Genomic DNA, 57,671 nt, shown 5'->3' with positions numbered 1-57,671 from the left:
ATCTGACATCGCATGATATTCAAGAGATACAATGATTGATCTTCATACACACAGTTTCTTCAGTGACGGGGAGCTCGTCCCTTCGGAGCTGATCAGAAGGGCCGAGGCAATCGGGTATGAAGCGATTGCAATTACCGACCATGTGGATGCGTCGAATATCGACCTTGTCGTGCCGAGAATAGTAACTGCAATAAAGAAAATCAGAAGTTTTCTTTCCATTGAGGCGATTCCGGGCGCCGAGATAACCCATGCACCGCCGCAGACTATCCCGGATCTGGTGAAGGAAGCCCGGCAGTTGGGCGCAAAAGTAATCGTTGTGCACGGAGAAACCCTGGTTGAACCTGTCGCTCCGGGCACCAACAGGGCAGCGATTGAGGCCAATGCCGATATCCTTGCGCATCCCGGAATCATCTCCGAAGAGGATCTGCTGTTTGCCAAGGAAAAAGGCGTTACCCTTGAAATTACCGCTCGGAAAGGCCACTCCCTGTCCAACGGATACGTCGCTCAGGAGGCGATACGCTTCGGGGTTCCGCTCTGCCTGAACACAGACGCCCACAGCCCTTCTGACCTCATCACCAGAGATTTTGCAGTCAGGATACTCCTGGCTGCCGGCATAGAAGAAAACCGCATTGATGCTGTGTTTGAAAATTCAAAGGCCATTGTGGAAAAAATTCGGAGGAGGGATTGATGCCAAAGGCGATCAAGAAAAAATCACTTAAAAAGACAGAAGATACAGAGGCAGAGGTACAGGAAACACTTTCGAGCCTTAAGGATACCCTGCAGCAGCGCCAGAAAACCGCGTTGACATACGCGGGTATTGTGCTCGCGGTGCTCATCGGAATCGGCGGGTTCATGATTTATTCCTCTTCATCAGAGAAAAAGGCAAAGGCGCTGGAGTATCAGGCGCACAAGATTTTTTACCGCAGTTCCCAGGCACAGCCGGCAAACAAAGAAGACCAGTTTGGAAAATCACTGGAACTGTTCAGACAGGCATATGATGCCAAAAAATCACCCTATTCCCTCTTCTATATCGCAGCCTGCTCGTACGAGCTCGGCAAATATGATGATGCGCTGACAACCCTGAAGGAGTTCACACAGAAATACCCGGATGAAGAAAAATATCTTCCGCTTGTATATCAGAAGATGGCGATGACGTATGTCAAAAAAGGAGATGTCGGGGAGGCAAAGAAAACTCTGGATGCCCTGTACCGCCTTAAGGGAGGCTTTTTCAGGGATCTCGCATTAATCGAACACGGGCGGCTTCTTGAAAAAGAAGGCAACGCCGAGGAAGCAAAAAAGAAATATCAGGAACTTGCTGAGAAATTTCCGGATTCGCCATTCCATGACGAGGCAAAAGCGAAACTCCCCGGGAAAAAGGAAGGTTAAATCTTTCTGGACTTGCTCTTGTGCTCTTTTTTGTCTGTCTTATAAGAAATCTTCTTGACTTTGCCCTTCCCTGATTTCTTATTCTTTGCGACAGCCTTTTTCTGTTTATGGGAGGCTTTTCTTATTATCTTCCGGTCCTCCTTGTCCGGCACAAACTTGCCTTTCGGAGGAAGATAGATTTTTGTTCCTTCCTTAAGGGGCATGATCTTTTCCATGTCATTCAGGTCAAGGATAACCTGCACCGGAATGCCGGTCTTCCCCGAGATCTTATCAAAAGTATCCCCTTTCCGGACGGTGTATATATCAACGGTAAATCTCTGGTCTCCAGGCAGCTGCGAGAGGTTCGCAAGGAAGATATCCTGGCTGCCTTCCGGTATCCTCAGGGTATACTGCGGAATGTCAGGAGGCGTGCACCACCGCTTCAGCTCAGGGTTCAGCTCCTTTATCACCTCCACAGAAACCTCTGCACATTCAGCGATTACCTCAAGGTCAACCGGCGACTCCAGTATCACGGTATCGTAATTCAGGGGCGGATGGAATTCAAAGTTTTCAAAGCCGTAATTTTCCGGGCTGTAACCTATCAGGCTTGCAGCAATGAATCTCGGCACATAATCCTTGGTTTCGTTCTTGATATAGCGTGTGCTCAGCAGAGACCAGTAATTGTCCGAATTGCTCTTGTTCAGCGCCTTCATGATCTTGCCTTCGCCGGCATTGTATGCCGCCATCGCAAGATTCCAGGACCCGAACATCTCGTAAAGGTCTTTAAGATAATTCGCTGCCGCAGTCGTTGACTTCACCGGATCCCTTCTCTCATCCTTCCACCAGTCTATCTGCAGCCCGTATCTTTTTGCCGTTGAGGCAATAAACTGCCAGTATCCTGCAGCTTTTGCCGGAGAATAGGCATGCGGGTTGAATCCGCTCTCGATAAGGGGAATAAATGCCATCTCTTCAGGGACATTGTTGTTTTTCAGAATCTCCTTCATCATGTCGAGATATCTGCCTGACCTGCTGAGCCAGATCGAGAAACGCTCCCGTATTTTATCGGAAAACAGGTTCAGGTTTTTCTGCACAGCCTGCAGGGCAACCTCATTCGAACTGAAATCTGATATGACATGGGGCCCGTTCCGGGGATTTTCTTCAGGAATCACAGAAATAACCGTCCGGTCTGCCAGAGAATCCTGTTTATTCTCTGATGCATAAAGTGGAGAAAGGAATAAAAAAATGATACAGTGCAGGCTGACTATCAGTCTCATCATACCAGCACCTTTTTTAGCCCAAAACAGATCGTTTTGTCAACAAAAAAAGTATCGGTGGTCATTTCCATCCGTTTTTCACCCGTTTTTGCATGCGCATCATGCCTAGCACACTAGAGCACATTGCATGCCAGCGAAACACTTTCCTCAACTACGGGATTTTTCAGAAAATATCTTCCTGCAGGGTATGGCGGCACCGCAATGAATGACAAATTTTGTTGCTCCCGGGACAAATTTTTCATGCTGCGGAAAAAAAACGAGGGATAAAAGGAAAAATGGTGGGCAGTCGCAGAATCGAACTGCGGACACGAGGCTTTTCAGGCCTCTGCTCTACCGACTGAGCTAACTGCCCATGACTTTTAACTTTACACTTTTGCGTTTTCGACTGTCAAGCCAATACGGCGCGAACAGCTTCCCTTTTGCGAAGAGGATTGTCGGCATTTTCTGTGCAAAGTGCACAGTAATCAGCCAGCCGATGAAGGATCAGGTGTTCTGCTATCAAGCGCTTTACCAGTAAAAAAACATTGCCAAAATAAAGCAATTGCTATATTATTATGCCCTCATAGTGCTTCATAAGGCGGGAAAGGGCCGGTTATGCACGGATATTATTTAGCTCTCGCTACAATAAAGAGGCGCTGCAGAGGGAGGATACATGAAAAAAATTCTATCGGGATGCATATGGGAATCTTTCGTCCTTGTTTTGAGCTTTCTTGCCGCAATCGCATTGTCCGCTGTAACAGATGCTGCGGACTTCAGACATGTCTTGATCAGTACCGGCTCCATCAATAATGGTTTTCTCAACACCAAGCAGATTCTCAGGACTTCTTCCGGAAAGATTTATTACGTTATCGGAAACAGCGGCCACACCGCGGCGTCGAACGGATTGGTTGAAGTTCATACCTCATCTACAGGGGAGAATTGGATTCAGGTCGGTTCGCATAACGAATACTCCTCTGGTTTTGCTGCCGGCGTGGCCATTGACAGCCAAGACGTAGTACATATGATCACGTTTAACTGGAACAAGCAGCCATATTACAAGAAATTCCATACCGGTGACAGTCCGAGGGGAGATCATACCTGGGAAGGATTCGAACTGCTCGAAGGCCAGAAGACCGGCAACCGCAGCAGATGTGCTATCGCAGTTGACGCAAATGATGTCCCCCACATCGTATATCAGCTCTATGAAAGCTATAAAGGGAAAACGTATTCCACTCTTTATTATGCCAACAGAGTTGGCGGCGTCTGGAACAAGATCACCCTTTGCCCTAAGGAAGCCAGGGCACTAAAGTGTGACATCCTGGATATTGCCATTGGGCCTGATAATATTCCCTATATCCTCAGTGACAGCGGCCTGACAAGAGGAAACACAAATAAACCCTCCTACTTTCTGCCCGACAAATATTTTGGTCCATACGAAAAACCGAGTTCCTTTGTAATTCATCAAAATGGGGACGTAAGAATCGCGGTCATCTCTGATGAGAAGCATCACATCGATTATCTCCACGATCATACTCAGGCCTGGACCTCGGGCTGGACGAGGTATGATTCGGGTATTTCCAGCACTCACCCCTTACTGGTGCTTTCGGATGATGTACAGTATACGGTCGATTCTGCCAAAGACGGCAGTGTTACTGTTCGGAGAGCTTTTGATCAGCCCATTCCGGTTGCGATACCGGACACAGAAACCGGTCCTTTTCATTCCATTACCACAAAATGGAGCTTCTATAACAATCATTCGCCGGGAGGCATTATTGACATCGGATTGCAGTCATATCAGCCTTCAGGAGGTACCACAGGGAATTTTTACTGGTATACATCGTACCTCCTCAGGATAAAGAGTGCGTTTTCTGCATCTCCAACCGAAGGATTGAAACCTCTCACAGTCACTTTTCGTGACGATTCCTTCACCGCAAACGGAGGAGCTATTGCTTCATGGTCATGGGATTTCAACAGCGACGGGATTATCGATTCAACCCTGCAGAACCCGGTTTTCACGTATGCGAATTCCGGCAAGTATACGGTCCGTCTTACGGTAACAGATTTGCTCGGCAACTCCGATACAACAATTAAAAAAGATTATATAGAGGTAGCAACGGATAGCGATGAAGATGGGATCCTTGATTCAAAAGACAATTGTCCCTCTGCATATAATGCAAGCCAGGTTGATCTTGATAACGATGGGATAGGCGATATTTGTGACAGTCGTATCGACCTCATCAGCCAGGCAATCATCAGCACCGGTCTTAAGACTGCAACAAGCGCAGAGATAAACAGTGCAGATATTACGGCTATCGTAAAAGATGGTCTTCTTGATCAGACAAAGAGGATTCAAAAGGGGAAAAAGGGGCACGATGTTGTCAGCTTCCGTGCAAATATTAATGCTGCAGAAGTTGAATCTTTTCTCCTGAGTCTCTATGTAAACAGCTTGTATGGAGGTGTTCCGCAAACTGTAAGGATATACGCATATAATGCCGACGGGGTGACTGTGCAGACTTCCCAAACGCTCACCGTTACCCTTTACACAGGATGGAATGATATTGACGCTACTCCGCTTCTTCATTTGATGGACGGGTTCGGGTTTGTGAAGTTCCGGATAGTTGCCCCTCAAAACTGGGTTGATGTGTCCGAAGCATGGATCACTGCAGAATCGGCTGTGGGACTGGATGAGTGGGAAATTTCTGTTAATCTCCCGCATATGGATTTCGGTTCCATAGATACGGGCGGGTATGCATGGGCAGCGCTTACTGTATCAAATACAGGCAAAGGAGATCTGAAGATAGGGACAATATCAATTCAGGGGGAACATTTCCGGATCATCTCCGACGAATGTTCCGGCAGGACAATTTCTGATGCAACATCCTGTAACATCATAGTTGACTTTCTCCCGCAGAAAGAAGGCATGTTTGATGCTGCCCTCACAATCCCTTCCAATGACAGAGACGCTCCACGTTTGTCCGTAAGGCTGACCGGTACTGCCCTGCCACCTGTTGCCATTGCAGGAACGGTTACAGATGCACTCTCAGGATTGCCTCTCTCCGGCGTTTCAGTATCTGTAAGTGTTCCCCGTTCCATCAGCCCCAGCCCGGGAGATTACAAATACTCCGGGGGGAGCTTCAGTCCAGAACACTTGCCATCGGATAATAAGGATCTTCCCATACTGCTTAATCCATATACCAGAGATTACTCTAATGTTGTGGCATCTGACGATGAGATGAAAGGCACCATAGCAGGCAGTTGCAGTTGCGGTTCCTATGACAGCTGTTATACGATGAATCTCTTCAAGGTCAGAAATCCCCTGAATATATTTGATCACATAAAAGCCTCCTGGAATGGCGTCGCCGGATCGACCGCTGATGAGTCTTTCGGGCAAAGTTTTACTCCCGGCAGAAACGGCCTTCTGACAAAAGTCAGCTTGTTACTCAGCAGATGGCCCAATGCCAATCCACTTGGCTATTTATCTGTCAACGTAAAGTCGTCCGTGGCAAATGAGGCGGAGCATGTACTGGCAACGAGCGAGCCTGTTCCTGCAAGTACCGTAATGCCACTCGTTGATAGTAGTGCTTATTCCTGGATAGATTTTAATTTCCCCGATCCCGCAGCGCTTACAAGCGGGAAGACGTATTACCTGGAAATTTTCAAGCCATACAACGACAGTAATTTAGTAGTGGGCTCATCAGGGTTCGATCATTATACGGGAGGGAAGGGATATGTTCGTTATGCGGGAAGATGGCTAGAAAATTCTCCTTATCCATATGCTCCGGATCACTTTGATTTGGCCTTCAGGACATATATAGATAACAGGATTGACCAAACGCAAGAGCGCTATGCTGACAATTATCTCTATACCAACACGAACGGCGTGCGCGGGGAATCTGTCTACATGGATGTTTTCAACACCAAATCAGGTTTGTGGGAAAGACTGGACAGCAATAATGGGGGATACTATGATTTTTACCTAACTGCCCATGTACAGGAGAATCCTCATGAATACTACGATGAGAACGGGTTTGTCTCTTTCCGTATTTACAGCAGAGCAGAATCTGTATGTTATCTATATCTTACTACCGACGTATTTAAACTGAATTTTTTGGATTTTCAGCATGCTGTTTCGGATTCCCGCGGTGCATTCAATTTGCCGACCATTATTTCTGGAAATTATACGGCGGTTTTTGATATGCCCGGTTATGAGACAAAAACGTTAACCGGCACACTCATGTCCGGTCAAAAGCTGACTCTTGATGTACAATTAACCCCATTAGTAAGAACAGCTTTGACTGGCAACGTTACTGATTATTCAACAGGTCTTCCTTTATCTGAGGTTTTAGTAACAGTAACGGATTCCCTTAGTTCCCATTCAACCACGACGGATTTAAATGGAAACTTTATTGATATGAATATCTCTCCCGGTATTTTTACTGTCACATTCGAAAAATCAGGGTTTCTGCGACAGGAAGTGAGCGGAACCCTGACATTCGGTGAGACCCAAATGCTCAATATTTCCTTACCTCCACTCCCTCCTCTGGTGGTAACAATAGCCTCACCCCCTCACGGTGCGATAGTTGATTCCTCCTGGTTAACTGTTAGCGGTACCGTGTCCAGTAATGCGAATGTTTCAGTAAACGGGATACCAGTACCTGTATCGAACAATGCGTTTTCTGCGATAATCCCTCTGAAAGAAGGGGCAAATGCCATTACCGCGACAGCAGCAGATATATACGGCCAGACGGCAGCTCACAGTATCACCGTCACCCTGAGCGGACTGCTCGATGAGGAAGAGCTTTTTGCAAACCCCGCAGCATTGGATTTCGGCTCAGTAACAGTCGGTGCAGCGAGGACCCTCACACTTGCTCTGTCCAACATCGGCACTGCAAACCTTTCCATTAATCAAATTACCGCGTCTCCTCCGTTTATGGTCACCGATTATAATGCGTGCTCCTGGCAGATTCTTGCGCCTTCGACATCATGTTCTGTAAGGATAAAATTTGTGCCAACTGTTGAGGGATATTTTTCAGGTACTTTGCAAATACATTCAGGTGATGCAGACCGTCCAATAGTTACGATACGCCTGACCGGAACAGCAGATTTGTACCTGAGCGGGTATCTCTTGCCTGACACAGGTCAAACAGATTGTTTTGACAGCTCAGGGAATATCACAGAGTGTTCACCTGCCCTTGGACAGGACGGAGGTTATACGATCAACCCGCTTTCCTATGCCGAGGACAGCCCTGTGTCGGTTACCGACAGGAATACCGGTCTCACTTGGCAGAGAGAGGATGACGGCATACCACGATCCTGGACAGCTGCGGCGAATTACTGTGAGAATCTTTTACTGGACAGTTATGATGACTGGAGACTTCCGACGTACTTCGAACTTCTGACCATAGTCGATTACGGCAGGAATAATCCCTCCATAGATCTTCTGGCATTCCCCGGTACCAAGCCGTCTTGCTACTGGTCATCTGCTACCGATTTGGACAGAGCAAAGGCTATCAGTTTTGACTATGGTACGAGTGCTATTCTTGCTCAGTCATCTGTGAATAGTGTCCGGTGTGTTCGCGGTGCAGCTTTGCCGGATGGTTTTTTCTCCGATAATTTCAACGACACCTTAACGGATTGGGACACGGGATTTATGTGGACTGATGGGTATTTTTCTGCAAGAACCTGGAATCAGGCTCTTTATTGGTGCAATGTACTGGAGGTGGGCGGATATACCGACTGGAGATTGCCTGATATCAAGGAACTTTTATCGAAAAACTATACGGATTGTTACCTTGGCGATTGCGCTGCATGGTCGTCAACAACATTTCTCCAGCCGGATGCAGCAGGAGAATATACACAGGCGCTTGTCTACAACAATATAGATATTGTCCCCCTCGACAAATCGAATGCACATATTTTCCGGTGTGTCCGCGGAGGATGGGGAACCTTCAAAGGCATGGTGAATGGTACAGTTACCGATTCCATAACCGGACTTCCTGTATCCTCAGCAGAAGTCTCACTGACAGATGCTCTTGATATTACGCTGACAGCACGTACAGATGCAGATGGCAACTATTCAATAGCAGATGTGTCACCGGGAGAATTTACCGCAATGTTTTCCAAGACCGGGTATGCTTCTCAACGCATTTCAAATACTATTGCTTCAGGACAGGTTGTAGTAATGAATGCCTCCTTAGTCAAACAATTTGCCACGACTACAGTCGGGGATTATGGCAACATTACGGTTATCGAAATGACAGGAGACTACAGGGCAAAAAACCCTGATGGCTCTGTCAATGCCTTGCCAAGGCAGGAAATCGCAAAGGAATTTCTCAGGACACATCAGGATTCATATGACTTTCTTATACTCTTTTCGAATTTTGATTTCTCCATGCCGGATGCGGATGCAAAAGCATTTTATCTTGAGGTGAAAAATGACGTGCAAGGAATAGGAAAGCAGATTTTCGATAATTCGAAGCTTTTTGGAAGCAACAGCAGGCTTCAGGGAATGATTGATATGGGGAATATAGCCACTATTGCCGCAAACCCCGCTGACCCGAAGTTCGATGAAACTCTCTCTCTCCTTGCCCATGAACAGCTTCACAGATGGGGTGCGAAGGTAAAATTTAAAGATTCAGGCGGCGAGAACAGCACTGCCTTGCTTGGAAAAGAAGGCAGCCATTGGAGTTTCCTCCTTGATTCAGACGGATCTGTGATGTACGGCAATGACTGGAGGGACAACGGAGACGGCTCATTTTCCTCGGTTGCAGCAGCAACATACTACAGTCCGCTCGATCTTTATTTGATGGGAATGCTGGATAAATCAGATGTCCCACCGATGCTTCTGATCGGCAACCCTGGTATCGACCCTGCAAGAATGCCCGAGGTTGGAGCGGTGATTTCAGGTACCTCTCGATATATCACCATAGATGATATAATTGCCGCGGAAAGAGAAAGGATACCAGATGCATCAGTATCCCAAAAATCTTTCAGGACGGCTTTTATACTGATAACAAGGCCCGGGACATTCACCGGGAATGAACTGGCGGGGATAGAGAATATCAGGAATGCCTGGGCAGGGAGATTCGCAACACTGACCAACGGGAAAGGAAGCATTGAAGAGGTCGCGCCATCAATCAGCATATCCATAGCTTCTCCATCAGAAGGTGAAATGATCAGCAGACCCGAGGTAACAGTCAGAGGCACAATCATTAACAATACGGGAAAAGAGACAGGAGTGACAGTCAATGGAATGGTGGCAACCGTATATGGCAATCGGTTCATCGCCAACCATGTGCCGTTGACTGAAGGTTCAAATACTATAACGATCACGGCAATAGATACAGCAGGGAATACGGCAACAACCTCGATAATTGTGAATGCCGTTACTGCAGGTAATTATATAACAATGACATCCAACATAGAATCAGGAATTGCCCCGTTGGAAGTAGCATTAAGGATTGACGGGTCATTCAGTATTGACGAATCTAGTCTTAGTATAACCGGCCCTGTTCAGCCTGAGATCATATCCTCAAGTCCGGAGGAGTACACGGTTAAGATGATCAACGAAGGAATTTACTCCTTAACAGTAACTGCCATCGGCCCTGACGGATTATCCTATCAGGATACGATTGGAATTATAGTTCTCAACAGGACGCAAATGGATAGACTGCTGAAAGAGAAGTGGGAAGGGATGAGGGGGGCATTGGCAACTGGAAATATAAACGAAGCTGTAGTTAATTTTGATACAGATAGTCATTTGATTTACAAAGACCAATTTACAGCTTTGAGTCCGATACTTTCAGATATTGTAAATGAACTAAATACCGCCCAGGTTAATATGATTTCTACAGAAAATCGGATAGCGGAATACGAAATTGTAGTTTCGAGAGAAGGCACATCATTTTCAATTCAACTCAAATTTATCAAGTCCAATGATGGTTTATGGAAAATTTGGAATTTTTAACAAGGAGATAACATGAAAACCATTAGTCTTTTATTAATGATTGTATTACTCATAGCTGCCTCTATGACGACTACGGCATTTGCTGGAGGTCCATGGAAGGGGAAGATTATAGACATAGAAACTAAAGAACCGATTGAGGGTGCAGTTGTGCTTGCAATATGGCAGCGGGCGTATAGAACGCCAGCAGGTGACAATACCTATTTCTATAAAGCCAAAGAGGTCCTTACTGACAAAGAAGGCAGATATGAGATACCAGCCTATACACCGATTAATCTGTTGCCGATAATAAGTTACATAAGAGAACCAGAATTTTTTATTTTCAAACCCGGATATCTCAGTTTGTCGGGGAGGCATCTTGAAGAAAATGTTATAGATAATTCATCAGAGTTTAAGAGAAATAAAAAAATATATAGACTTGCGCCAGGCATTATAGAACTGCCAAAACTTAAGACGAGAGAGGAAAGGAAAATAAATTTATATAGTGTTCCTCCCTCGATACCAGACGACAAGATGCCGAAATTTATTCAGTTAATGAATGAAGAAGAAATTGATATAGGATTGCAACCAACACATATACGTAGGAGGGCAAGATGAGAAAAATTATTATTCTCATTGTCTTACTGGGTCTTTCTATGAAAGCTTATGCATTAGAAAAACCTACCCATGAAGCGCTGAATGAAAAAGTTGCGGCCTTGTCAGGCGTGAATGATTATTTAAGGCAGCAAGTAGGCTTTCCTAAAGGGCTGGGCACTAGTATCGACAACAAGAAAGTAATTGAATGGCTCAAACGGGGCGGAAAGAAAGAAGACGAGCCGATGTATACCCGTTCCTTTAATCATTTCCACAATCCCCTAAAATTGTGGGATAAGGCAGGGTTAAAAGGGACATCAAAATCTGCGGTGATATGGGCACAGGACCAAGGCAGTTTTGGAAGTCTGTTTGGAGGAAACTATTCCTGGGAGGCAGTTAGAGAGTATTATTACACAGCTCTCACAGGAAGAGATTTAAATCAAAATGTTGTTGCTCCTACTCAGGCCGAAAAAGAAAAATATTTTGGTAAAGCTTTCCAGGGAATAGGACAGTTGATGCACCTTGTTCAGGATATGAGTGTTCCTGCTCATACGAGGGATGATGCCCATGTGGTGGGGTATCATTATGAAATTGCAGTAGATAAATTAAGACTAGCAGATGATCAAAAATTTTTGTATGCACTTGATAATCCTTTATCCTTTGCCCCTTCAATCCTTACCCTTACACCAAATCCATTGGCCCCAATACCAATCGCAAAGATATTTGATACAGATCAATATAACGGTTCAAGCCCAAATGCAACAGCATCAAGTAGCATAGGGCTCTCCGAATATACAAATGCAAATTTCGTAAGTGAAGGGTTAATCAGTGCAAATTTTCAAGATTTTCCTTATCCAAGAATTCAGGACACGACAATAATTGGAAAATCTTTTGCAAGCCCCTCAGGCACCAACATAAGGCAATATTACACAAAAGATTGCTGTGGTGAGACAAATTCCGGCAAGGGATACTTGCTTGCCGTTGTGGATTATCTTGATTATTGGAGGCAAAAAAATCCCCTGCTCAGTGCAGGACTGCCCAGGATTCCTGTATTAGACGATAAAGTTTATAATGACTATGCAGCGTTACTCATTCCCCGAGCCGTAGGCTATTCCGCAGGCCTATTGAATTACTTCTTCAGAGGAAATATAGAGATAACCCTTCCGGATTCCGGAGTGTATGCAGAGACAGATACCCCGGCCACAGGGTTTACGGAAATAACGCTTCGTGCAAAAAATACCTCTGCCAATAGTGAGCAAATGACTGACGGTACAATCGAGCTTGTGATAGGGTATCGCCGTGCCATTGATGACCCCTTCCTGAACTACCCGGAGGAGTATCCCTTCCAAGCAGAGAATGAAATAACTTACATAGTAGTTCCGGAGAAAAACGGCATTCGTTCCATTCCCAGTGACGGGACAGTTGAGCTTACCTTTGATCTCAGTAAAAAGCCTGTTCCTCTCCGGGCGATAAACGTCTTTATCCGGCTTGTATACCACGGGCGGCTTGGCAATGAAGAAGGGGCGGTTGTAGTCGGGTTTAAGGACATAAGCGAGCCGACGCCAATGGATTTCTTTAACGATATGGATCAGATATGTTTGAACGGAACTATGTATCCAGCAGGGAGTGCTGCAGCCATTGACCAGGTAGATACTAATAACAACGGGGTACCTGCGTGGGATGTGTATCCCCATGATCTTGAAAACATCTATTGTAAGGTTTCACCTTTTGCTACACCTCAATATGCTTCAGCAGCAGATAATAATTTCGTCATTCCATATCTGAATGCCGGATATTTTGTAAGAGCATCATATATCCTTACTGATTACACCTTTTCGTATAATTCCCTTCAAACTTTACTCAAAACCTCGCAGGAAGACCCCTGGTATCATCTATCCTGGGGAACAGAAATGTATCCCGGCGTAGCAATAAAGAACCAGGTGGAGTATGAAGAAAACCCTGAAGTCTGTGCGCCCATGAGCGCACCTTGTCACATCTGGTGGTATCCGACATTTCTTGAATACAGGGGGGGTGATATCTGGTGGGGCGCGGGTATCATGTTCATTAATAAAACCTATCCCGAGGGCTCTGCGTGTGACTGTTATCAGGGAGTGTTAAGAAACTGCATGAGTGGCACTCAGTCATTCAAGGCATCGGACAGCACGGGCAAAACCGGCATAGCACAGCATGATTCTGCCGACGTTAATGCGACAGAGAGCAATGCACAGATACTGCCACTTACCCATAAACAAAGACGCTCATTGCCGGGAAATTGACGGCAATGGAAGAAAAAGAAAAACCTCCTTGGCTGAGTCAGGAATTTTACAGATTCATGCTCAACAACAAGTTATAATGCGCTGTTTCTTCCTGAGAATATTAATTTCCTCCTTGAATGTGAATGCACAGGGGTATGATATCAAAACACACGCGAAAACGCCTGCGATACGTATAATCAGCACCAGGGGGATTAGCTGCCCGTTCTTCTCGCTCTCTTCAGCTCCTCCTTCAATTCCTCCATCTGTTCCTTCAGCTCAATCATCCTGAGTTCCCTGCCAACCGCCATATCATAAAAACTCTCAAGCTCTCTTACTTTTTCCAGGATTTCCGTCCGGCTCTGTTTCAGCGCTTCCTCAGTTTTTTTCCGTTCCGCCAGGTGTGTCTCCAGGTTTTCCGCATGCCCCTGTATTTGTTTATACAAAAAGGCGTTCTGGAGGGCTAACGCAATATGACCGGCAAGGATTTCGAGAAAGGCCCTTCTCCTGCCGAAATCGCGTTCCTGAAAAGAAGCTAACGATAACACCCCCAGAACCTGCTCTCCTTTACGCAACGGCAACGCAGCAAACGAGCGGATACCCGCTTGTTTACATTCATCCAGTGTGCACAGGGGATCTATATGGATATTCCTTGAATAATATGGCGTTCCTTCCCTGGCTGCCAGACCGCAAAGGCACTCCCCGATATTTTTTGTCTTTGGCAGTTCCAGGCTGTTCGTCATCGATACCTGCCGGGAATCTTTCAATACAAGTAAGTTGTCTTGCCGCAAATAAAAAAAGGTGATATCCGGTGCAATGATTTCCATGATTTCGGTGAGGGCGAAGGCTATCACCTCATCAACAGAAAGGCTGCTGTTGATATGCCGGGTAAGCTGGTGTATTGCCGACAATTCTTCATTTCTCTTCATGAGCTGGGTGTTGCTGTGCTGCAGCTTTTCCAGAAATCCTCCCAGCGAATGTTCGAGTTTCATCTGCGGCTGCATGTGCTTCAGCGTATCAAGCCCTTTCAGCAATGACAATACCGCATCGATATTCTGGTCTTCAGCTACTTCCCGGTGATCAAACTCTGCTCCGGCTCTGCACAGAACATCATTGAGATTCATCGACCACCGGATGATCGCACGCTGACTATATGCGGGCAGATTGCTTCTGATCTGTATTTCCTGCCCGTTCTGTACCTGCAGAGGGGAGACAAGGCCCATGCCAGTTCTGCTGAGATTTACGGACATGCCCTGATAGCTTTTTTTGCCGCTCCGGGACAGAAGATCAAACTCTACCGGAGAAGTAAAATCATACCGCGGATACTTCCTTGAAGTCAGGTATTTGGGTGTGTTCATATGCTGATTCTCGTTTTGCATCGCGCGTTTTTCGACTCATGCTGAGCCCATATTAGCAGAAGCTTCATGTAATGTCAAACTTCGTACTTGTCACCTCTTGGAAGGAAACATGAAGTCCTTTTCCCTGTTCTGATGCTGCTACCAGAAAGACAGCCACCTCAGCAAAGTTTCAGTATATGGGGTAAAATAGATACCGTCAGAGAATGTATTGATTGACAATCTTCATGATGTGATATGAGATGCTAAGCAAGGTCATAGTAGAAAATTTGATCAAATATGGTCCCGCCTGTATTTCCGGGGCCCTCCTGGCGGTCTGCTTTCCGTCCGTTGATTTGTACATGATCGCCTGGATTGCATTCATTCCTTTTTTATTGTCCCTCTATGACAAAAACCCGAAAGAGGCGTTCAAAACCGGTTTTCTCCTGGGAGTACCGTATTTCTTCGGAACGCTGTACTGGATATACCATTCAATCAACCACTATGGGGGGGTGTCATTAATCGCAAGTATTGCGCTGGTCATCCTTCTCTGCCTGTATCTCAGTCTCTTTACAGGGCTGTTCGGCCTTTTATTCTCGGTTGCCATCAGGCAAACGAGACTTCCTGCCCTTCTTATCGCCCCTGCCTTTTGGGTTGTCCTTGAGTTTTTGCGTTCCTATATATTTACCGGTTTTCCGTGGTCAAGCATCGGCTATTCCCAGTATAAATTCCTGTCCATTATCCAGATTGCAGACATCACCGGTGTCTACGGGATATCGTTTCTCGTGGTTGCGGTGAACGGAGCTCTCGCTGATTTGTTTTTTATCAAAAGACGTACGAAGGACATGCCCTTATTTCCCATGTCGTATACTGTAGTCGGCTTTGCCGCTCTTTTGCTCTTCGTCATATCAACCGTGATATACGGACAGATACGCCTCCGCGAAGACAGGCCCGGCAGTGCGTTCAGGGCGAGCATTATTCAGGGAAACATCGAACAGGACAAAAAATGGGAGCCGGCATATCAGGATGCGGTCATAGAAACGTACAAGGATCTCTCCCGGCAGGCGTCCTCATCGTCTCCCTCAATTATGGTCTGGCCTGAAACGGCTGTGCCGTTCTTTTTCGGATCGGATAAGGAGTATACCAGAGGACTTGTGGATTTTCACACCCAGCTGAACACCCAGCTGCTTTTCGGGAGTGTGCTGGTGAAGGACAAGAAAAATGGTGTATATCGTCTCTCAAACAGCGCGGTTCTGCTGGATACTACTGGAACGGTGTCGTATACCTATGATAAAATACACCTTGTCCCGTTTGGCGAATATGTCCCCATGCAGAAGATACTCTTCTTCCTGAACAAGCTTGTTGTCGGTATCGGGGACTATGCACGCGGTGACCGTTATGTCAGGGCTGAAGCGCCTTTTGGAGAATTCGCCACCGTTATATGCTATGAGATTATATTTCCCGGGCTGGTAAGAAAATTCTATTCCAACGGCGGGGATTTTTTGGTAAACATTACCAATGACGCTTGGTTTGGCAGGACTACGGGTCCCTACCAGCATTTCAGCATGGCGGTGCTCAGGGCAATAGAAAACAGAAAACCGGTTATACGGGCTGCAAATACCGGTATCTCGGGATTTATTGACAGCAATGGAAGGATACTCAAAAAAACAGGCATTTTTGAACGTGGAATCCTCACCGCGGATCTGAAAACCGACAGTACAAGGAGTTTTTATTCAAAATACGGAGACCTGTTCACTTATGTGTGGATAGTTTTTTCTATTATCTTGCTGGTAAACCTGCTCAGCAGGACCAAAAGCATATAAGGAGGCACGATGCTTATACAGGATGAATTAAAAGAAGAGTTGATTACCCTCAGGGCCAAGACAGAATCCCTCAGAGGTTATCTTTGATCTCCCCAAACTAAAGGAAGAGATTAAAAGAATCACTTCGGAGCTGATTTCTGAGAAGGTTTGGTCGTCTCCTCAGCTAACCCGGGATTTTGCCCGGAGAAAGGCAAAACTCGAGGATATCGTCACGCATTTTGAAGCGCTTTCCGGAAAACTCTCCTACCTTGAGGAATCAATAGGGATACTCGAAGAAGAGAGCGGCGAACTGTTTCTCCACGATCTCAAAAACGAGATACGCGATCTCAAAGAAGAATTGGATCTGCTCGAGATTCAGCATCTCCTGTCAGGCGAGATGGACAAAAACAATGCTATTCTTACCATCCATCCGGGAGCCGGGGGCACAGAAAGCCAGGATTGGGCACAGATGCTGATGAGAATGTATCTGAAGTGGGCGGAAAGACATAAATTCGTTGCGCAGATTGTTGAACTGCAGATGGGGGAGGAAGCGGGTATAAAAAGTGCGACAATAACCGTAACCGGTCCCTATGCGTACGGATATCTGAAATCAGAGGCAGGTGTCCACAGGCTTGTCAGGATATCGCCTTATGACGCAGGGAAGAGGAGGCACACCTCATTTGCCGCGGCTCTTGTCTATCCAGAGGTCGAAGATGAAATCGATGTGGAACTGAAGGATGACGATATCAGAATGGATACATTCAGGGCGTCGGGTGCAGGGGGGCAGCATGTCAACAAGACTTCCTCGGCGGTCAGGCTGACCCACATCCCAACCGGTCTTGTGGTAAGCTGCCAGAACGAGCGCTCCCAGCATAAAAACAAGTCTATCGCCATGAAGATACTGAAGGCCCGGCTGTATGATCTCAAACTGAAGGAACAGGAAAAAAAGATAGAAAATTTTGTAGGAGACAAGAAGGGAATAGCCTGGGGAAGTCAGATACGCTCGTATATCCTTCAGCCTTACAGGGTTGTAAAAGACCATCGCACGGATGTCGAGACAGGAAACGTTGATGCGGTACTTGAGGGAGATATCGATGCCTTTATTAAGGCATTCCTGAGAAAAAAATAAGCGCTTGGCGCTATCTTCTTCTACTATTAAATATTCTTAAAAGATATAGTAGTAATCATAGTAGAGACTGTTCATATGTCAGCAAGCAGGAATAGGGTAAAGGGCAGAAGGATTTTGACATGTGCATAAAAGGGTGAATAAGAGAACCTGGATTTCAACTTATTCCCGGTGACTGCTGATTAACCGGATATTAAACAAATTTATAACATAAATTCTTGTCTTACCTGTCAGTATTTGGATATAATGTTACACCTCCCCGAAAAGTTACTGACATACTGTTAATAAAATGTTAATGGATTACTACGAAAATGACATTAGAAGAAGTCTGGAATAAAAGTCTGTCTCAGATAGAAGAGAAGGTGGGCAGCAGTATCAGTGACCTCTGGTTCAGGCCGATTAAACTCTCTCAGTTGAAGGAACAGTCAGTCACCCTTGAGATTCCGAACAAGTTTTTCAAAGACTGGATCGAGGAAAACTATCCGGAGGTCGTGGCAGAAACAGTCGGGAACATCACCGGATATCCGGTTACGATACGATACAGGATTGCCGAAAAAATAGACCCCGATGTCAAAAAAATGGACATGAGGCTGGAAAACCGGAGGCAGAAACTGGCGAGCAGGGGAATTTATCTTAATCCCAAATATACATTCGAGAATTTTATCACCGGACCGAGCAATGAGTTTGCACATGCTGCAGCCAAAGCCGTTGCAAATGCCCCCGGCAAGGTCTACAACCCTTTTTTCATTTACGGTGGTGTGGGGCTGGGGAAGACGCATCTGATAACCGCGATCGGGAATGCCGTTATCGACAAAAGTCCGGACATTTCCGTGATTTATGTATCCGCCGAGCAGTTTACGAATGAGGTTGTATCGGCGATACGGCATGAAAAGATGGGGGAACTGAAACAGAAATACCGGAATATTGACCTTCTGCTGCTTGACGATATCCACTTCATCGCAAACAAGACCCAGACCCAGGAAGAGTTCTTCCATACATTCAATGCGATTTATGAGAAACAGAAACAGATCGTGATTTCAAGTGACAGACCTCCGAAGGAAATAGGTGCGGTGACAGACAGGCTCAGGTCAAGGTTCAGTATGGGACTGATCGCGGATATCCAGCCGCCTGAGCTGGAAACAAAGGTGGCAATATTGCAGAAAAAGGCGGAAATGGAGAGAATCACCCTGCCTGAAGACGTGACCTATTATCTGGCTTCGAAAGTCAAATCGAATATCCGTGAACTGGAAGGCTGTCTCATCCGCTTGGGTGCGCAGTCATCCCTGACCGGAAGGCCTGTCACGAAGGATATGGCAAAAAGTATTCTGCAGGATCTTATCGAGGAAGATGAAAGACCGGTGACCACAGAACACATCCAGAAAACCGTATGCGAGCATTTTGCCCTGAAACTGTCTGATATGAAAGCAAAGAAAAGGACAAAGGAAGTTGCCCTTCCGCGACAGGTTGCGATGTATCTGAGCAAACAGCTCACAAGCCTTTCCCTGAATGACATAGGGAAGAATTTCGGCGGGAAAGACCATGCTACAGTCATTTATGCATGTAAACAGATTGAGGAAAAACGAGCAAAGGATGAGGCATTCAACAAAATTATCGAAAGTCTTTTGCGCAAGATAAAGGGTTAGTACAAAGGGAATGTTTTTCAGAGGAGGGAGTGATTATGAAGATCAGTGTATCAAAAGATGAAATGCTGGGGAAACTTGCGAATATCCAGAATATCGTTGAAAAGAAAAACACCATGCCGATACTCAGCCATTTTCTTCTCAATGCGGGAAAGAAGGGCTCACATATAACAGCGACCGACATCGAGACTGCGCTGAAGGAGCCGCTCGAAGTCACTGTCGAAAGGGAAGGAAAGATTTGCATTCCTGCACGAAAACTCTTCGAGATAGTCAGGGAAGTGGAGGGGGACCTTTCATTCGAGGCTGTCGATGAACAGTGGCTTAAGGTCAGGGCAGGCGCGAGTGATTTCAGGCTGGCCTGTCTGCCCCATGCAGATTTTCCTGTCTGGCCGGCAACCCTGGGCGGTGACGCTGTTGAAGAAATAACTGTTGACGCAGGGACCCTTCTCGAAATGATAGAAAAGACCCTTTACTCTGCGGGAGAGAGCGATACCAGATATACCCTGAACGGGCTTTTGTTCCATACGCAACCACAGACGAAAACCCTTATTGTGGTTGGAACGGACGGTCACAGGCTTGCGCTTATCCTGCGGCAGATGGATCAGGACCTGAAGGAAGAAAAGAAAATAATCATACCCCGCAAAGCGGTTGCAGAGCTGAGGAGGTTTCTTCCTGCATCCGGCGAGGAGAAGGAAGCAGAAGGAGTGAAGATCGCGATCGGGGAAAAGCATCTTCTGTTCTCTATCAGGAATATTCAGTTTCTGACAAGGCTTATTGACGGATCATACCCGAATTATGAGAATGTCATCCCTTCGTCGAATGAAAAGAAGATGTATATCAACCGGGAGTCGTTCATTAAAGTGCTTCGCAGGGTTTCGATCATGTCAAAGGAGAGGGCGAGTGCGGTGAAGTTTGACCTTCAGGAAGACAGGCTCACGGTCTCCTCCTCAAGCCCCGATCTCGGTGAGGCCAAGGAAGAAGTAGCGATAGAATACAAGGGGGACAGCATGTCCCTCGGGTTTAACGCGCGGTATGTGCTTGATGTGCTTGGCGCAATGAATGCTGATAAGGTGTTGGTTGAGCTGCAGGATACCTTAAGCCCGGTCCTTATGAAAGAGGACGGAAACGCGGATTACAAATGCGTAATTATGCCAATGAGAATATAATAGAAAGAGGGTAGATGGAAGAAAAGACAAAACAGGAATCATATACTGCTGACGATATAAAGATACTGAAAGGCCTGGACGCTGTCAGGAAAAGGCCGGCAATGTATATCGGCACAACAGGAATAGAAGGCCTGCATCACCTCGTGTACGAGGTCGTTGACAACAGTGTGGATGAAAGCCTCGCAGGCCATTGCAGAAATATCGAGGTGGTCATTCACCTTGACGGAAGCTGTACGGTTATCGATGACGGGAGAGGTATCCCCACAGAAATCCATCCTGACGAAGGCCGTTCCGCAGCGGAGGTCGTGTTAACAGAGCTTCACGCAGGCGGAAAATTCGGGTCAAAGGCGTACAGGATTTCAGGAGGGTTGCATGGTGTGGGCGTCTCTGTCGTGAACGCCCTTTCAGAATGGCTTGACGTGGAGATAAAGCAGAACGGTACCGTCTATCAGCAGCATTATCATAAGGGAATACCGAAAGACCCGCTTGCAGTAGTGGGAAAGACAAAAGGCAGAGGGACAAAGATCACGTTCAAGCCGGATGCCGAGATCTTTGAGATACTGGACTTCAGCTGGGATATCCTGTCGCAGAGACTCAGGGAACTTGCTTTTCTCAACGGGGGCCTGAAGATATCCCTGTCCGATGAGAGGCTCGAAAAGAAACAGGTATTCCATTACAGCGGCGGTATCATTTCGTTCGTGGAACACCTCAACAAAAACAAGACACCCATACATCCCAAGCCGGTCTATATCTCGGGGGAGAAGGGAGACATCATTGTTGAGATAGCCCTCCAGTACAATGACGGCTATTCAGAAACCATTTATACCTTTGCGAACAATATCAATACCAAGGAGGGCGGTACCCATCTCGTCGGGTTCAAGTCTGCGCTTACCCGGACAGTAAACAGCTATGCGAGCTCCTCCGGCCTGCTGAAAAACGGAAAAGATGTGCTGTCCGGTGACGATATCAGGGAAGGACTGACCGCGGTCATCAATGTCAAGCTCATGAATCCCCAGTTTGAGGGCCAGACAAAGATGAAGCTAGGAAACAGTGAAGTAAAAGGCATCGTGGAATCCATCGTGAACGAAACCCTTGGCACCTATCTGGAGGAAAATCCTTCCGTCACAAGAAAGATTGTTGACAAGGCGCTTCAGGCCGCACGTGCGCGGGAAGCAGCGCGCAAGGCAAGGGAACTCACCAGAAGAAAGGGAGCCCTTGAAGATACCGGACTTCCGGGAAAGCTTGCCGACTGTTCCGAGAAGGACGCAGCACTGAGCGAATTGTTTATTGTGGAAGGAGATTCTGCCGGTGGTTCTGCAAAACAGGGACGCGACAGGCGCATACAGGCGATTCTGCCGCTCAGGGGAAAGATCCTGAATGTCGAGAAAGCCCGGTTTGACAAGATGCTCAGCTCAGAAGAGATCAAGATCCTGATCACCGCTCTTGGCACAAGTATAGGACCTGAGGATTTTGATATCGCGAGGACGAGATATCATAAAATCATCCTCATGACTGATGCCGATGTTGACGGTGCGCATATACGGACCCTGCTCCTGACCTTTTTTTACAGGCAGATGCCCCAGATTATCGAACAGGGGTATCTCTACATCGCACAGCCCCCCCTGTTTAAGGTGAAGAAAGGCAGGACGGAAAAATACATACAAAATGAGGCAGAAATGCTGAACATGCTCTTCGAACTCGCTGCAGAGGATATTGAGATGCCGTTCAAGGGGCAGATGGTAAAGGGAAAGGCGTTAATTCCGTACCTGAAGAGGCTGTATAAATTCGAACGACTGACCGACTGGTTTGAAAGAAGGAGAAAAGATCCCTATCTCCTGAATTTTATTCTCTCGTCGGGAATGAACAGGGAAACGCTGAAAGACAGAAAAAGGTTCGTAGAGATCCTCGAAATGATGAAGGCGAAGGATCAGGAAATGATTATCGGGGATATCCTGTTCGATGAGGAACATCAGACGTATGGGGTTGAGATCAGGAGAAAATATTACAAGCTTAATCTGGATACGAATTTCATTGCCTCTCCGGAGTTCAGGGAACTCGAAAACCTGTACAGCATTATACGGGATCTCGGGGAAGTTCCATACAGGGTTCAGATAAAGGACGGGGTGAAAGAAATAGCTACAAGCAAGGGACTGCTTGAGTTTGTCCTCGCGATCGCAAAGAAAGGACTGAATATCCAGAGGTACAAGGGACTGGGAGAGATGAATCCCCATCAGCTCTGGGAGACGACCATGGATCCTGAAAAACGGACCCTCCTGCAGGTGACGGTGCAGGACTCTGTGGAGGCAGACAATATTTTCACCGTACTTATGGGCGACCAGGTTGAGCCCAGAAAGGATTTTATTACCACACATGCGCTTGAGGCGAGAAACATTGATATATAAGGTGCTCAAAACATCCGGATATAGTGTTCTGATGCTTGCAGCAATGTTCTTCCTGGCGTCCTGCGGAAAGAAGGAAGTCAAGCCGGTCTCACAGGAATCGAAACTGGCGCAGGAAGCCTTTGCCATCACAGAAACCCTGAAAAAGGCCTATCTCAGCAACGATCGGGAGAGTCTTAGAGAAAATGCTACCGATGAAGGATACCGGGAACTTCTTGGAGCCTTAATAAACTTCGACAACGCTGAACTTGTGTTTACGCCTACCTGGGTTCAGATAGAGGATTCGGCGGTATCTCTTACTGTTTCCTGGAAGGGGACATGGAGAGCAGGTGGGAAAACAAGGGACGACAGAGGGATTGCGGTGTTTGTGCTTGAAGGAAAGCCTCTGAAACTTTCCCGGATACTGAGATCGAATCCGTTCAGCCAGCCAGAGTAAATTCAATAATCCTGACAGAGGAAAGACAGTTTCCTTAGACGACTGCTATTTGCAGGTACTGCAGGATGTCTTGCTGCAGGACGTGCAGCCTGATGCAGCGGTTCCGGCAAGGGGACGGTCTGTCCCGGTCGAACAAAAGACGGAAAATTTCTTTTTTACCTCTGTTGAGCTGCATTTGGGGCAGCAGACTTCCTGGCTGCCAAAGACAAGCTTTTCAAAGTCTTCACTGCAGATGCGGCAGGTATATTCAAATATCGGCATTCTATAAACTCCTTGTGCGTGAAGAACCCCAGTTCTTCACATATAGTTTTCTGTGGTCAAAGTTCCTTTTCTCAGGAACTGTGGACGAAACAGCCTGTTACTACTTCTTTTTCGGCACCTTCTCCCAGTCCTTCAGAAACTTCTCGATCCCGATATCCGTGAGAGGGTGCTTGATCAGCTGTAGTATAACAGAATAAGGGATTGTCGCGATATGTGCGCCGATTCTTGCTGCCTCGACAACGTGCAGCGGGTTCCTGATGCTTGCGACGATTACCTCGGTCTCGAACAGATAATTCTCGTATATCGCCATAATATCGCTGACAATGTCCATCCCGAAGTGACTGATATCATCCAGCCTGCCGACAAACGGGCTGACGAATGTTGCCCCTGCCTTTGCAGCGAGTATCGCCTGGCTTGATGAAAACACGAGAGTAACGTTTGTTTTGATGCCGGCCTCTGCAAGACGCTTCACCGCCTTGAGCCCTTCTTCCATCATCGGTATTTTCACGACGATATTCTGATGAATTGAGGAAAGGGTTTCTGCTTCCCTGACCATCGCATCAGCGTTCATGCTCACAACCTCGGCACTGACAGGTCCTTGCACAATGCCACAGATTTCCTTCAGCAGAGGTACAGGAGATGTTCCTTCTTTTGCGATCAGGGAGGGATTGGTGGTCACCCCGTCGATAAGCCCGAGGTCCCAGGCTTTTCTGATCTCGTCAATATTTGCGGTGTCGATGAAGAATTTCATGGCGCCCCCTTCGAAAAATTATCGAAATAATTCAAAAAGATCTTACATTTTCATTATACTATATACACACTATTTTGGAGGACAAAAAAGCGCATATGGAGCGAGCGAGCATAATGAGGAGAATATATATGTGGGGTATCACCGCAATGCTTGCGGTGTTTTTCCCTGCGGAACATGCAATGTCTGCAACCAGTGACGACCTGATCGTTCGCCTCAAAAGCAAAGATACCCTGGAGCAGGCATCAGCTGTGGAGGCCCTTGGCAGAGTGAAAGACCAGAAAGCGGTTGATGCGTTGCTGGACTTTGTGTTTACCAAGGCTGAAAACTGGAAGATCAAGATAAGGGCGATCCGTCTGTTAGGAACCATACCGGATCAGAAGGTTTCGGACAAGCTGGTGACCGTTTTTAACAACCCTTTCCTGAATGAAGAATGCCCTGCAATGAAATGGAACACGGCAATAGCGCTTGGACAGGAGTTTAATAAGGGGTCACGGGCAGTGGACTCTCTTATTGAGGCGCTTGGCCTTGACAATCTTCTGGTTCGGGAGGCTGCCATCCAGTCGCTTGGAAAGATCGGTGATTCGCGTGCAGTGCCCTATCTTATTCCTGAACTGAGAGACAAGAATTTTGCGATAAGGTTCAGCGCAATAAAGGCCCTTGGAAATATTGGCAATTCTGAAGCAGAGGTGTTTCTTCGGCAGGTTGCTGATACGGACAATGACCCGTATGTTCAGCAGGCCGCTGAGGCGGCATTAGACAAAATCAGGGCATATCAGTAAAGTAAAGGCAGGCTATCTTCTATGAGCAAGTTCTGGGACAACATCTTCAGGGGGCAGAAACAAGTTGACAGGATAGACAGTATTCTCTCCAGGATACCGATATTTCAGGGTATCAGTACCCGGGAAATGAAAACGCTCACGCGCATTATGCATCAAAGAGAATACCGGGCGCATGAGACCATCTTTCATCAGGATGATGTCGGGCTCGGAATGTACATTATCATCGAGGGAAATGTCGGGATCATATGCGAACCGGAACAGCATAGCCTCGCTGAACTCGGTGAGGGGGATTTTTTCGGTGAACTGGCGCTTCTTGATGATGCACCGAGAAGTGCAACCGCAAGGGCCATGACACCATGCCGGATATTGTGTTTTTTCAAGCCGGAACTTCTCTCCCTTATCGAACGCAACCCGAGGCTCGGTTCAAAGATACTGTTCAGGCTGGCATGGACAATCGGGGAACGTTTGAAGAAAACCAATGAACAGGTGCGGGACCTAAAGTGCATGACCCAGCTGAACGTGAACCAGTAGCCTGAAGACACCGATGCAGAACAGGACCGGTCAATTCATAAAAATTGCTTTTGTCCTCGGGATTGCCTCAGTGGCGATGGTATTTCTTGCAGCAGTCTCGCACATCGTGAAACTCGTGATAATCTCTGCCCTGCTCGCCTATGTCATGGATCCCTTTGCCAATTTTCTTGAATCGCGCGGGATGAGCCGGGCGTCAGCAACGGTTGCGATATTTTGCGGTTTTTTTGCGCTTGCCGGTGTTTCATATTCGGTGTTCTTGCCTTCCCTTTCCACGCAAATATCATCCCTGCAGAGCGGACTTCATCCTGAAAAGGCCGGCGTGATAGTATCCGGGCTTGAAGACTTCCTAGTCTCGCACCTCTCGTTCCTCGGTGTCACGGAATTACACCTCGTAAGCAGACTGGAAAACAGCATGGCCAGCCTGGGAGACTGGATTGTCAGCCACTTTCTGGATGCCGCTTCAGTTATTACCAGCATGATCCTGATCCCCTTTATCGTTTTTTTTCTGATGAAGGACGGACGGGAATTCAAGAGGTCCTTTGTCAGTCTTATGCCGAACAGGTACTTTGAGTTCACGCTCTATTTATTGCATAAATTGAATAACCAGGTCGGGAATTATCTCAGAGGCCAGCTGATTGATGCAACTGTGGTAGGGATATTCTCAACATTTGCGATGTGGCTGATAGGCCTCAAATATTTCCTCATGATAGGAATTTTTGCCGGACTTGCCAACCTTGTGCCGTATTTCGGACCTATCACCGGCGCGGTGCTTGCGGTTATCGTTTCCGTCCTGCAGACAGGGAATTTTGAGCAGGCGTTTTACGTAATGGTCGCCTTCGCCATCATAAAGCTGATTGATGATGCAGTAGTCCAGCCTGTGGTCGTTGCCAAGAGTGTTCATATGCATCCGCTCACCGTGCTGCTTTCCGTTCTTGTCGGGGGAAAACTGTTCGGCATACTCGGGATGCTCCTTGCAGTGCCGGTGACGGGTTTTTTGAAAGTGACAGCGGTGGAAAGCATGAGGAATTTCATGAGATACCGGGAAGGCTGAGCAAGTCAGGTGTGCGGCAGCAGCGCTTCTTCAAGCATTTCGATAAGATGCACCACAGGTTTATTACGGACTTCCTTTGAAAGCTGGATAATACATCCCGGGCATGAAGTGACGATAGCGTCTGCGTCTGCTGCAACATAGTCACTGGCACATTTCAGGAGGAGTCCCTGAGAAATTTCCCTGTTGGTAAGGCAGAATACGCCTGCGAACCCGCAGCACCTGTCTCCGTCGGCAGGCAGAAGGTCTGTGCCCATGCCGGTCAGGACCTTTCTCGGCTCTTTCAGAAGGCCCAGCCCATATTTCAGATGGCAGGGGTCGTGATATACCACACGCGTGTAAGGAGGATCGAGGCGGGCAAAATCAAGTGCCTCCACAAAGAAGGCTGAGATATCCATAGCTTTCTCGACCCCCTGCCCGATGATTTTGGGGTAGTCAATCTTCAATGACTGTGTACAGGATGGACAGAGGCTCAGGACAGCGTCAACATTGAGCTTGTTGAAGATCGAGGCATTTTTTTCAGCAAGACCTCGTGCCTGTTCCTCGAGACCAAGGGTACGGAGGGGAGCTCCGCAGCAGACCTCGCCTGCCGGCAGTATCACCTCGTATCCGGTGTTGTGCAGGACATTGATGAGCGACTCTCCCAGAGAAGGATAAAGGAAATTGACCGCACATCCGGTGAATACGGCAACCCTTCCTTTCTTTTTCGGGACAGTAAAGACATGCGAAGAATCTTTCAGCTGGCGTTCAGGCAGTTCGGGCGTAAAAGGAAGGAAGCCCTTTCTGTGAAGGTACGGGAGCAAAAAATGCTGGGACATATGCAAAAGCCTGAAGCTCAGTTTCGGCTGCCTTGTCCAGAAATGTGTGAAAAACCGCACATGCCTTCTCTTCCTGTCGGTCTTTTTCAGCAGGTGTCTGCCATGATACATTACTTCTTTGATATCGACTCCGGGCGGGCAGTGGCCGGTACAGGCACCGCATAACGTACAGCTGAAAATCCGCTCATTGAGCGCAGGAGACGGCTGGATCCGCCCTGCAGAGAGCGCCCAGAGCAGGGCAAGCCTTCCCCGTGCAACCATCGTCTCTGTGGAGTCTTCTCCGTAGGTTGGACATGTTGCCTTGCAGCTTCCGCATTTCACGCATTTGGAAAGTTCTTGCAGATATTTTGTACTGTCCATATATGCATTATAACTGTGCCCCTCTTTTTCTTTCCAGATTGCCTGCTGCCGTGTGCGCAGCGATCACTTTGAAGGGGAAGGAAAATTATGTAAAATAGTAATAACAGGGGAGAGGCTGTGTGGAGAGTCATTGAATTTCTGAGCAGACAATCCCGGACGTTTCTCTTATCTCTGGGCATAGTGATGGTCCTGGTTGTCGCGGTGATCCGTTATGCAACAGGCCCTGAGTTCGCTCTGTCGCTGTTTTTCATGCTCCCGATATTTCTTGTTGCCTGGTTTGTGGGAAAACCCGCGGGCATTATTTTATCTGTTCTGAGCGCCCTTGCCTGGCTTGCAGCCGATGTACTGATGGGGAGGAATTTTACCTATTCCTTCAGTCCGTATCTGAATGGAATTTTCAGGCTTTCGGTCTTTCTCATTCTTGTCAATATCGTGGCAGCCCTTAAAACGAATCTGGAAAGGGAAAGGACATTTGCCAGAAAAGACTTTCTGACAGGCATCGCAAACAGGCAGGCCTTTTTCGAGTATGCCGGCATCGAGATCAACAGATGCAGAAGATATGGCTACCCAGTTACGATCGCATATCTTGACTGTGATAACCTGAAGTCCATCAATGACAACCAGGGACACCAAACAGGTGATTCGGTCTTAAAGGCAGCAGCAGATACTCTGCAAAAAAGCATCCGTGCGACAGATATCGTTGCGCGGCTCGGCGGTGACGAATTTTCTGTACTGCTCCCGGAGACGGGGCAGGAGGCAGCCGGAACAGTCATCCTGAAAGTCCAGAGGAACCTTCTTGATGTCATGAAGAAAAACCAGTGGCCGGCGACATTCAGCTTCGGCGTGGTTACCTTTAACAGACCGCCATTACATGTGGATGAACTGATAAACAGGGCGGATGCCGAGATGTACGGGGCCAAACAGGAAGGTAAAAACACGATCAGACAGGCGGTGGTGGAAGAATAAGGAAATCATTCTTTTCGTAAGACCCGGTTCATACTCCCGCTCGTGTATCCCTCGAGGTCAAGGGAAACGAAAAGATAGCCCATGGCCCTGAGAGTCTCTAAAATAAGGTTCCGGGAGTCCGCTGTCAGCAGGCGTTCAATCTTGTCTGCATCAACCTCTATTCTTGCCATGTCCCCGTAGTCCCTGACCCGTATTTCGCTGAACCCGAAAGTGCTGAGGAATGCTTCTGCTGCCGCAACCCTCCGCAGGGCACTTCCCGTAATGCGCCGGCCATACGGAAATCTTGTGGCGAGGCAGGGAGAAGACGGTTTATTCCAGGTTGACAAACCAAGCTGTCTTGAAAGATCCCGGATCTCTTTTTTTGTGAAGCCCGCTTCTTCCAGAGGACTCCTGACGTGGTATTCCGCTGCAGCTCTCTTCCCCGGTCTGTAATCGTCCGCATCGTCGGCATTGCTGCCGTCAAGGACAAACCGGTAGTGTCCGGAGGAAGCGATATCAGAGAGTATTCTGCACCGTTCCTTTTTGCAGATATAGCATCTCTCCAGTGTGTTCCTGACGAAATCCTCAGTCGCAAGTTCCTGTGTCTGAATAATCCTGTGTTCGATGCCGAAATCCTTTGCCAGGTTTCCTGCAATCAGCAGGTCGCTGCGGGGAGTGAGCTCCGAATCTGCCGTGACTGCAAGGGCACGGATGCCGGAGAGGTGTAGTGTTTTCAGGAGAAAAGAGCTGTCTGCCCCTCCAGAAAACGCGAGTACGGCGCTTTCCATATCTTTCAGAAGTTCAATAAGCCTGGCCAGTTTGGAATCTGTCATGGGATCAGTGCATGATGTTCAGAAGCGTAATTTGGTGACGACGTGTTTATAAGACGGTTACTTCGTAATTTTCCTGATGAAAATTCCGGCTTTCCCGTATCGTAACCTTCACATTGTATCTATGTTCAATGTCTTCGACACCTGTGCGTTCTTCGTCAGACAACAGTTCAGCAACTGAAGGATGCGCAGTCACTATGATTCTTTCCCCTCCGTGTCGGGCGAGACGGGTGATTTTTCTGAAGATTTCGTAGCACAGGGTCCTCGGCGATTTCACAAAGCCTTTTCCCTCACAATACGGGCAGGTCTCGCAGAGTGTTCTGCCGAGGCTCTCTCTGACCCGTTTCCGGGTCATCTGGATCAAGCCCAGCTCAGAGATATGGGATATGGTATTTTTTGCCCGGTCTTTTTTCATCGCCTCGACAAATGCGTTGAAGACCCTGTCCCGGTTCTCATATCGTTCCATGTCAATGAAATCGACGATGATAATTCCTCCGAGGTTCCTGAGCCGGATCTGGTACGCGATCTCCTTGACTGCCTCAAGATTGGTCTTGAGTATGGTGTCCTCGAGTTCCTCTTTACCGACAAACTTGCCGGTATTGACGTCGATTACCGTCATCGCCTCGGTCTGGTCAATGACAATGTACCCGCCTGATTTCAGCCAGACCTTTCTGCCGAGGGCCCGTGAAATGTCGAACTCGATTCCAAAGGCATCAAACATCGGCTCTGTGCCCTCGTAAAGCTCTATTTTTCCTGAGAGTTTTTCAAAGTATGTCCTGACGAAATCCTTGATTCGTTCGTACTCATCTGATGAGTCAACGACAAGCCTCTTCACATCCTGCACCATGAGGTCTCTGACGCTTCTGAAGACAAGGTCAAGATCGCTGTAAAGCAGGGTTGGCGCAGATACCCTGTCCTTTTTTTTCTGCACGTTGTCCCAGAGCAGGAGAAGAAAATCGAGGTCTTTCAGGAGGTCTGTTTCACCTGAACCTTCACTCGCTGTCCTTATAATCAGACCGAACCCTTTTGGTTTTATATTCTCGACGATGGTGCGGAGCCGGTTCCGTTCAGTTTCGTCCGATATTCTCCTTGAAATCCCGATATGCTCGACATTCGGCATGAGCACGAGATACCTCCCCGGCATGGTAACGTATGAGGTGACGCGGGCGCCTTTGCTGCCAATCGGGTCTTTTGAAACCTGTACAAGGATTTCCTGTCCTTCCTGGATGAGCTCTTCGATGGTCAGATCAGGCTTCCCTTTTTTTGTGACAAGTTCAATGGAATTTACCTTCTCTTCTTCATCAAGAAACGGCGCAAATTCCTCGAGGCCGGCATGAATGTCTGTAACATACAGGAATGCCGCCTTTTCAAGGCCTATATCCACAAAGGCAGACTGCATTCCCGGCAGGATCTTGACTACCTTGCTCTTGTAAATGTTGCCGACAAGGCTTGCATCCCGTTTCCTCTCAACGTAGAACTCAACGACCTGGCCTCCTTCAAGCAGTCCTACCCTGATTTCATCCCGCGTTGCGTTAATCAGTATTTCGCTGTCCACTGTAAACTCCGCTCTAGGGGTTTTACCCAGCCGCTCTTCCATCCGAAGAGGGCAATCCTCGTAATATCAAGATCTTCGACAGGTGCGGCAAATATCAAAGGCAGAATCTCTCCCAGCCTTACCTTTTTGTCGCCCTGATCGACCAGAATCAGCCGTGTAGTCTCCTCATCGGGGAACCGGGCTTCTTCCACCATGTTCCTGACATCGATGAGGGCTTTTTCCCTCTGCACCAAAACTTCTCTCTCTGCCAAAAAGCCCCGGACACTGTCTGAAGACCCTCCCCTGATTTCATAGTGATATCTGGTGATAAAACTGTTCAGGGATTCCCCCCCGGCCGGTACCGCGGCAAAGAAATGTACGCGGATGCCTTCAGGGAGCAGAGTATTCAGTCTTATCAGGTTCTCGGAGAGGTTAAATGGAGGCGTGACCTCCATGTCAAAATATTCCGCCAGACCGGATACCCCGACACCGAGAGGAGGGCCGAAGGAAACCTTTGGCGAGGGATGGAAACCCTTTGAATACTCAAGGGGAAACGCGGCCCTTCGCATAGCCCTGTGCAGAAGCGTAACCAGCTCAAGGTGCGAGAGAAACCTCAGGCGGCCTGTTTTGGCAAATTCGGCCCGTATGGTCACCGGCTTGAACTGCCTGGCAGCGGGATTGTGTACGGGGGACCTGAGGTCAGGTACAGACTGCCTGCTGCCCGCTGCCTGCTCATGGACAGATGCATGTTTACATCCGATGCCGCAATTATGACAGGTCTTTCTGCAGTCCGGAGAGATTTCCCCTGAGAGCGCATGCTGGTATTCTTTCCAGAGGAAATCCTTGGCAACCCCGGTATTGATTATTTCCCACGGGAGGTGGTCTGAATACCCGTAGGTCCGTGCGGCATAATCCGCAGCGTTGATCCCTGTGGCATCCATTGCAGCCTGCCATTTCCCGTAGTCAAAGATATCTGTCCAGCCGTCGAGACGGCATCCGAGAGACCATGCCTTCTCTATCAACTCAGCGAGTTTCAGGTCGCCGCGCGAGAAGGCCGCCTCAAGAAGGCTCATCTCTATATTGTGGCCTTTGACATTGAATCCTTTTTTCGTCAGGCGGTTTTTTATGTGGAACTTCTTTCTTTTCAGCTCTTCAGGTGCGCTTTGACCGCGCCACTGGAATGGCGTATGTGCTTTTGGTGCAAAGGGAGAAACGCCAATCGTGATATTGACGAATCTTTTCGTATACTTTTTGGCGATTTTCAGCGCCTTCATGGCCATTCCCGGAATCGCTTCGATATCTTCATCGGTTTCTGTCGGAAGCCCGATCATGAAATACAGTTTGAGATTAAGCCAGCCTTCCTCGAATAATGTCAGGAGCGCCTGTTCGTACTCCTTTTCGGAGAAATCCTTGTTGATTACCCTTCTGAGTCTTTCGGTTCCCGCCTCGGGTGCTATGGTAAATCCGGTTTTTCTGACTGAACGGATCTCTTTCAGGAGATCGCTGTTCAGGGATGCAACCCTGAGAGAGGGTAAAGAAAGGGCGATCCTGTCCCTTGCGAACCGTTTGTTGAAGGCTGTCACGAGCGGGAGAAGACATCTGTAGTCGCCGGCACTCAGCGAGGTGAAGGACACTTCCTCATAGCCGGTATTTTTCAGAGACCTTCCTGCAAGCTCAAGCGCCTTTTCAGGGCTCCTTTCGCGAACCGGACGGTAGATCATGCCTGCCTGGCAAAACCGGCAGCCCATGGAACAACCCCTTGCAATTTCTATGTTTATCCGGTCATGCACGATTGGCGCAAATGGCACTATCGGTGCATCCGGATATGGAGCATCATCGAGTGAACCCAGGATGCGCCTCCTGATGTTCAGCGGCAGAGAATCCGAGAGGGCGGTGTTATGGTGCGTGTCCGCTGTACAGTGCACAAGCGGGACAAAGACTCCTTCGATACGGGAAAGCGCCAGAAGCAGCGACTCCCTCTTCCTGTCCCCTTCTGTCTTCCATGTATGGAATTGATTCAGTATCTCTCCTATGGCCTCTTCGCCGTCGCCGACCAGGAAGGCATCGACAAACTGAGCGAGAGGCAGCGGGTTGACAGTGCATGGACCTCCGGCAATGATCAGCGGATACGGGCTGCCTGATGACGCATTCAGACGGTCTTCTGATCGGACAGGAATTCCTCCCAAGTGAAGCATGTTCAGTACGGTGGGATACGACAGTTCATACTGAAGGCTGAATCCGGCGATATCAAAATCCTTTAACGGACGGTGTGTTTCCAGAGACGACAGGAGGGAACCGTTTTTCTTCATGAGGGCTTCCATATCGGTCCATGGGGAAAAGACTCGTTCGGCTGATGCATAGGGAAGATCATTGATGATTTTGTACAGTATTTTCAGCCCAAGGTGGGACATCCCTATCTCGTACAGGTCAGGGAAGGCGAGCGCGACTTTTACGGATGCGTCCCGGTAAACCGCATTAATCTCCCTGTTGATATACCTGCTTGGTTTCTGAAGAAAGGATGATAACACAGATTAAGAATACCATCTCGGAGATGCATTTTACAAGGCGATAAGGCAGCTATTTCATCCCTTTCGGGCAGCAGTCATCATGCTGACAGGGATCCATTTGACCCGGAAGGTATTATGTGCTATAGGTAAAACGTCTGTTTGAGGACAAGGGCTACAGAGCAATATTCACTACGCAACAAAGGAGGTCACGCAATGCTGAAGGAATTCAAGGAATTTGCGATGCGGGGAAATGTTGTTGATATGGCTGTCGGTATCATAATCGGTGCGGCCTTTGGCACGATTGTGAATTCTCTCGTGTCCGACATCATGATGCCGCCCATAGGGATTCTGCTGGGCAATGTCGATTTTGCCAACCTCTTTTTGGTCATTAAGGAAGGAAATGTGGCAGGTCCCTATGAAACAGTCGCTGCTGCTAAGGCAGCAGAAGCGGTTACCGTAAATTACGGATTATTCATCAATACGGTGATAAGCTTTCTTATCGTGGCCTTTTCTGTCTTTCTCGTGATCAGGAATGTGAACAGGCTTAAAAGGAAAGAAGAAGCTCCTCCGGCCGCTCCGGCGACTAAAGAATGTCCGTTTTGCATTTCCGTGATTCCTCTTAAGGCAACACGATGCCCCCGTTGCACTTCTGACCTTCAGGGATAGGATTTCGTCGAAGCGCAGGATGTGTCACGCGAGACAGAGGGGGGCAGGGTATCGAGAAGCAGTATGCCGGTGCATTTGTGCCCTTCCTGCAGCCGAGGTATTCCCTTGACTCTTCGTTTGCGCTCCTATTATACTCTGGTTTCAGTACTACAGTATTCTTTAATTTTTTCGGAAAAACACGGTATTCAGCCGGTCAAATAGTAAGTATGAATTAATTCCACAATGAGAAAGGTACAACTATATGCCGAAGCGAGATGATATCAAAAAAGTAATGATTATCGGTTCCGGGCCTATTGTGATCGGTCAGGCCTGCGAATTTGATTATTCCGGTACCCAGGCCTGCAAGGCCCTCCGAAAACTTGGGTATGAGATTGTACTGGTCAATTCCAATCCTGCCACGATCATGACGGATCCCGGGACTGCTGAGGTAACCTATCTGGAACCGCTGACTGCCGACTATATGAAAAAGATCATAGAAAAGGAACGGCCCGATGCCATTCTGCCGAATCTGGGCGGGCAGACAGGCCTGAATCTCACCGCTGAACTGGCAAAAAGCGGTTTTCTCAGGGAGCATAATGTCAAGATTATCGGTGTAGAGGCAGATGCGATCGAAAGAGGCGAGGATCGCATTGCCTTCAAGAAGACGATGAACCAGCTGGGGATCGATATGCCGGCAAGTGAACCGGCCTTCAGCGTTGAGGAGGCGGAAGAAATCGCATCAAAGCTGGGATATCCTGTGGTGGTGCGTCCTGCGTATACGCTCGGGGGAACTGGCGGAGGACTGGTTTACAATGTCGAAGAGCTGCGGACAGTCGCGAGCAGGGGAATTTCTGCAAGCCTGATCGGGCAGATACTCATAGAGGAATCTGTGCTCGGGTGGGAAGAACTGGAGCTGGAGGTGGTGCGCGACGCAAAAAATCAGCGCATCACCGTCTGTTTCATAGAAAATGTCGACGCGATGGGAATTCACACAGGAGATTCCTATTGTACTGCGCCAATGCTCACCATAGATCCCGGGCTCCAGAAACGCCTCCAGAAGTATTCCTACGATATAGTCGAGGCCATTCAGGTTATCGGGGGTACGAATATTCAGTTTGCTCATGATCCAAAAACCGGAAGGGTGGTGGTGATCGAGATCAATCCCCGCACTTCCCGCTCATCCGCCCTTGCCTCAAAAGCGACGGGTTTTCCGATTGCGCTCATTTCCGCCCTGCTTGCCGGGGGGTTGACGCTCGATGAAATCCCCTACTGGAGGGAAGGAACCCTGGACAAATACACCCCGTGGGGAGAGTACGTGGTCGTGAAGTTTGCCCGGTGGGCGTTCGAGAAATTCGAGGGAGTCGAGGACAGGCTCGGAACACAGATGCGGGCGGTAGGTGAGGTGATGAGCATCGGGAAGACCTATAAGGAGGCGTTCCAGAAGGCTATCCGGTCTCTGGAGATAGGACGATACGGACTGGGCTTTGCAAAGGACTTTCATCAGCGGTCTCTAGAAGAACTCCTGGAACTCCTGGTATCGCCGTCAAGCGAACGCCAGTTCATCATGTACGAAGCGCTGCGCAAAGGCGCTTCGGTGGAACTCCTCTATGAAAGAACCCATATTAAGCCATGGTTTATCGAACAGATGAAAGAACTTGTGCAGATGGAAGAAGAAATTCTTGCATATAAAGGAAAACAGCTGCCCGATGAACTCCTTGTCCGTGCCAAAAAAGACGGATTTGCAGACCGGTACCTGTCTCAGCTGCTGGACAAGTCTGAACAGGAGGTCAGGGAAACCCGGCGCTCCTTGGGACTTACACAGGCATGGGAGCCGGTTCCGGTAAGCGGAGTCGAAAACGCCGCATACTATTATTCTACCTATAATGCCAAAGACACAATGACCCGCAGCGACCGGAAAAAGATTATGGTTCTCGGAGGAGGGCCCAACCGTATCGGCCAGGGAATCGAATTTGACTACTGCTGTGTCCACGCGGCATTTGCCCTGAGGGATGAAGGATATGAATCCATCATGGTGAACTGCAACCCTGAGACCGTCTCGACAGATTATGACACCTCCGATAAGTTGTATTTCGAGCCGGTCACCGTGGAAGACGTGCTTTCTATCTATGAAAAGGAAAAGCCCGAAGGGGTGGTGGTGCAGTTCGGCGGCCAGACGCCGCTGAATATTGCCAGGGAACTGGCTGATTTGGGAGTCCGGATCATAGGCACCTCAACGGAAACCATAGACCTCGCGGAAGACCGGGACAGATTCCGGAAAATGATGAAGCAACTGGGCATCCCCATGCCGGACTCCGGTATGGCAAGTACTCTCGAAGAGGCCCTGGGTGTTGCGGAACGCCTGGGCTACCCTCTTATGGTAAGGCCTTCGTATGTGCTCGGTGGCAGGGGAATGGAAGTGGTCCATGACGAAGAAATGCTGCAGCGGTATGTAGCAGCCGCGGTCGGGGTGACACCGGACCGGCCTATTCTCATCGACAGGTTTCTGGAGGATGCCATAGAAGCAGAGGCAGATGCCATAGCTGACGGAAAAGAAGCCGTTGTCCCGGCGGTGATGGAGCATATCGAGCTCGCGGGAATTCATTCGGGCGATTCCGCATGTGTGATTCCGCCTATCAGCATTCCGAAGAAACATCTGGAAACGATTTATGAGTATACGCAGAAGATCGCGGTCGCCCTGAACGTGGTCGGGCTCATGAACATCCAGTATGCGATTGCAAACGATGCGGTCTATGTGCTTGAGGCAAATCCGCGGGCTTCCCGGACGGTACCCCTGGTTTCAAAAGTGTGCAACATCCCGATGGCCCGCTTCGCGACCCAGGTCATGCTCGGCAAACAGCTGTCCGGGTTGCCTGTTGCACCAAAAAACATCGTTCATTTCGGGGTAAAGGAGGCGGTGTTCCCGTTCAATATGTTTCCTGAAGTTGATCCGCTGCTGGGACCTGAAATGCGCTCTACCGGTGAGGTTCTGGGCATGGCCGATTCATTCGGACTGGCGTACTATAAAGCCCTGGAGGCAGCCCAGCAACGGCTTCCCACTGAAGGGGCAGTGCTTATCACTGTTTCTGACCAGGACAAGCAGGCGGCCCTTCAGGTTGCAAGGCGCTTTGAGAGGCTGGGATTCAGCATTAAAGCAACCAGGGGAACGCACCGGTTTTTTGCGGAGAACAGCGTGAATGCTGAACACATCGACAAGCTCCATGAGAAACGGCCGAATGTCGTGGATGCAATCAAGAACAAGGAAATCACGCTGGTGATCAATACGCCGAGCGGAAAACTGGGAAAGCATGACGACTCCTACATACGAAAGGCAGCCATCAAATACAAGGTGCCCTACATTACGACTCTCGCAGCTGCCGTTGCTGCAGCGCGCGGCATAGAAGCATTCAAGCAGAAGCAGCGCGAGGTAAAGTCTCTGCAACGCTACCATGCTGAAATAAAATAGGGAGTTGCCCCGGAACGGCATCCCGGGATGAGGGCTTTGGAATGGCTGCTCCAAATATGCGGTATCCATGCTATAATAATCAGCGATGAAAATGCGGATATCTGAACTACTCATTCTGTTGCTGGTGACCCTGACAGTTGCCTGTTCTGGAAAAACAGCGGTCAAGCCCCCGGAAAAATTCGACCCTGAAAAGACATTCGCCTCTGCCAATGAAAAGCTCGGGCAGAAAGAATACGAACAGGCCAGGGCTTCATTTCTTGAGGTCAAGAACAGGGATATGACAAAGAAGTATGCCCCCCTTGCCCAGCTCAAGATTGCCGACTCCTATGTGCAGGAAGAGGAATTCGAACGCGCTGTCTCAGAGTATCAGAAATTCCTTGATGCATATCCTGACAATCAGTATGCGTCATATGCCCAGTATCAGATTGCGATGGTCTATTTCAATCAGATCGAAAGCTCTGACCGGGGGTATGGAGGTGCGGCAAAGGCTCTTGAGGAATTCGAGAAATTAAAGAAGCTGTTCCCCAGAAACCCTTACAAGGAAGATATTGAACTCAGGATAGAGAAATGCAGGCATACCATTGCCGAATACGAATTCCTGGTCGGGGAATTCTATTACAAGAAAGCATCCTACAAGGCAGCGATCGGAAGATTTGAGAATCTTCTGAAGCAGTATCCTGACTACAAGGGAGAGCCGGATGTCCTTTTCCTTACCGGAATCTCCTATAAAAACCTCGGTCAGAAGGAAAGCGCTTCCCGTTATTTGTCCCGGCTTATCGAAAAGTACCCGGACACCGGGCTTGCGAAAAAAGCAAAGAAAGCTCTCGCTTCTCTGAAACCGTGAAGAAAACGGTTGCCCGCTCCCCGCAACACGACACACCCGCAGTGTATTATCCCCTGTTCGTCAACCTGAGGAAGAAACGCGTGGTTGTTGTCGGGGGCGGAAAGGTCGCGGAGAGAAAAATACTCTCCCTGCTCAGAACCGGTGCTGAAGTGACAGTGATAAGCCCCCTGCTTACGAGGAGGATTGAGAAGGAAAGAATGGCAGGAACAATACGCCATGTACGCCGGCAGTACCGGAAAGGGGAACTGAAAGAAGCATTTCTTGTGATCGCGGCAACCGATTCGCCGGACATCAATGAGAAGGTTTCACGTGATGCTGCCTGCCTGGTGAATGTGGTGGATACCCCTGAGTTATGCAACTTTATCGTCCCGTCCGTGATAAAAAGGGGATTGCTGACTATTGCCGTATCGACGAGCGGCGTAAGCCCCGCGCTTTCCAGGTCGATCCGCAGGGAACTGGAGAAGATATACGGCCCGGAGTTTTCCGCATACCTGAAGTCCCTGAGGAGCATCCGTGCAGAGGCCAAGCGGACGATCCGGGACCCGGACAAAAGAGGGGCGTGCCTGAAGGCGCTTGCATCAGAAAACATGCTGGAAATGCTCAGGAAACAAGGACCGGCGAAGGCGGTGCGGGCTGCAAGAGATGCGGTAAGAAAAACAAATACACCCTGAAGTATGGTACAATTTTTTCATGGATATCCATCAGCTTAAGGTTTTTGCCTCGGTTTTCAAGAACAGGAGTTTTTCGAAGGCTTCCGAGGAGCTGAACCTCACGCAGCCGACCATAAGCAACCACATTAAGGCACTCGAAGATGAATTCAACTGCAAACTTTTCGACCGGCTGGGAAGGACGATTATGCCGACTAAGGAAGCGGAAGTGCTCTTTACCCACTCGCTGGAAATAATCGAAAAAGCCAATACCATTAAGGACGCGATCATGGAAGTCAGCAGGGATCTGACCGGCAAGATCCTTATCGGAGCAAGCACTATCCCCGGCGTATATCTCATGCCCGGCATCATGGCGGAGTTTCAGAAGCAATATCCTTCCATTTCATTCCAGATCATGATTTCCGACTCCCGGGGGATTATCGACAGTGTTTCAAGCCATGAAATGCTCCTTGGGATTGTCGGTGCGAAACTTGGCAACGATCAGATAAGGTACATCCCGTTTGTTGAGGATGAGCTTATCGCGGTATCCTCTCCATCCCTGGCGATTCATAATCACCCGACGCTGAAAGATTTTGTCGCATTGCCGATGGTGATCCGGGAAGAGGGATCAGGGACGCGCAGGGAGACAGAAAAATTCCTGGAAAGCAAAGGGGTATCTCCTGACAAATTGCGTATCGCGGGAATCTTTGGTTCAACCGATGCGGTGAAGCAGGCAGTGAAGTCAGGACTGGGGGTTTCCATCCTTTCAAGGTTTTCAGTCGCGGATGAACTGCAGCATAATGTCCTCAGGGAAATATCCCTTGCCGATATCCAGATGAAAAGAAGGTTCTATGTCGTGACCCACAAGAAAAGGACCCTTCCCAAATCCTATGAAGCATTCCTTGAGCATATCCTCGCGAAATCAAAAAACCTCTGATACCCTGCACTATAAAGCCAGACTGTACGCAGCCATAAGCCTGAGGTCATCTTCATGACTTCTCCCCTGGGTGGTCAGGTAATTGCCGCTGATCATGCCGTCAGCCCCTGCAGCAAACACAAGGGAATTGAATTCACCGAGAATCTGTATCCTGCCTCCGCATATCCTGATCTCTTTCCGGGGCAGGATGAAACGGTAAAGGCTTATGATCTTCAGCGCTTCAAAGGGATGCAGCCGCGCTCTCTGCGCCAGTGCTGTCCCCTGAATCGGGATAAGAAAATTTATCGGGACAGCATCAGCATCAAGCGCTCTCAGTGCAAAGGCCATCTCGATTCTGTCCTGCCATGTTTCGCCCATGCCGAATATTCCGCCGGAGCAGACAGAGAGGCCTGCGGCAGCAGCTGCCCTGACAGTCCTGATTTTGTCTTCATAGGTGTGAGAGGTGCATATTTCGGGGAAAAATCTTTCGGAGGTTTCGAGGTTATGATGGTAGCGGTCGAGCCCTGCCGACTTCAGTGCGGAGAGCTCATCCGCGTTCAGGAGACCGAGGCTTGCGCAGGGCAGGAGACCGGTGTTCCTGATCTCTGAAAGCAGGTCAGCGATGCGCAGCAAATTTTTTTCCGAGACCTTTCTCCCGCTCGTCACTATCGAAAATCTCGTGATCCCGGATTTTTTCGCTTCGACTGCCTTCTGCATGATCGCTTTTTTGCTGCGCAGCGGATAGACCTCTATCTCCGCCCTGCTTCGGGAAGACTGGGCGCAGAACGCGCAGTCTTCAGGGCATGCGCCGGATTTTGCGTTCACAATCGCACAGAGACCGATAACGTTTTTTCTGAAATGCTGCCTCAGCGCATTTGCTGAGGCGAAGAGAAAGAAGAGATCGCTTCCTGAAATCTCGGTGAGGGAAAAGGCTTCCTGCCGGGAGAGCACTCCTCCCTTTGCGGTCTTTTTTTCGAGATGCCTAATCTGTTCCCGGATGCTCACTCTCACCTCCGAAGGGCGTTCGCCTTTCGACTGCAGGAACCAGACTGACAATCACTTTCACCCTCCCCCCTTCCTTAACCCAGTAGGAAATATCCATGACGTCGTGTGTGCCATATGCAGAAATCATGTAGAGGGGACGGAGTTCGTACCCGATGACGGAACCTTCCCTGTCAAGAATCCTGCTCATTTGCATGCGCCAGAAGGCGCGGTGGAAACTGACGAATTTTTCGGCAAGTGCTCTTGCTTCCTCGGGTCCAAGACCTTTTCTGACGCGATAGTCATACTCAGGCGCATACGGCGCAAAATGATACGAGTCCCCTTCAGGGTCAAGTATGGCGAACGTTTCCAGATCATCTGAAAATCTGCTTCCGTAAAGTATCACGGAGAAAGATCCGTTCAGTGCGGGAGCGTCTGCTTTTTCCGTCCTCAACGGGGTTTCAAATGCATATGCCTTTGATGTCAGCGCAATAACCCCGATCATGCAGCAGAGGACAACCGTCACAGTCAGCCATGGCTGCACATACTTCATATACACGCACACCTCCTCCTTTTTCTCTCTTTTTAACCATAGCATCTGCCTCAGCCGTTTGTAAATCGGGAATGCGCAGGCAGATGAACCGGGTCATGGTCGGGAATGAACGCTGTGATATAATTGCATATGCCGGTGAAACTTCTCATGTTCGACCTTGACGGAACCCTCGTCGATACACGCAGGGATATTACCAATGCGCTGAATTACGCCCTGCAGTCCTACCGCAGGAAACAGTTTACCGTCGAAGACACAACGGCAATGATCGGAGAAGGCATTACACGGCTGATAGAAAAGGTCCTCGGAGAGGATCAGCGCGCTTCAAGGGATGCGGTGATCGGGAATTTCCTGGGATATTACGCAGGGCACCTCACGGATTATTCCGCCGTCTACCCTTCTGTCAGGGAAACGCTGGAAGCGCTGGGTGGATATAAAAAGGCTGTGATATCCAATAAAAGGGAAGGCCTCTCGACCCGGCTTTTGGAAGCACTGGATCTCGCGAAATATTTTGCCCTGGTGGTCGGCAGCGACACCACCCCGCACAGGAAACCTTCTCCGGTGCCGGTCATCTATGCACTCGAAAAAATGGGGGTACCGCCCCATGAAGCCGCGATGGTCGGAGACAGCAATTTTGACATAGAAGCAGGAAAGGACGCAGGCGTCACCACTATTGCGGTTACCTACGGATACAGGGGGAAGGAATATCTTACCGGGGCGGATTGCCTCATCGAGCGCTTCAGCGACCTGCCCGGTATTCTTGACAGAATCTCTTCTGAACTCATATAATTTTAATTCGAACTGTTCATGCTGTATTATCGGTCAATAATATTATGCTGCGCCTGTAGCTCAGTCGGATAGAGCAACTGCCTTCTAAGCAGTGGGTCAGGGGTTCGAATCCCTTCAGGCGCGCCAGTTTGAATTTTGCGGGGCAAAAAACTGGCAGTGAAGAGAGATCAGTGAAGAGGAAGATTTGATTTCACAGATATTTTTCTGATTTACTAATAACTGAATACTGTTCACTGTGAACTGTCATTAGATGGTGAGTGTAGCTCAAAGGTCAGAGCACTGGACTGTGGCTCCAGGTGTTGGGGGTTCGAGTCCCCTCACTCACCCCAAAAGTAAGGCACAGAGGAGTGAAAAGTTGCAGGGGATGAATTATTAAATTTTTCCGGACAAAAACTTTTCACTTTTCGCTTGTAACTTTTGCATGCTGTTGAGTGCGCCTGTAGCTCAGTGGATCAGAGCATCGGCCTCCGGAGCCGAGGGTCGGAGGTTCGAATCCTCTCAGGCGCGCCACTGTAATTTTTGTAAAACAAAATTTGCGGTGAATAGCAACAAAAGAATAGTTAGTGAGCAGTAAAAAGTGACGAAGGGTTTCACTGGTTCATTTTAAGACTATTTACTATCCACTTGTCACTGTTCACTGTTTGCTGGTTTCTCCGTGGGCCGTTAGCTCAGCTGGTAGAGCAGCTGACTCTTAATCAGCGGGTCGCAGGTTCGAATCCTGCACGGCTCACCATAAAAATCAAGGGGTTAGGAGATTTCTCCTGCCCTTTTTTTGTCTCTGAAACGCTCAACGTGATAAAATCGTGAAAGTTTTGCACGAGATCATGCCTTTCCCGCCATTTTCTTATCGAGTGTCTTCACAACATTGTGCATGCTTTCGGTATTGTGCTTGGCATATCTTTTGGCTGTGGAAAGCTGGCTATGCCCCAGCAGGCAAGCGATAGCATAAATGTCATGCCCTGCCTGTGCCAGTCTCGTTCCAGTAGTGTGCCTCAGATCGTGGAATCTAAAGGCTTCAATTCCTGCCCGCTTACATGCCTTCTGAAACTCGCGGTAAACGTTTCGCGCAATAAACGGAGTATCATTTGCAGTAGTGAAAACATAACCAGAAATCGACCGGACTCTGGATTTTTCTTTCAGAAGACTAAAAGCGGTGTCGTTCATAGGAACTATCTTTTCCCTTCCGCCTTTTTGAATTACGGAAATCGTTCTCTCCCTGAACTCGATCTTCTCCCAGCGCATATTGAGTATTTCGGCTTCTCTCAATCCGGTGTGGATCGCTATCTTGACCATTTCCAGAAGTTGCCCATTGCAACGGCGCTCACAGGCGTTAAATAGCATATCTTCCCTGTCAACAGGCAGACATTTGCCGATATTTTCATTGTCTTCCTTTTCTCTTTTGACAAGTGCACAGGGGTTTTCTTTCGTCCACTTCCAGAGCCTTGCAAGATTGAAAGCCTTTGAAAGCATGGCAAGCTCCCTGTTCCTGGTTGCCGGTCTGCATTTTCTTTTCTCCCGTAATAATTGACAAGGTTCGGTTCCGGGAGTGCACTTGCATTTGTCACACCTTTGTGTCCCAGGCACGCAAGTTTGCTCCCGGCGGTGAGCAACATACTGCATCACGGAATCAGTATCGATCTTATCAAGTGTCTGCCCGGAGAAAAACTCGCTGAGATGTGCAAGGGAATTCCGGTAGCTTTTCAGCATTTTCCCAGACACCGTAGGCGCATGATCTTTAATAAGCCTGTCCATCATTTCATCAAAAGTATGTTGCTTTGCCTCATCGATCTCAAACCATCTGCCTTCCTGAACCTGGGTCTTTACCTTGCCAAGGATCGCTTCTGCCAGTTTTTTGTTGTCTGTGCCTGTGCTGCGTCTGTAAGGCCTTCCACTGACTGAAAAACTCATCCACCATATCGGTGAATCACGTCTCTTGTATAGTCCCATTAATCTATCCTCCTCTCCTGTCTCCTAGGAGACATGGGGACCAACAAGGCTTGAAAATACCGGTTGATTATACCATGCACAACTATGATTGAGCAGCGGTCGTTCTTTATCGTCTTCCCCGAGTTATATATCAAGGGACAACCCGTCGCGTATCTCGAAAGGCGTCACTATGTCTGCATAGTCTTTACGTGTCACCCTTGTTCTTGTGAAGGGAAATCCGGGGACTTTTACAAAACACTCGAACTTTGGAAGGTGCATAATTTCCGAGGGCAATATAAGCCACTCTTCCTTCTTCCTCTGAGAGATGTTCAAACGGCCGTCCTTCATTGAAGGCCCCATATGCTGGGAATCGTCGGCCTCAAAAAATGTCGTCTTCCCCAGTCTCTTGCTGAAGTATTCCGCCGTGTCGGGATCTGCAAGGTACCCGATGATATTGCTCCCGCAGGAATTCAGTATCGACTGCCTGAGTTCCCGCGTGTAGATTTTGTCCACCTGTCCGATGTCCTGAATGCCTATCCAGACAGAGCCGCCTTTATTAATACCAATACCGCTACTGCAGTTGCTGCGATATCCTGGATGTTTATCGAATGGATGCATACAAGAAAGCCTACGATCTTAGGTCTTGCTTCAGGTGCAATAGCGGGCCTTGTTGTTATAACCCCTGCAGCAGGTTTTGTGAATATCAAAGGTGCAATTATTATGGGGGTCTTGGGCGGGATCATCCCTTACTTTTCTGTTGCAGCCATCAAGCCGAAGCTCGGTTATGATGATTCACTCGATGCCTTTGGTATTCATGGAGTAGCAGGGACCTTGGGCGCTATTCTCACCGGCATTTTTGCTGATCCGGCAATAAATGAAGCTGGCAGAGGCCTCTTATACGGAAATCCAGGCCAGCTTATGACCCAGCTCATAGCTGTCGGAGTCACAATGCTGTACGTTGCTGTTGTGACCTTTATCATCTTTATGCTTATATAAGGTATTTGTTGGCATAAGGGTCGAGGACGAACACGAAATTACTGGACTTGACGAAAGCCAGCATGGAGAGAAGGCATACAACCTATAAAAAATAATGAGAAAATGGAGGGAATATGAAAAAAATAGAGGCAATAATAAAACCCTTTAAACTTGATGAAGTAAAAGACGCTCTCAATTCAATCGGGATTCACGGTATGACTATTACCGAGGTGAAAGGATTCGGGAGGCAAAAAGGACATGTAGAAATATACAGGGGTGCAGAATATGAGGTGAACTTCATACCCAAGATAAAGATAGAGGTGGTTATCCCTGATTCAATAATAGATAAAGTTGTTTCTACGATTATTGAGAAGGCAAAAACAGGAAACATAGGAGAGGAAAGATATTCCTTTATTCCCTTGAGGATGTCATAAGAATCAGGACCGGCGATAAAGGAGAGGCAGCAATATAAGGTATTACAGCAGCATCAAAGAGGGGAGAGAATTTCATCTCTCCTCTCTTTTTTTTATTCATTCATTTTAACCACCGACTGCATTAACCCAAAAAATGCATTTGACCGAAAATTAAGGAAGGCACATGTACATAAAAACCTCTCCAATGCAGAATCTGCGTATTTATTGTTATCGATACAGGCGACATGAAAACTTGCAGGATTTCAGGGTTGTGGTACCGCCTACAAAGCTGCTGCCGGAGAGCTTTTTCTGCACACATGCCTCCCTGAAAATATAATAGAACGCATTTTTCAGGTTAAACTTTATCTGTATTTTTCCATTTTTCAAACATTTTGCAACAATAATGTTCTATAAACAACAATATTGTTCTGGCAAAAACATTGAAACCTGTGTAAACGCCCGTCTTTCTTAGTTTTCTAAACTGGCACGTTGATTGCGTATGTAATAATAAATCAGAAAGGAGGGTCGACATGGTGACCAGAAAAATCGCAATTTACGGAAAGGGTGGCATTGGAAAGTCAACAACCACACAAAATACAGTAGCCGGGCTTGCAGAGATGGGTAGAAAGGTCATGGTGGTCGGCTGTGATCCAAAGGCAGATTCAACAAGACTCCTTCTTGGCGGACTGAACCAGAGCACAGTTTTAGACACCCTGCGGGAAGAAGGGCAAGAAGTGAAACTTGAAGATGTTCGCATTGAAGGCTTTGGCAAAACACTCTGCACCGAATCAGGCGGGCCTGAACCCGGGGTTGGGTGTGCAGGCAGGGGTATTATTACAGCTATTAATCTATTAGAACAGCTTGGCGCTTATGCGGAAGATGAGAATATCGATTATGCCTTTTACGACGTGCTTGGCGACGTCGTCTGCGGTGGATTTGCCATGCCTATGCGCGAGGGTAAGGCCAATGAGATTTATATAGTTGTCTCCGGTGAAATGATGGCCATGTACGCAGCAAACAACATATGCAAAGGGATACTGAAATTTGCAGAAGCTGGCGGCATTCGTTTGGCAGGGCTCATATGCAACAGCCGCCAGGTGGATAATGAGAGGGAAATGATAGAGGCTTTTGCAGAAAAGCTTGGATCGCATATGATACATTTCATTCCCAGAGACAATATGGTTCAAAGGGCTGAAATAAACAGAAAAACCGTGATAGAGTTTGATCCCAAGCACCCCCAGGCAGATGAATACAGAACCCTTGCAAAAAAAATGGAAGAAAACAGGAAGTTCGTTATACCAGATCCGCTTGCGATAGACGAGCTTGAAAAGCTTCTCATAAATTACGGTATAGCGGCATAAGTGTCCGTGTATAAAGTCAGGTTTTTTGTCATTCCTGCGGAGGCAGGAATCCAGAACCTTTTAAAAATACTTGTTTCCGGCCAAAGGACTGCCGGAATGACGGTGAACAAACGTAGTTTGTACACAGACTCTAATTAAAAATAAAAATCTATAGAAAGGAAAATTAAGATGATAATGATCAGAGCAATTGTAAGGCCTGAAAAATCGGACAATGTGCTTGCAGCGCTTATGGATGCAGGATTTCCTGCGGTAACCAAGATGTCTGTTGTGGGCAGGGGCAAGCAGCGGGGAATAAAAATCGGCGAGATAACCTATGACGAAATCCCAAAGGAGTTACTCCTAACAGTCGTAAATGATGGTGATAAGGATTTTGTTGTTAAAACGATTATGCAAGCGGCAAGAACAGGCGATAAAGGAGCGTTTGGAGATGGGAAAATTTTCATAACCACTGTGGAAGAGTCTTACACGATAAGTTCCGGGATCAGGGAAACATCCTCAGGGGAGACAGAAAAGGTGAAGATATGAAGGAGGTTATGGCAGTTATTCGCATGAATATGATCAATAAAACGAAAAAAGCTCTTGCTGAAGCCGGTATATCATCAATCACCGCAAGAGACGCTTTGGGAAGGGGAAAGGGTCTGGTCGACTTAAAGCTGCTTAAAGGAGCAGAACAGGGCTATGAAGAGGCAATCTCGCAATTAGGCCAGAGCCAGCGTTTAATCCCTAAAAGAATATTGTTTATTGTAGTCCCTGACAAATTAGTTAAGAAGACAGTTGATGCAATAATCAGGTTAAATCAGACAGGCAAATCCGGAGACGGAAAAATATTTGTAATGCCGATCGCCGATTCCATCAGGGTAAGAACCGGGGAAAGCGGCAATTCAACACTTGATGATTAAACAGGAGATAAAGCATGGAACCTATACGTAAAGAAACAACAGATGTAGAAGTAACACCGGACAACTGGAAAGCGATAGACCCGCATAAGGTCAAGAATGAAATTATATTGAAATATCCTCCGAAGGTAGCGAGGAAAAGATCAGAGCATATTGTTATAAACAAAAAAGTTGACGATGAAAACTACGCTGAAATACAGGCCAATGCCAGGACCGTTCCCGGCATTATATCACAGAGAGGCTGCTGCTATGCAGGATGTAAAGGGGTTGTAATGGGGCCTACTCGGGATATCATAAACCTTACCCACGGCCCGATCGGTTGCGGTTTTTACAGCTGGCTAACAAGGCGGAACCAGACCGATCCCTCAACCTCGCCTGACGGGCATAATTTTATGACCTACTGTTTTTCAACAGACATGGAAGATAAAGAGATCATTTTTGGTGGAGAAAAAAAGCTGAAAGCCGCTATCCAGGAAGCGTATGACATCTTTAAGCCGAAAATGATTGCCATATTCTCTACATGTCCTGTCGGTTTGATAGGGGACGATGTTCATTCAGTGGCCAGGGAGATGAAAGAAAAGCTTGGGATAAATATCTTCGGATTCAGTTGTGAAGGATACAAAGGGGTCAGCCAGTCTGCAGGGCACCATGTAGCCAACAACGGGTTATTGATTCACGTGATCGGACAGGATAATACGGTAAGAGAAGGAGATTACAAGGTCAACCTTCTTGGTGAATACAATATCGGAGGAGATGCCTTCCTTTTAGAAAAATTATTTGAGAAATGCGGAATTACGTTGATTTCCACCTTCAGCGGCAACGCGAGCGTGAACCGTTTCGCAAACGCCCATACTGCCGACCTGAACCTGATTATGTGCCATCGTTCCATCAATTATGTGGCTGACATGATGGAGAAAAAATACGGGATACCCTGGATCAAGGTCAATTTCCTGGGCGCTCAGGCAACCTCAACCTCACTCAGAAAAATTGCCCAATATTATGGTGACAAGAAACTTATTGACAGGGCTGAGGAAGTGATTGCCGAGGAGATGCCTGCAGTGGAAAAAGCACAGGCAGAAATCAGACCGCGTCTCGAAGGAAAGCTTGCCATGATGTTTGTGGGAGGGTCTCGCGCTCATCATTACCAGGAACTGTTTAACGAAATAGGGATGATAACGATAGCTGCTGGATATGAGTTCGCCCACAGGGACGATTATGAGGGAAGAGACGTGTTGCCGAAAATTAAAGTCGATGCTGACAGCAGAAACATAGAAGAGCTCGATGTTCAAAAGGACCCTGAAAAATACAAGCCAAGGATCAATGAAAAAGAACTTGAAGCACGGGAAAGACACGGTGTCATGTTAAAGCACTATGAAGGGATGATGCCCGATATGGAAGAAGGCGCGTATGTTATTGATGACATCAGCCAGCATGAAACTGAAATGCTTATTGAAATCTATAAGCCGGCTATCTTTTGCGCAGGGATCAAGGAAAAGTATATGGTGCAGAAACACGGGATACCTCTGAAACAGCTTCACAACTATGATTCCGGCGGCCCATATACCGTTTACCAGGGGGCAATTAACTTTTATTATGAAATAGACCGGATGGTAAACAGCAAGGTATGGGAGCATATCAAGTCACCGTGGGAAAAGAGTCCTGAACTGGCCGCCATGTATGCATATGAATAAAGGAAAAAATTATTAACAGTCTCAAAATAGAGCATACACACTGCCTTTCTTTATTCGTCATGCCCGAGGTTATTAGTCGGGCATCCAGGGCTTTAAAACGTGGATTCCCGCCTGAGGACTGCGGGAATGACGGCCCCAAGAATGTCCTTACTATTTTGAGATCCTTATTAAAATTGATATTAACCAAGGTCGGAGGGAATTTAATATGTTATTACGACATACGCCAAAAGAGATCACAGAACGTCAGGCTTTGACCGTCAACCCGGCGAAAACCTGCCAGCCCATTGGCGCCCTGTATGCGTCCCTGGGAATTCACGGCTGCCTTCCACACAGCCATGGCTCACAGGGATGTTATGCATATCACCGGAGCACCCTGACCAGACACTACAGGGAGCCTGTAATGGCCGCCACCAGCTCATTTACGGAAGGTGCCTCTGTTTTCGGAGGCCAGGCAAATCTGCTGCAGGCGCTAAACAATATTTTTACTATTTACGAGCCGGATGTCGTAGCTGTTCATACCACCTGTTTATCCGAAACTATAGGGGACGATATTCCACAGATATTTGCAAAAGCTGAGGCCGACGGTAAAATTCCCAAAGGGAAATATGTATTACATGCAAATACCCCAAGTTATGTGGGAACCCATGTCACGGGTTTTGCCAACATGACAAAGGCTATGGTCGATTATTTTGCAATACCGAACGCACATAAAGAAAACCGTATTAATATCATTCCCGGATGGGTGGAACCTTCGGATATGAAGGAAATTAAGAGGATAGCAGGCAAACTGGGAGTCAGGATTATAATGTTCCCGGACACTGAAAATGTGCTTAACGGGCCCCAGACCGGCAAATTTACAATGTATCCGAAAGGCGGAGTTACCATAGATGAGCTAAAGAAGACTGGAAGCAGCCGGGGCACAATTGGGCTGGGCCGTTTGGCGTCTGGACCCGCTGCTCTGGCCCTTGACACAAAATGCAAGGTGCCATGTGAAATACTCGATCTGCCCATAGGGATTAAGGCGACCGACAGGTTTATCGATGCCTTAAGAAAGATGGCCGGGGTAAACGTTCCCGACTCTATAAACATCGAAAGAGGACAGCTTTTAGACATAATCACAGATATGCAGGCCTATTTTTATCACAAGAAAGTCGGCCTGGTGGGAGACCCTGATCAGCTCGAGGCCCTTACGGAATTTCTGGTATCTATTGATATGCTGCCAATACATATTGTTACCGGTACAAAGGACAGCAATTTTACAAAGAGGATTGAGAGCTTAACACAGGACCTGCCGTGTAAGGTAAACGTTAAAAGCGGCGGCGACATGATGCTGTTCCATCAATGGGTAAAAAATGATACTGTGGATCTTCTCATCGGAAACACTTATGTGAAGTACATCTCAAGAGATGAAGATATTCCGTTTATCCGGTTCGGTTTCCCGATTTTAGACAGAATCGGCCACAGTTATTTTCCAACAGTCGGGTACAAAGGTGGAATGCGTCTTTTAGTAAAGATACTCGATGCGCTTATGGACCGTCAGGACAGGGATTCCTCTGAAATAGAGTTTGAACTGGTAATGTAATTTTAAACGTTGCATAAAATGGAGGGCAGATGTGCTGAAAAACCCCTGCAAATCGACAGGATTTGATTATGATACACGTGACCGCACTTTTAACTTTTTGTGCCTTTTGGCAAAGAGCTGGCAGGCTACGCATAAGGGCTGTAAGGTGTCGATGGCAGGGCTTTTTCAGCACATCTGCCCTCCAAAACAAGAAAATGTTTTGAAAGTGGTGGATGATTTTAAGGAGGGAAAATGGCGACAATTGCAATATTAAAAGAAAGGGAAAAGCAGATATATCACAAAGGCGAACAGGCCTTTGATATGACATGCGAAAAAAAGAGCCTTGCCGGTTCCGTCAGCCAAAGGGCCTGCGTTTTTTGCGGCTCGCGTGTGGTGCTGTATCCTATCGCCGATGCCTTACACCTGATCCACGGCCCTATCGGGTGCGCATCCTACACCTGGGACATAAGAGGAGCGCTTTCATCAGGCCCACAGCTCCACCGGATGAGTTTTTCCACAGATCTTAAGGAAAAAGATATCATCTTCGGCGGAGAGAAAAAATTGTACGGATCCCTTGTCAGGCTTATTGATAAATATAGTCCCAATGCGGCGTTTGTTTACGCGACCTGCATTGTGGGATTAATAGGCGATGATGTGGATTCAGTATGCAAACGCGTGTCTGACGAGAAAGGGATTCCTGTATTGCCGGTTCATTCGGAAGGGTTCAAGGGAACAAAAAAAGATGGGTACAAAGCTGCATGCGAAGCCATGGCGGAAATTGTCGGGACAGGATCTACTGAAGGAATCAGCCCTTTGAGCATCAATATCATAGGGGAATTTAATATCGCCGGTGAAGCATGGACCATTCAAGATTACTACGAGAGGATGGGGCTTGAGGTGGTGTCTGTTTTTACGGGAGACGGCAGAGTCGAACGGATCAAACGTTCACATGGAGCTTCGCTCAATGTGGTTCAGTGTTCCGGGTCGATGACATATCTGGCTGAGATCATGAATAAAAGATACGGCATTCCTTATATTAGGGTATCCTACTTCGGAATCGAAGACATGTCGAAAGCCCTTTATGATGTGGCCGAACATTTCGAAGATCATCCCTCGATAATGGAAAAAGCACAAAATATTGTGCGAGAAGAAATAGAAAACATACAACCGGAATTAAAACGCTATAAAAAAGCGCTTTCCGGCAAGAAGGCCGCCGTATATGTAGGAGGGGCGTTTAAAGTCTTTTCCATGATTAAGGCATTAAGGTCTGTTGGGATGGACGTTGTGCTGGCCGGTTCTCAAACAGGAAACAGGGACGATTATAAACTATTAAGAGAAATGTGCGATGACGGTACGGTGATTGTAGATGATGCCAATCCTTTGGAGCTTTCCAAATACTGCATTGAAAAAGGGGCCGATCTTTTTATCGGCGGCGTCAAGGAAAGACCGATAGCATACAAACTCGGGATTGGTTTCTGCGACCACAACCATGAAAGAAAACTCTCTCTTGCAGGCTACAGCGGCATGCTGAATTTTGCAAGAGAGGTCTATTCTTCGGTCAAAAGTCCGGTATGGAAATTTGCGCCGGGGAAAAAGTTTTCCTGATTTGGAGAAATTAAAATGAAGGCTTTAGAAAATGTTGAATACAAGGCAACAAGTAACGCTTGCAAACTTTGCAGCCCGTTGGGTGCGTCCCTGGTTTTCAGAGGCATAGAAAAATCCGTGCCGCTTCTTCACGGCTCCCAGGGTTGTTCCACATATATCAGAAGATACCTGATCAGCCATTTTAATGAACCGGTTGATATAGCATCTTCAAATTTCACGGAAGAGACCGCTGTTTTTGGTGGAAGCGCCAATTTAATACTCGCGGTTCAAAACATAATAAAGCAGTACGACCCAAAGTTTATAGGGGTTGCGACCACTTGTCTCAGTGAAACCATTGGCGATGATGTTCCCATGATTTTAAGCGATTACCATAAGAAAAATTCCGGGACAAAGTCTCCATTAATCGTTTCGGTTTCAACCCCAAGTTATTCCGGGACACACATAGATGGCTTTCACGGCGCTGTAAAGGCAGCGGTCAATTCTATATCAGCAAAAGAAGACCTGGAGGCGAAACATATCAATCTTTTTCCGGGCATGTTATCCCCTGCGGATTACAGACACATAAAAGAGATATTTAAGGATTTTGGAGCAGATCATGTAATGCTGCCCGATTATTCTCAAACTCTTGACGGGCCTCTATGGTCTGAATACCAAAAGATCCCCGAAGGAGGAACAAGTATAAAACAGATTATTTCAATGGGTAGCGCCGTTGCAAGCATAGAGTTTGGCAGGATTCTCGCCGAAGATGAAAGCGCCGGGAAATTGCTGCAAAACAGATTTAAGGTTCCCTGTCACAGCCTGGGACTTCCCATCGGAGTTAATGAAACGGATGTTTTTTTTGACGCGATTTCGAAGATAACCGGGAAACCCGTGCCGGAAAAATATATCGGGGAGAGAGGCAGGCTCATAGACTCCTATGTGGACGGGCATAAATATGTTTTTGAGGCGCGCGCCGTCGTTTACGGCGAGGAGGACCTGGTTGTAGGTCTTGCTTCTTTTTTATCGGAAATAGGCGTCATCCCGGTTCTTTGCGCTACGGGAGGGAAGAGCGGACATTTAAAGAATAAACTTTGTCAGGTTGTCGAAGATTTTGAATCCAGGGGAATAGTGACACTTGAAGGTGTTGATTTTGTCGATATAGGAGATGCCGCTAAAAAATTGTCCCCGGATTTTTTAATCGGCAACAGCAAGGGGTACAAGACGGCTCGTGAGCTTAACAGGCCTCTGATTAGAGTCGGATTCCCGATACATGACCGGATGGGAGGCGCAAGAATTCTCCATATCGGGTACAAAGGCGCACAACAGCTGTTTGATACGATTTCAAACACCATCATAGCTTCCCGGCAGGATGCGTCGCCTGTCGGGTATACATATATGTGAAATATATCAGGAGAAAGAAAATGGATTTATCTAACCATCCATGTTTTAACGCCGAAATGCGGAGCAGATACGGAAGAGTGCATCTTCCCATTGCCCCCAGATGTAACATCCAGTGCAAATATTGCGACCGCAAATACGACTGTGTAAACGAAAGCAGACCCGGCGTCACCAGCGCGGTCCTTACACCGAAACAGGCCATGACATACCTGGATTTTGTTTTTGAGAATGTCAAAAACATATCGGTAGTCGGTATTGCAGGTCCGGGCGACCCGTTTGCCAATCCAAAAGAGACCATGGAGACTCTTCGCCTTGTACGGGAAAAGTATCCGGAAATAATACTTTGTGTGGCAACAAACGGCTTGAACGCAGGACATTATATAGATGAACTGGCCAAGATTAATGTCAGCCATGTAACCATAACCCTTAATGCAATAGACCCTGAGATCGGAGCAGAAATATATTCGTTCATCCGATATGGGAAAAGGGTTTTGAACCCAAAGGCCGGTGTAAAAATTCTCCTTGAAAAGCAGCTCGAAGCGATAGCTATGCTAAAAGAAAGAGGGATTACAACCAAAGTGAATACCATCATAATACCCGGGATAAATGAGGACCATATTGAAGCAGTTGCGGAAAAAATGTCTGAACTCAAAGTGGACATTTTAAACTGCGTCCCATTTTATCCGGCCAAAGGTTCGGCTTTTGGGAACCTGAAAGAGCCTTCCGGAGAACTGATAAGTAATATCAGGAAGAAAGCTTCTCAATATATTCCACAGATGTATCATTGTGGAAGATGCAGGGCGGATGCGGTTGGTATATTAGGTGAAGAAAACAATAATGAGATAATCGAGAAGCTTAAAGAATGTTCCAGGCTTCCGGAAATTTGTGATAAAAAACGTCCTCATGTTGCTGTTGCCAGTCTCGAAGGCACCCTCGTCAATCAAAAACTGGGAAAAGCAAAAGAACTTTTGATTTACGGGAAAAAAGACGGGAAAATCAACTTTATTGAGTCCAGAGAAACCCCTGAACCGGGCGGAGGACTGAAACGCTGGGAGGAACTCGCTGAATTAATCAGTGATTGCCGGGCGCTCCTTGTCAGCGGGATCGGAGATAACCCCAGGCAGGTGCTCTCCGGAAAAGGGATCGATATCCTGGAACTGGACGGGTTGATTGAAGATGCGCTGGAGGCGGTCTTCGAAGGTCACAGCATGAATTATTTGATAAGAAGAGATATAGAGGCGTGTAATCGTCCATGCGCAAGCACCGGCATGGGGTGTATGTAAAATAACTGTATAAAATAGGAGTATTGTAAATGGGAAAACCAAAACATCATATTTTTGTCTGTTCAAGTTTCAGAGCATCCGGTGAGATAAAGGGGATGTGCAATAAAAAAAAGGCAACGGAGTTATTGCCGTATATAGAAAACGAAATACTCGACAGAGGAATGGATGCACTGCTTACCGGTACAGGCTGTATGAAGCAGTGCGATAACGGGCCGATGATGGTAATCTATCCGGAAAACTTCTGGTATGGAAATATTGAAAGCGAAGACGCCATTGATGAGATATTGGATGCCCTTGAAGATGGCGGAGCTGCTGAAGCATATTTATTGAGCTGATAGCTGTAAAATAATGACTTTTTCTCCCGTTGTTATAAGAGAGGCCGGAACTTGCGACATACAACAAATGGCCGGTTTGCTCGAAGAATTGTTTTCCATAGAAGAGGATTTCGCATTTAGCGGGACAATCCAGCAAAACGGGCTTGCCATGATGCTGAGCGACCGGAAAAATCGTTGCATCATGGTTGCCGCTATGGGCGGGCAAGTCATAGGCATGTGCAGCGCTCAGCTGCTTGTTTCAACTGCGGAAGGGGGAATAGCTGCCTTAATTGAAGATATGGTTGTGGCCGGACCATATCGAGGACAGGGCATAGGCAAAAAACTGTTGCTGTCGATCGAGAAGTGGGCGGATAGAAAAGGCGCAAAAAGGTTGCAGCTTCTCGCTGACAGGAATAATTTGCATGCGCTCGACTTTTATAAAAAACAAAAGTGGACGACAACTAAACTAATTTGTCTGCGTAAAATGCAGGAAAGGAGTTGAAAATGGCAGTTTCAAGAATTGCCGTGGTCTCAACAGACGGAAAGACCGTTAATGAGCACTTCGGCAGGGCTGAAAGATTTTTAATATATGACGTTGACAACAAATTAACATTTGTTGAAGAACGTGTGACCGAAAGATATTCCGTTGACGATCCGAAGCACGATTTTGATCCGGACAAATTTAGTAACATGGCAAATCTTTTAAAAGACTGTTCCAAAATCTATATAACAAAGATCGGTGATGTTCCTGAAGCGGAATTAAGAAAACTCGGGATAGAACCTGTTATTTATCAAGGCCCGATAGTCAATATCAGATAAAACTAAAAAATTGGACCCCTGTCCTGATTAAATGAGAAGGTTAAAAATGATGTTAAGTATACTTATTTTCAGCGTGATCGTTTCCTTTATATCATTTTTGATATCAATGAGTGTCCCTGCTGGGAATTTTCATCACCTGTAATTTCCTTGCGAATAAATCGTTCCTATTTCACCACGCCGCAGGCTACGCGGGCGCCACCGCCGCCAAGCGGTGCGGGCGTGTCGGAATAATTATCGCCTCCGGAATGGATCATAAGGGACCGCCCTTTGATGTCCGCTACTTTCAGCCGTGGGGCAAGTACAGGAAGGGTTGCTTTCCCGTCAGCGTCGACATACAAAGCAGGAAGGTCCCCAAGATGGCCTTTGCCATAAGGACCTTCGTGCTTGCCCGTAGAAAAGGGGTCGTAATGTCCGCCGGCAGCAAGCGCAGGAACTGCCATGGCATGGGAGCAGTCCGGTTTCTCGTGTACATGGAATCCGTGCAGCCCTGGTGCCAGTTCGCTTAACTGGAGCGTCAGTATAAGCCCATACCTGCTATCGGATGCCGTGATCGAGCCAATCTCTTTCCCGACACCCTGCTCATTCACCAACTGGATCTTGACGACCACATCTTCGGCAAAGACAACCGCCGCAAGAAATAGAACAAATAGCATAACAAGCATAATTTTCCACATAGGGTTCTCCTCCTCTTTAATGTTTTGTGACTTATATGATAACAGTATAGCCAAGGTATTAATGACTTGCAAATACGCGTTAAAAGCAGATACAACCGCTTGGGGGTGAGTTAAAGACGTCTGGTTTGTATTCGATCCAGCAGGAGTACAATCAAAAAGTGTGTAAATAGATGAGTAGGCGGTGTATCCTTTTAAGGTTGAACTGGAATCAACAAAAGAAAGGAGACACCACCATGAGAAAGGGTATCACCGGGGCAGTACAGCCGTC

General features: G+C 47.6%; 46 protein-coding genes, 5 tRNA genes and 1 pseudogene. 38 read left to right on the top strand and 14 right to left on the bottom strand.

Translation table 11 applies throughout. The features are described 5' to 3' along the window. Positions 1-31: 31 nt before the first annotated feature. Both AB1552_06845 and AB1552_06840 read left to right on the top strand, forming a co-directional pair. Positions 32-688, top strand: a complete 657-nt coding sequence (locus tag AB1552_06845; GenBank protein MEW6053489.1) for a histidinol phosphate phosphatase domain-containing protein — start codon at positions 32-34, stop codon at positions 686-688. Beyond that, on the top strand, positions 688-1,386 hold the full coding sequence (locus AB1552_06840; protein MEW6053488.1) for a tetratricopeptide repeat protein: 699 nt from the start codon (positions 688-690) through the stop codon (positions 1,384-1,386). The genes AB1552_06845 and AB1552_06840 overlap by 1 nt, the downstream gene beginning before the upstream one ends. On the opposite strand, the gene AB1552_06835 is transcribed toward AB1552_06840, so the two are convergent. Both AB1552_06835 and AB1552_06830 read right to left on the bottom strand, forming a co-directional pair. Then, a complete protein-coding gene (locus AB1552_06835; GenBank protein ID MEW6053487.1) occupies positions 1,383-2,642 on the bottom strand; it encodes a transglycosylase SLT domain-containing protein in 1,260 nt (419 codons plus the stop codon). The two genes, AB1552_06840 and AB1552_06835, sit on opposite strands and share 4 nt — an antisense overlap. Before the next feature lie 273 nt (positions 2,643-2,915). Then, positions 2,916-2,991: transfer RNA gene (locus AB1552_06830), tRNA-Phe, on the bottom strand. A gap of 300 nt (positions 2,992-3,291) precedes the next feature. Between AB1552_06830 and AB1552_06825 the strand changes: the two genes are divergently transcribed. From AB1552_06825 to AB1552_06815, 3 genes are read left to right on the top strand one after another with little or no spacing between them, the layout of a single operon-like run. Continuing rightward, positions 3,292-10,584 (top strand): DUF1566 domain-containing protein, encoded by a 7,293-nt coding sequence (locus AB1552_06825; protein ID MEW6053486.1) that lies wholly within the window; start codon positions 3,292-3,294, stop codon positions 10,582-10,584. Positions 10,585-10,596: 12 nt separating this feature from the next. Beyond that, positions 10,597-11,178, top strand: a complete 582-nt coding sequence (locus AB1552_06820) for a hypothetical protein (protein MEW6053485.1) — start codon at positions 10,597-10,599, stop codon at positions 11,176-11,178. Further along, positions 11,175-13,430 carry a hypothetical protein gene (locus AB1552_06815; GenBank protein ID MEW6053484.1) on the top strand — a complete coding sequence of 752 codons (2,256 nt, stop codon included), beginning with the start codon at positions 11,175-11,177 and terminating at the stop codon, positions 13,428-13,430. Before AB1552_06820 ends, AB1552_06815 begins: the two co-directional genes overlap by 4 nt. A 191-nt stretch (positions 13,431-13,621) precedes the next feature. Here the strand turns inward: AB1552_06815 and AB1552_06810 are convergent, their stop codons facing one another. Next, positions 13,622-14,764, bottom strand: a complete 1,143-nt coding sequence (locus tag AB1552_06810; GenBank protein ID MEW6053483.1) for a GAF domain-containing protein — start codon at positions 14,762-14,764, stop codon at positions 13,622-13,624. Between the two features lie 239 nt (positions 14,765-15,003). Between AB1552_06810 and lnt the strand changes: the two genes are divergently transcribed. The 6 genes from lnt (at position 15,004) to AB1552_06780 (ending at position 23,309) form a co-directional block, all read left to right on the top strand. Further along, a complete protein-coding gene (gene lnt / locus AB1552_06805; protein ID MEW6053482.1) occupies positions 15,004-16,563 on the top strand; it encodes an apolipoprotein N-acyltransferase in 1,560 nt (519 codons plus the stop codon). Positions 16,564-16,572: 9 nt separating this feature from the next. Beyond that, a protein-coding gene (prfB, locus tag AB1552_06800) for a peptide chain release factor 2 (protein ID MEW6053481.1) occupies positions 16,573-17,671 on the top strand; the annotation gives its coding sequence in 2 pieces (ribosomal slippage) (positions 16,573-16,647 and positions 16,649-17,671; 1,098 coding nt in all). A gap of 308 nt (positions 17,672-17,979) precedes the next feature. Then, positions 17,980-19,311 carry a chromosomal replication initiator protein DnaA gene (dnaA, locus tag AB1552_06795; protein ID MEW6053480.1) on the top strand — a complete coding sequence of 444 codons (1,332 nt, stop codon included), beginning with the start codon at positions 17,980-17,982 and terminating at the stop codon, positions 19,309-19,311. Between the two features lie 35 nt (positions 19,312-19,346). After that, positions 19,347-20,474, top strand: a complete 1,128-nt coding sequence (gene dnaN, locus AB1552_06790) for a DNA polymerase III subunit beta (GenBank protein MEW6053479.1) — start codon at positions 19,347-19,349, stop codon at positions 20,472-20,474. Between the two features lie 14 nt (positions 20,475-20,488). Further along, positions 20,489-22,876, top strand: coding sequence for a DNA topoisomerase (ATP-hydrolyzing) subunit B (gyrB, locus tag AB1552_06785; protein MEW6053478.1), 2,388 nt, complete (start codon positions 20,489-20,491; stop codon positions 22,874-22,876). Beyond that, positions 22,866-23,309: a hypothetical protein gene (locus tag AB1552_06780; protein ID MEW6053477.1), complete on the top strand. Its 444-nt coding sequence runs from the start codon at positions 22,866-22,868 to the stop codon at positions 23,307-23,309. Before gyrB ends, AB1552_06780 begins: the two co-directional genes overlap by 11 nt. A 45-nt stretch (positions 23,310-23,354) precedes the next feature. Here the strand turns inward: AB1552_06780 and AB1552_06775 are convergent, their stop codons facing one another. After that, positions 23,355-23,570: an FmdB family zinc ribbon protein gene (locus tag AB1552_06775; GenBank protein ID MEW6053476.1), complete on the bottom strand. Its 216-nt coding sequence runs from the start codon at positions 23,568-23,570 to the stop codon at positions 23,355-23,357. A 100-nt stretch (positions 23,571-23,670) separates the two neighbouring features. After that, complete coding sequence (fsa, locus tag AB1552_06770) at positions 23,671-24,321, bottom strand: fructose-6-phosphate aldolase (protein ID MEW6053475.1); 651 nt, start codon at positions 24,319-24,321, stop codon at positions 23,671-23,673. Positions 24,322-24,449: 128 nt separating this feature from the next. Between fsa and AB1552_06765 the strand changes: the two genes are divergently transcribed. The 3 genes from AB1552_06765 to AB1552_06755 are packed head-to-tail and all read left to right on the top strand — an operon-like array spanning position 24,450 to position 26,682. Then, positions 24,450-25,100 carry a HEAT repeat domain-containing protein gene (locus AB1552_06765; GenBank protein ID MEW6053474.1) on the top strand — a complete coding sequence of 217 codons (651 nt, stop codon included), beginning with the start codon at positions 24,450-24,452 and terminating at the stop codon, positions 25,098-25,100. A gap of 21 nt (positions 25,101-25,121) precedes the next feature. Then, positions 25,122-25,631 (top strand): cyclic nucleotide-binding domain-containing protein, encoded by a 510-nt coding sequence (locus tag AB1552_06760; protein ID MEW6053473.1) that lies wholly within the window; start codon positions 25,122-25,124, stop codon positions 25,629-25,631. A gap of 13 nt (positions 25,632-25,644) precedes the next feature. After that, on the top strand, positions 25,645-26,682 hold the full coding sequence (locus tag AB1552_06755) for an AI-2E family transporter (GenBank protein MEW6053472.1): 1,038 nt from the start codon (positions 25,645-25,647) through the stop codon (positions 26,680-26,682). Positions 26,683-26,687: 5 nt separating this feature from the next. Here the strand turns inward: AB1552_06755 and AB1552_06750 are convergent, their stop codons facing one another. Continuing rightward, positions 26,688-27,857: a (Fe-S)-binding protein gene (locus AB1552_06750; protein ID MEW6053471.1), complete on the bottom strand. Its 1,170-nt coding sequence runs from the start codon at positions 27,855-27,857 to the stop codon at positions 26,688-26,690. A 117-nt stretch (positions 27,858-27,974) separates the two neighbouring features. Between AB1552_06750 and AB1552_06745 the strand changes: the two genes are divergently transcribed. Next, entirely contained in the window at positions 27,975-28,823 is an 849-nt protein-coding gene (locus tag AB1552_06745) for a diguanylate cyclase (GenBank protein ID MEW6053470.1), read from the top strand. A gap of 5 nt (positions 28,824-28,828) precedes the next feature. Here the strand turns inward: AB1552_06745 and larE are convergent, their stop codons facing one another. From larE to AB1552_06730, 3 genes are read right to left on the bottom strand one after another with little or no spacing between them, the layout of a single operon-like run. Then, positions 28,829-29,635: an ATP-dependent sacrificial sulfur transferase LarE gene (gene larE / locus AB1552_06740; GenBank protein MEW6053469.1), complete on the bottom strand. Its 807-nt coding sequence runs from the start codon at positions 29,633-29,635 to the stop codon at positions 28,829-28,831. A gap of 46 nt (positions 29,636-29,681) precedes the next feature. Next, on the bottom strand, positions 29,682-31,187 hold the full coding sequence (locus AB1552_06735; GenBank protein ID MEW6053468.1) for an Rne/Rng family ribonuclease: 1,506 nt from the start codon (positions 31,185-31,187) through the stop codon (positions 29,682-29,684). After that, a complete protein-coding gene (locus AB1552_06730; GenBank protein ID MEW6053467.1) occupies positions 31,169-33,694 on the bottom strand; it encodes a TIGR03960 family B12-binding radical SAM protein in 2,526 nt (841 codons plus the stop codon). Before AB1552_06730 ends, AB1552_06735 begins: the two co-directional genes overlap by 19 nt. A 192-nt stretch (positions 33,695-33,886) precedes the next feature. Here AB1552_06730 and mscL point away from each other — a divergent pair, with 192 nt between their 5' ends. The 5 genes from mscL (at position 33,887) to AB1552_06705 (ending at position 40,209) form a co-directional block, all read left to right on the top strand. After that, complete coding sequence (gene mscL, locus AB1552_06725) at positions 33,887-34,339, top strand: large-conductance mechanosensitive channel protein MscL (GenBank protein MEW6053466.1); 453 nt, start codon at positions 33,887-33,889, stop codon at positions 34,337-34,339. Positions 34,340-34,580: 241 nt separating this feature from the next. After that, a complete protein-coding gene (carB, locus tag AB1552_06720; GenBank protein MEW6053465.1) occupies positions 34,581-37,781 on the top strand; it encodes a carbamoyl-phosphate synthase large subunit in 3,201 nt (1,066 codons plus the stop codon). Positions 37,782-37,872: 91 nt separating this feature from the next. Further along, the gene (locus AB1552_06715; protein ID MEW6053464.1) at positions 37,873-38,625 is read left to right on the top strand and encodes an outer membrane protein assembly factor BamD; all 753 of its coding nucleotides are present in this window, start codon (positions 37,873-37,875) and stop codon (positions 38,623-38,625) included. After that, the gene (locus AB1552_06710; protein ID MEW6053463.1) at positions 38,622-39,296 is read left to right on the top strand and encodes a bifunctional precorrin-2 dehydrogenase/sirohydrochlorin ferrochelatase; all 675 of its coding nucleotides are present in this window, start codon (positions 38,622-38,624) and stop codon (positions 39,294-39,296) included. The genes AB1552_06715 and AB1552_06710 overlap by 4 nt, the downstream gene beginning before the upstream one ends. A 19-nt stretch (positions 39,297-39,315) precedes the next feature. After that, positions 39,316-40,209: a selenium metabolism-associated LysR family transcriptional regulator gene (locus tag AB1552_06705; GenBank protein MEW6053462.1), complete on the top strand. Its 894-nt coding sequence runs from the start codon at positions 39,316-39,318 to the stop codon at positions 40,207-40,209. Between the two features lie 9 nt (positions 40,210-40,218). On the opposite strand, the gene bioB is transcribed toward AB1552_06705, so the two are convergent. Together bioB and AB1552_06695 are read right to left on the bottom strand one after the other, a co-directional pair. After that, entirely contained in the window at positions 40,219-41,193 is a 975-nt protein-coding gene (gene bioB, locus AB1552_06700) for a biotin synthase BioB (protein MEW6053461.1), read from the bottom strand. After that, entirely contained in the window at positions 41,171-41,722 is a 552-nt protein-coding gene (locus tag AB1552_06695; protein MEW6053460.1) for a hypothetical protein, read from the bottom strand. Before AB1552_06695 ends, bioB begins: the two co-directional genes overlap by 23 nt. A gap of 129 nt (positions 41,723-41,851) precedes the next feature. Here AB1552_06695 and AB1552_06690 point away from each other — a divergent pair, with 129 nt between their 5' ends. The 5 genes from AB1552_06690 (at position 41,852) to AB1552_06670 (ending at position 43,241) form a co-directional block, all read left to right on the top strand. Continuing rightward, a complete protein-coding gene (locus AB1552_06690; protein MEW6053459.1) occupies positions 41,852-42,508 on the top strand; it encodes an HAD-IA family hydrolase in 657 nt (218 codons plus the stop codon). 49 nt (positions 42,509-42,557) lie between these two features. Next, positions 42,558-42,634: transfer RNA gene (locus AB1552_06685), tRNA-Arg, on the top strand. A gap of 127 nt (positions 42,635-42,761) precedes the next feature. Next, a tRNA-His gene (locus tag AB1552_06680) sits at positions 42,762-42,837 on the top strand. Between the two features lie 104 nt (positions 42,838-42,941). Further along, a tRNA-Arg gene (locus AB1552_06675) sits at positions 42,942-43,018 on the top strand. 147 nt (positions 43,019-43,165) lie between these two features. Further along, a tRNA-Lys gene (locus tag AB1552_06670) sits at positions 43,166-43,241 on the top strand. A gap of 89 nt (positions 43,242-43,330) precedes the next feature. Here AB1552_06670 and AB1552_06665 read toward each other — a convergent pair. Both AB1552_06665 and AB1552_06660 read right to left on the bottom strand, forming a co-directional pair. Beyond that, the gene (locus AB1552_06665) at positions 43,331-44,455 is read right to left on the bottom strand and encodes a site-specific integrase (protein MEW6053458.1); all 1,125 of its coding nucleotides are present in this window, start codon (positions 44,453-44,455) and stop codon (positions 43,331-43,333) included. A 123-nt stretch (positions 44,456-44,578) separates the two neighbouring features. Beyond that, positions 44,579-45,052, bottom strand: coding sequence for a type IV secretion system DNA-binding domain-containing protein (locus tag AB1552_06660; protein ID MEW6053457.1), 474 nt, complete (start codon positions 45,050-45,052; stop codon positions 44,579-44,581). Here AB1552_06660 and AB1552_06655 point away from each other — a divergent pair. From AB1552_06655 to AB1552_06595, 13 genes and pseudogenes are all read left to right on the top strand, one after another. After that, the gene (locus AB1552_06655; GenBank protein MEW6053456.1) at positions 45,032-45,430 is read left to right on the top strand and encodes a hypothetical protein; all 399 of its coding nucleotides are present in this window, start codon (positions 45,032-45,034) and stop codon (positions 45,428-45,430) included. The genes AB1552_06660 and AB1552_06655 overlap by 21 nt on opposite strands. 113 nt (positions 45,431-45,543) lie before the next feature. Beyond that, positions 45,544-45,881, top strand: a pseudogene (locus AB1552_06650) (P-II family nitrogen regulator). A gap of 474 nt (positions 45,882-46,355) precedes the next feature. Next, positions 46,356-47,183, top strand: a complete 828-nt coding sequence (gene nifH / locus AB1552_06645; GenBank protein MEW6053455.1) for a nitrogenase iron protein — start codon at positions 46,356-46,358, stop codon at positions 47,181-47,183. A 168-nt stretch (positions 47,184-47,351) separates the two neighbouring features. After that, complete coding sequence (locus tag AB1552_06640; GenBank protein MEW6053454.1) at positions 47,352-47,708, top strand: P-II family nitrogen regulator; 357 nt, start codon at positions 47,352-47,354, stop codon at positions 47,706-47,708. Continuing rightward, entirely contained in the window at positions 47,705-48,082 is a 378-nt protein-coding gene (locus AB1552_06635; protein MEW6053453.1) for a P-II family nitrogen regulator, read from the top strand. The genes AB1552_06640 and AB1552_06635 overlap by 4 nt, the downstream gene beginning before the upstream one ends. A gap of 14 nt (positions 48,083-48,096) precedes the next feature. Next, positions 48,097-49,770: a nitrogenase component I subunit alpha gene (locus AB1552_06630; GenBank protein ID MEW6053452.1), complete on the top strand. Its 1,674-nt coding sequence runs from the start codon at positions 48,097-48,099 to the stop codon at positions 49,768-49,770. Positions 49,771-49,975: 205 nt separating this feature from the next. After that, entirely contained in the window at positions 49,976-51,352 is a 1,377-nt protein-coding gene (locus AB1552_06625) for a nitrogenase component 1 (GenBank protein ID MEW6053451.1), read from the top strand. A 231-nt stretch (positions 51,353-51,583) separates the two neighbouring features. Further along, positions 51,584-52,936, top strand: coding sequence for a nitrogenase iron-molybdenum cofactor biosynthesis protein NifE (gene nifE / locus AB1552_06620; protein ID MEW6053450.1), 1,353 nt, complete (start codon positions 51,584-51,586; stop codon positions 52,934-52,936). A gap of 15 nt (positions 52,937-52,951) precedes the next feature. Continuing rightward, positions 52,952-54,316 carry a nitrogenase component 1 gene (locus AB1552_06615; GenBank protein ID MEW6053449.1) on the top strand — a complete coding sequence of 455 codons (1,365 nt, stop codon included), beginning with the start codon at positions 52,952-52,954 and terminating at the stop codon, positions 54,314-54,316. Positions 54,317-54,336: 20 nt separating this feature from the next. Further along, positions 54,337-55,596, top strand: a complete 1,260-nt coding sequence (locus AB1552_06610) for a radical SAM protein (protein MEW6053448.1) — start codon at positions 54,337-54,339, stop codon at positions 55,594-55,596. Between the two features lie 29 nt (positions 55,597-55,625). After that, on the top strand, positions 55,626-55,931 hold the full coding sequence (locus tag AB1552_06605; GenBank protein ID MEW6053447.1) for a (2Fe-2S) ferredoxin domain-containing protein: 306 nt from the start codon (positions 55,626-55,628) through the stop codon (positions 55,929-55,931). Positions 55,932-55,998: 67 nt separating this feature from the next. Beyond that, the gene (locus AB1552_06600; GenBank protein MEW6053446.1) at positions 55,999-56,412 is read left to right on the top strand and encodes a GNAT family N-acetyltransferase; all 414 of its coding nucleotides are present in this window, start codon (positions 55,999-56,001) and stop codon (positions 56,410-56,412) included. A gap of 2 nt (positions 56,413-56,414) precedes the next feature. Next, positions 56,415-56,729, top strand: a complete 315-nt coding sequence (locus tag AB1552_06595) for a NifB/NifX family molybdenum-iron cluster-binding protein (protein ID MEW6053445.1) — start codon at positions 56,415-56,417, stop codon at positions 56,727-56,729. Positions 56,730-56,893: 164 nt separating this feature from the next. On the opposite strand, the gene sodC is transcribed toward AB1552_06595, so the two are convergent. Continuing rightward, positions 56,894-57,403, bottom strand: coding sequence for a superoxide dismutase [Cu-Zn] SodC (gene sodC / locus AB1552_06590; protein ID MEW6053444.1), 510 nt, complete (start codon positions 57,401-57,403; stop codon positions 56,894-56,896). Between the last annotated feature and the right edge of the window lie 268 nt (positions 57,404-57,671).

Source organism: Nitrospirota bacterium (assembly GCA_040754395.1).
In the GTDB taxonomy this organism is placed as follows: domain Bacteria; phylum Nitrospirota; class Thermodesulfovibrionia; order Thermodesulfovibrionales; family SM23-35; genus JBFMCL01.
The sequence above is the reverse complement of the archived record's forward strand: the minus strand, read 5'-3'. Positions and strand labels throughout refer to the sequence as shown.

What these genes read in the sequence shown, in the direction of transcription:
- AB1552_06630 (MEW6053452.1), top strand. Translation starts at nt 48,097, where the DNA reads ATGGAACCTATACGTAAAGAAACAACAGATGTAGAAGTAACACCGGAC.
- AB1552_06810 (MEW6053483.1), bottom strand. Translation starts at nt 14,764, where the DNA reads ATGAACACACCCAAATACCTGACTTCAAGGAAGTATCCGCGGTATGAT.
- AB1552_06825 (MEW6053486.1), top strand. Translation starts at nt 3,292, where the DNA reads ATGAAAAAAATTCTATCGGGATGCATATGGGAATCTTTCGTCCTTGTT.
- AB1552_06750 (MEW6053471.1), bottom strand. Translation starts at nt 27,857, where the DNA reads ATGGACAGTACAAAATATCTGCAAGAACTTTCCAAATGCGTGAAATGC.
- AB1552_06820 (MEW6053485.1), top strand. Translation starts at nt 10,597, where the DNA reads ATGAAAACCATTAGTCTTTTATTAATGATTGTATTACTCATAGCTGCC.
- AB1552_06640 (MEW6053454.1), top strand. Translation starts at nt 47,352, where the DNA reads ATGATAATGATCAGAGCAATTGTAAGGCCTGAAAAATCGGACAATGTG.
- AB1552_06615 (MEW6053449.1), top strand. Translation starts at nt 52,952, where the DNA reads ATGAAGGCTTTAGAAAATGTTGAATACAAGGCAACAAGTAACGCTTGC.
- AB1552_06765 (MEW6053474.1), top strand. Translation starts at nt 24,450, where the DNA reads ATGTGGGGTATCACCGCAATGCTTGCGGTGTTTTTCCCTGCGGAACAT.
- fsa (MEW6053475.1), bottom strand. Translation starts at nt 24,321, where the DNA reads ATGAAATTCTTCATCGACACCGCAAATATTGACGAGATCAGAAAAGCC.
- AB1552_06595 (MEW6053445.1), top strand. Translation starts at nt 56,415, where the DNA reads ATGGCAGTTTCAAGAATTGCCGTGGTCTCAACAGACGGAAAGACCGTT.
- AB1552_06715 (MEW6053464.1), top strand. Translation starts at nt 37,873, where the DNA reads ATGCGGATATCTGAACTACTCATTCTGTTGCTGGTGACCCTGACAGTT.
- nifE (MEW6053450.1), top strand. Translation starts at nt 51,584, where the DNA reads ATGGCGACAATTGCAATATTAAAAGAAAGGGAAAAGCAGATATATCAC.
- AB1552_06660 (MEW6053457.1), bottom strand. Translation starts at nt 45,052, where the DNA reads ATGCATCCATTCGATAAACATCCAGGATATCGCAGCAACTGCAGTAGC.
- AB1552_06815 (MEW6053484.1), top strand. Translation starts at nt 11,175, where the DNA reads ATGAGAAAAATTATTATTCTCATTGTCTTACTGGGTCTTTCTATGAAA.
- AB1552_06835 (MEW6053487.1), bottom strand. Translation starts at nt 2,642, where the DNA reads ATGATGAGACTGATAGTCAGCCTGCACTGTATCATTTTTTTATTCCTT.
- AB1552_06665 (MEW6053458.1), bottom strand. Translation starts at nt 44,455, where the DNA reads ATGGGACTATACAAGAGACGTGATTCACCGATATGGTGGATGAGTTTT.
- gyrB (MEW6053478.1), top strand. Translation starts at nt 20,489, where the DNA reads ATGGAAGAAAAGACAAAACAGGAATCATATACTGCTGACGATATAAAG.
- sodC (MEW6053444.1), bottom strand. Translation starts at nt 57,403, where the DNA reads ATGTGGAAAATTATGCTTGTTATGCTATTTGTTCTATTTCTTGCGGCG.
- AB1552_06600 (MEW6053446.1), top strand. Translation starts at nt 55,999, where the DNA reads ATGGCCGGTTTGCTCGAAGAATTGTTTTCCATAGAAGAGGATTTCGCA.
- AB1552_06755 (MEW6053472.1), top strand. Translation starts at nt 25,645, where the DNA reads ATGCAGAACAGGACCGGTCAATTCATAAAAATTGCTTTTGTCCTCGGG.
- AB1552_06840 (MEW6053488.1), top strand. Translation starts at nt 688, where the DNA reads ATGCCAAAGGCGATCAAGAAAAAATCACTTAAAAAGACAGAAGATACA.
- AB1552_06605 (MEW6053447.1), top strand. Translation starts at nt 55,626, where the DNA reads ATGGGAAAACCAAAACATCATATTTTTGTCTGTTCAAGTTTCAGAGCA.
- larE (MEW6053469.1), bottom strand. Translation starts at nt 29,635, where the DNA reads ATGACAGATTCCAAACTGGCCAGGCTTATTGAACTTCTGAAAGATATG.
- AB1552_06655 (MEW6053456.1), top strand. Translation starts at nt 45,032, where the DNA reads ATGTTTATCGAATGGATGCATACAAGAAAGCCTACGATCTTAGGTCTT.
- dnaA (MEW6053480.1), top strand. Translation starts at nt 17,980, where the DNA reads ATGACATTAGAAGAAGTCTGGAATAAAAGTCTGTCTCAGATAGAAGAG.
- AB1552_06695 (MEW6053460.1), bottom strand. Translation starts at nt 41,722, where the DNA reads ATGAAGTATGTGCAGCCATGGCTGACTGTGACGGTTGTCCTCTGCTGC.
- AB1552_06760 (MEW6053473.1), top strand. Translation starts at nt 25,122, where the DNA reads ATGAGCAAGTTCTGGGACAACATCTTCAGGGGGCAGAAACAAGTTGAC.
- AB1552_06635 (MEW6053453.1), top strand. Translation starts at nt 47,705, where the DNA reads ATGAAGGAGGTTATGGCAGTTATTCGCATGAATATGATCAATAAAACG.
- AB1552_06625 (MEW6053451.1), top strand. Translation starts at nt 49,976, where the DNA reads ATGTTATTACGACATACGCCAAAAGAGATCACAGAACGTCAGGCTTTG.
- AB1552_06705 (MEW6053462.1), top strand. Translation starts at nt 39,316, where the DNA reads ATGGATATCCATCAGCTTAAGGTTTTTGCCTCGGTTTTCAAGAACAGG.
- AB1552_06845 (MEW6053489.1), top strand. Translation starts at nt 32, where the DNA reads ATGATTGATCTTCATACACACAGTTTCTTCAGTGACGGGGAGCTCGTC.
- AB1552_06690 (MEW6053459.1), top strand. Translation starts at nt 41,852, where the DNA reads ATGCCGGTGAAACTTCTCATGTTCGACCTTGACGGAACCCTCGTCGAT.
- lnt (MEW6053482.1), top strand. Translation starts at nt 15,004, where the DNA reads ATGCTAAGCAAGGTCATAGTAGAAAATTTGATCAAATATGGTCCCGCC.
- carB (MEW6053465.1), top strand. Translation starts at nt 34,581, where the DNA reads ATGCCGAAGCGAGATGATATCAAAAAAGTAATGATTATCGGTTCCGGG.
- mscL (MEW6053466.1), top strand. Translation starts at nt 33,887, where the DNA reads ATGCTGAAGGAATTCAAGGAATTTGCGATGCGGGGAAATGTTGTTGAT.
- AB1552_06610 (MEW6053448.1), top strand. Translation starts at nt 54,337, where the DNA reads ATGGATTTATCTAACCATCCATGTTTTAACGCCGAAATGCGGAGCAGA.
- dnaN (MEW6053479.1), top strand. Translation starts at nt 19,347, where the DNA reads ATGAAGATCAGTGTATCAAAAGATGAAATGCTGGGGAAACTTGCGAAT.
- AB1552_06775 (MEW6053476.1), bottom strand. Translation starts at nt 23,570, where the DNA reads ATGCCGATATTTGAATATACCTGCCGCATCTGCAGTGAAGACTTTGAA.